General features: G+C 69.3%; 44 protein-coding genes. 5 read left to right on the top strand and 39 right to left on the bottom strand.

Going from position 1 to position 43404, the window contains the following annotated elements; translation table 11 throughout:
- Positions 1 to 45: 45 nt before the first annotated feature.
- From ACWFRB_RS20130 to uvrC, 8 genes are all read right to left on the bottom strand, one after another.
- Complete coding sequence (locus ACWFRB_RS20130) at positions 46 to 495, bottom strand: nitroreductase family deazaflavin-dependent oxidoreductase (protein WP_452643031.1); 450 nt, start codon at positions 493 to 495, stop codon at positions 46 to 48.
- A gap of 150 nt (positions 496 to 645) precedes the next feature.
- On the bottom strand, positions 646 to 1431 hold the full coding sequence (gene tpiA / locus ACWFRB_RS20125; RefSeq protein ID WP_452643030.1) for a triose-phosphate isomerase: 786 nt from the start codon (positions 1429 to 1431) through the stop codon (positions 646 to 648).
- Between the two features lie 3 nt (positions 1432 to 1434).
- Complete coding sequence (locus ACWFRB_RS20120) at positions 1435 to 2646, bottom strand: phosphoglycerate kinase (protein ID WP_452643029.1); 1212 nt, start codon at positions 2644 to 2646, stop codon at positions 1435 to 1437.
- A gap of 5 nt (positions 2647 to 2651) precedes the next feature.
- A complete protein-coding gene (gap, locus tag ACWFRB_RS20115) occupies positions 2652 to 3671 on the bottom strand; it encodes a type I glyceraldehyde-3-phosphate dehydrogenase (protein ID WP_077041527.1) in 1020 nt (339 codons plus the stop codon).
- A gap of 177 nt (positions 3672 to 3848) precedes the next feature.
- Positions 3849 to 4832: a DNA-binding protein WhiA gene (whiA, locus tag ACWFRB_RS20110; RefSeq protein ID WP_452643028.1), complete on the bottom strand. Its 984-nt coding sequence runs from the start codon at positions 4830 to 4832 to the stop codon at positions 3849 to 3851.
- On the bottom strand, positions 4823 to 5839 hold the full coding sequence (locus ACWFRB_RS20105; RefSeq protein ID WP_452643027.1) for a gluconeogenesis factor YvcK family protein: 1017 nt from the start codon (positions 5837 to 5839) through the stop codon (positions 4823 to 4825). Before ACWFRB_RS20105 ends, whiA begins: the two co-directional genes overlap by 10 nt.
- Complete coding sequence (rapZ, locus tag ACWFRB_RS20100; RefSeq protein WP_452643036.1) at positions 5836 to 6702, bottom strand: RNase adapter RapZ; 867 nt, start codon at positions 6700 to 6702, stop codon at positions 5836 to 5838. Before rapZ ends, ACWFRB_RS20105 begins: the two co-directional genes overlap by 4 nt.
- Positions 6703 to 6731: 29 nt before the next feature.
- The gene (gene uvrC / locus ACWFRB_RS20095; protein ID WP_452643026.1) at positions 6732 to 8873 is read right to left on the bottom strand and encodes an excinuclease ABC subunit UvrC; all 2142 of its coding nucleotides are present in this window, start codon (positions 8871 to 8873) and stop codon (positions 6732 to 6734) included.
- A 133-nt stretch (positions 8874 to 9006) separates the two neighbouring features.
- Here uvrC and ggt point away from each other — a divergent pair, with 133 nt between their 5' ends.
- On the top strand, positions 9007 to 10932 hold the full coding sequence (gene ggt, locus ACWFRB_RS20090) for a gamma-glutamyltransferase (protein ID WP_452643035.1): 1926 nt from the start codon (positions 9007 to 9009) through the stop codon (positions 10930 to 10932).
- A gap of 48 nt (positions 10933 to 10980) precedes the next feature.
- On the opposite strand, the gene ACWFRB_RS20085 is transcribed toward ggt, so the two are convergent.
- From ACWFRB_RS20085 to ACWFRB_RS20045, 9 genes are all read right to left on the bottom strand, one after another.
- Entirely contained in the window at positions 10981 to 11238 is a 258-nt protein-coding gene (locus ACWFRB_RS20085) for a hypothetical protein (RefSeq protein ID WP_452643025.1), read from the bottom strand.
- Positions 11239 to 11437: 199 nt separating this feature from the next.
- Entirely contained in the window at positions 11438 to 11887 is a 450-nt protein-coding gene (locus ACWFRB_RS20080) for a PH domain-containing protein (protein WP_452643024.1), read from the bottom strand.
- Complete coding sequence (gene ribH, locus ACWFRB_RS20075) at positions 11884 to 12381, bottom strand: 6,7-dimethyl-8-ribityllumazine synthase (protein WP_397513035.1); 498 nt, start codon at positions 12379 to 12381, stop codon at positions 11884 to 11886. The genes ACWFRB_RS20080 and ribH overlap by 4 nt, the downstream gene beginning before the upstream one ends.
- Complete coding sequence (locus tag ACWFRB_RS20070) at positions 12378 to 13631, bottom strand: bifunctional 3,4-dihydroxy-2-butanone-4-phosphate synthase/GTP cyclohydrolase II (RefSeq protein WP_027499690.1); 1254 nt, start codon at positions 13629 to 13631, stop codon at positions 12378 to 12380. Before ACWFRB_RS20070 ends, ribH begins: the two co-directional genes overlap by 4 nt.
- 93 nt (positions 13632 to 13724) lie before the next feature.
- Entirely contained in the window at positions 13725 to 14336 is a 612-nt protein-coding gene (locus ACWFRB_RS20065; RefSeq protein WP_452643023.1) for a riboflavin synthase, read from the bottom strand.
- A 13-nt stretch (positions 14337 to 14349) separates the two neighbouring features.
- Entirely contained in the window at positions 14350 to 15441 is a 1092-nt protein-coding gene (ribD, locus tag ACWFRB_RS20060) for a bifunctional diaminohydroxyphosphoribosylaminopyrimidine deaminase/5-amino-6-(5-phosphoribosylamino)uracil reductase RibD (protein ID WP_452643022.1), read from the bottom strand.
- Position 15442: 1 nt separating this feature from the next.
- A complete protein-coding gene (gene rpe / locus ACWFRB_RS20055; protein WP_097209880.1) occupies positions 15443 to 16126 on the bottom strand; it encodes a ribulose-phosphate 3-epimerase in 684 nt (227 codons plus the stop codon).
- Between the two features lie 93 nt (positions 16127 to 16219).
- Positions 16220 to 17692 carry an FAD-dependent oxidoreductase gene (locus tag ACWFRB_RS20050; protein WP_452643021.1) on the bottom strand — a complete coding sequence of 491 codons (1473 nt, stop codon included), beginning with the start codon at positions 17690 to 17692 and terminating at the stop codon, positions 16220 to 16222.
- A 147-nt stretch (positions 17693 to 17839) separates the two neighbouring features.
- Positions 17840 to 18196 carry an MmcQ/YjbR family DNA-binding protein gene (locus ACWFRB_RS20045; RefSeq protein ID WP_452643020.1) on the bottom strand — a complete coding sequence of 119 codons (357 nt, stop codon included), beginning with the start codon at positions 18194 to 18196 and terminating at the stop codon, positions 17840 to 17842.
- A gap of 63 nt (positions 18197 to 18259) precedes the next feature.
- Between ACWFRB_RS20045 and ACWFRB_RS20040 the strand changes: the two genes are divergently transcribed.
- Positions 18260 to 18910 (top strand): hypothetical protein, encoded by a 651-nt coding sequence (locus tag ACWFRB_RS20040; RefSeq protein ID WP_452643019.1) that lies wholly within the window; start codon positions 18260 to 18262, stop codon positions 18908 to 18910.
- Positions 18911 to 18929: 19 nt separating this feature from the next.
- Here the strand turns inward: ACWFRB_RS20040 and ACWFRB_RS20035 are convergent, their stop codons facing one another.
- Positions 18930 to 19415: an ArsI/CadI family heavy metal resistance metalloenzyme gene (locus ACWFRB_RS20035; protein ID WP_452643018.1), complete on the bottom strand. Its 486-nt coding sequence runs from the start codon at positions 19413 to 19415 to the stop codon at positions 18930 to 18932.
- Between the two features lie 93 nt (positions 19416 to 19508).
- Here ACWFRB_RS20035 and ACWFRB_RS20030 point away from each other — a divergent pair, with 93 nt between their 5' ends.
- On the top strand, positions 19509 to 19865 hold the full coding sequence (locus ACWFRB_RS20030; protein ID WP_452643017.1) for an Rv2640c family ArsR-like transcriptional regulator: 357 nt from the start codon (positions 19509 to 19511) through the stop codon (positions 19863 to 19865).
- A gap of 10 nt (positions 19866 to 19875) precedes the next feature.
- Here ACWFRB_RS20030 and ACWFRB_RS20025 read toward each other — a convergent pair whose 3' ends face one another.
- The 3 genes from ACWFRB_RS20025 to def are packed head-to-tail and all read right to left on the bottom strand — an operon-like array spanning position 19876 to position 22809.
- Positions 19876 to 21342, bottom strand: coding sequence for an RsmB/NOP family class I SAM-dependent RNA methyltransferase (locus tag ACWFRB_RS20025; protein WP_452643016.1), 1467 nt, complete (start codon positions 21340 to 21342; stop codon positions 19876 to 19878).
- A complete protein-coding gene (gene fmt / locus ACWFRB_RS20020; RefSeq protein ID WP_452643015.1) occupies positions 21339 to 22262 on the bottom strand; it encodes a methionyl-tRNA formyltransferase in 924 nt (307 codons plus the stop codon). The genes ACWFRB_RS20025 and fmt overlap by 4 nt, the downstream gene beginning before the upstream one ends.
- 1 nt (position 22263) lies before the next feature.
- The gene (gene def / locus ACWFRB_RS20015) at positions 22264 to 22809 is read right to left on the bottom strand and encodes a peptide deformylase (protein ID WP_452643014.1); all 546 of its coding nucleotides are present in this window, start codon (positions 22807 to 22809) and stop codon (positions 22264 to 22266) included.
- 223 nt (positions 22810 to 23032) lie between these two features.
- Between def and ACWFRB_RS20010 the strand changes: the two genes are divergently transcribed.
- Both ACWFRB_RS20010 and ACWFRB_RS20005 read left to right on the top strand, forming a co-directional pair.
- Positions 23033 to 23239 (top strand): hypothetical protein, encoded by a 207-nt coding sequence (locus tag ACWFRB_RS20010; RefSeq protein WP_077043658.1) that lies wholly within the window; start codon positions 23033 to 23035, stop codon positions 23237 to 23239.
- A gap of 98 nt (positions 23240 to 23337) precedes the next feature.
- Positions 23338 to 24528, top strand: coding sequence for a dipeptidase (locus ACWFRB_RS20005; protein WP_452643013.1), 1191 nt, complete (start codon positions 23338 to 23340; stop codon positions 24526 to 24528).
- 22 nt (positions 24529 to 24550) lie between these two features.
- Here the strand turns inward: ACWFRB_RS20005 and ACWFRB_RS20000 are convergent, their stop codons facing one another.
- The 18 genes from ACWFRB_RS20000 to pyrR form a co-directional block, all read right to left on the bottom strand.
- Positions 24551 to 25579 carry an esterase/lipase family protein gene (locus tag ACWFRB_RS20000; RefSeq protein WP_452643034.1) on the bottom strand — a complete coding sequence of 343 codons (1029 nt, stop codon included), beginning with the start codon at positions 25577 to 25579 and terminating at the stop codon, positions 24551 to 24553.
- A 117-nt stretch (positions 25580 to 25696) separates the two neighbouring features.
- Positions 25697 to 26365, bottom strand: coding sequence for a PadR family transcriptional regulator (locus ACWFRB_RS19995; protein WP_452643012.1), 669 nt, complete (start codon positions 26363 to 26365; stop codon positions 25697 to 25699).
- Positions 26366 to 26466: 101 nt separating this feature from the next.
- Positions 26467 to 27261, bottom strand: a complete 795-nt coding sequence (locus tag ACWFRB_RS19990) for a class I SAM-dependent methyltransferase (RefSeq protein WP_452643011.1) — start codon at positions 27259 to 27261, stop codon at positions 26467 to 26469.
- Between the two features lie 46 nt (positions 27262 to 27307).
- Positions 27308 to 27538: a DUF2188 domain-containing protein gene (locus ACWFRB_RS19985; RefSeq protein ID WP_452643010.1), complete on the bottom strand. Its 231-nt coding sequence runs from the start codon at positions 27536 to 27538 to the stop codon at positions 27308 to 27310.
- A gap of 125 nt (positions 27539 to 27663) precedes the next feature.
- The gene (locus ACWFRB_RS19980; protein WP_452643009.1) at positions 27664 to 28062 is read right to left on the bottom strand and encodes a VOC family protein; all 399 of its coding nucleotides are present in this window, start codon (positions 28060 to 28062) and stop codon (positions 27664 to 27666) included.
- A gap of 118 nt (positions 28063 to 28180) precedes the next feature.
- The gene (locus ACWFRB_RS19975) at positions 28181 to 30142 is read right to left on the bottom strand and encodes a primosomal protein N' (RefSeq protein WP_452643033.1); all 1962 of its coding nucleotides are present in this window, start codon (positions 30140 to 30142) and stop codon (positions 28181 to 28183) included.
- Positions 30143 to 30273: 131 nt separating this feature from the next.
- Entirely contained in the window at positions 30274 to 31488 is a 1215-nt protein-coding gene (metK, locus tag ACWFRB_RS19970) for a methionine adenosyltransferase (protein WP_097209893.1), read from the bottom strand.
- Between the two features lie 151 nt (positions 31489 to 31639).
- Positions 31640 to 32935: a bifunctional phosphopantothenoylcysteine decarboxylase/phosphopantothenate--cysteine ligase CoaBC gene (gene coaBC, locus ACWFRB_RS19965; RefSeq protein ID WP_452643008.1), complete on the bottom strand. Its 1296-nt coding sequence runs from the start codon at positions 32933 to 32935 to the stop codon at positions 31640 to 31642.
- Positions 32936 to 32945: 10 nt separating this feature from the next.
- Entirely contained in the window at positions 32946 to 33248 is a 303-nt protein-coding gene (rpoZ, locus tag ACWFRB_RS19960) for a DNA-directed RNA polymerase subunit omega (RefSeq protein WP_027499672.1), read from the bottom strand.
- Positions 33249 to 33376: 128 nt separating this feature from the next.
- Positions 33377 to 33928 (bottom strand): guanylate kinase, encoded by a 552-nt coding sequence (gene gmk / locus ACWFRB_RS19955; protein WP_452643032.1) that lies wholly within the window; start codon positions 33926 to 33928, stop codon positions 33377 to 33379.
- Positions 33929 to 34019: 91 nt separating this feature from the next.
- On the bottom strand, positions 34020 to 34343 hold the full coding sequence (gene mihF / locus ACWFRB_RS19950) for an integration host factor, actinobacterial type (RefSeq protein ID WP_027499670.1): 324 nt from the start codon (positions 34341 to 34343) through the stop codon (positions 34020 to 34022).
- Between the two features lie 126 nt (positions 34344 to 34469).
- Entirely contained in the window at positions 34470 to 35342 is an 873-nt protein-coding gene (gene pyrF, locus ACWFRB_RS19945) for an orotidine-5'-phosphate decarboxylase (protein ID WP_452643007.1), read from the bottom strand.
- On the bottom strand, positions 35339 to 38689 hold the full coding sequence (carB, locus tag ACWFRB_RS19940) for a carbamoyl-phosphate synthase large subunit (protein WP_452643006.1): 3351 nt from the start codon (positions 38687 to 38689) through the stop codon (positions 35339 to 35341). Before carB ends, pyrF begins: the two co-directional genes overlap by 4 nt.
- Positions 38689 to 39870 carry a glutamine-hydrolyzing carbamoyl-phosphate synthase small subunit gene (gene carA / locus ACWFRB_RS19935; RefSeq protein ID WP_452643005.1) on the bottom strand — a complete coding sequence of 394 codons (1182 nt, stop codon included), beginning with the start codon at positions 39868 to 39870 and terminating at the stop codon, positions 38689 to 38691. The genes carB and carA overlap by 1 nt, the downstream gene beginning before the upstream one ends.
- Entirely contained in the window at positions 39867 to 40358 is a 492-nt protein-coding gene (locus ACWFRB_RS19930; RefSeq protein ID WP_452643004.1) for a PH-like domain-containing protein, read from the bottom strand. Before ACWFRB_RS19930 ends, carA begins: the two co-directional genes overlap by 4 nt.
- The gene (locus ACWFRB_RS19925; RefSeq protein WP_452643003.1) at positions 40355 to 41650 is read right to left on the bottom strand and encodes a dihydroorotase; all 1296 of its coding nucleotides are present in this window, start codon (positions 41648 to 41650) and stop codon (positions 40355 to 40357) included. The genes ACWFRB_RS19930 and ACWFRB_RS19925 overlap by 4 nt, the downstream gene beginning before the upstream one ends.
- On the bottom strand, positions 41647 to 42591 hold the full coding sequence (locus ACWFRB_RS19920; RefSeq protein WP_077041500.1) for an aspartate carbamoyltransferase catalytic subunit: 945 nt from the start codon (positions 42589 to 42591) through the stop codon (positions 41647 to 41649). The genes ACWFRB_RS19925 and ACWFRB_RS19920 overlap by 4 nt, the downstream gene beginning before the upstream one ends.
- Positions 42588 to 43238 (bottom strand): bifunctional pyr operon transcriptional regulator/uracil phosphoribosyltransferase PyrR, encoded by a 651-nt coding sequence (pyrR, locus tag ACWFRB_RS19915; RefSeq protein WP_452643002.1) that lies wholly within the window; start codon positions 43236 to 43238, stop codon positions 42588 to 42590. The genes ACWFRB_RS19920 and pyrR overlap by 4 nt, the downstream gene beginning before the upstream one ends.
- Positions 43239 to 43404: the final 166 nt, after the last annotated feature.

The raw sequence follows: 43404 nt of genomic DNA, 5'->3' as shown, positions 1-43404 counted from the left end.
GCACGAAGCCACGCGCCCACCGGCGTTCTGCGTCCCTGCGCTCCGCTACCGCGGCGTGAGCACGACCAGCGGGATCGGGCGTGTGGTGTGGTGCTGGTAGCCGCTGTAGCGGCCGCCGTTGTTCGCATCGGCCGCGGCGAACAGTCGCGCGTAGTCCGCATCCTCCGGACCGATCAGGCGGGCGGTGATCGGAACCGCGGTGGTGCCGACCCGGACCGAGGCGTCCGGACGTGCCCGCAGGTTGAAGTACCAGCCGGGCGATCGGGCCGCGCCGCCGTTGGAGGCCACCACCACGTAGTCCCGACCGTCCTGCACATAGGTGAGGCTGTTGACCCGCGCCTGCCCGGTCTTCGCGCCGACGGTGTCCAGCAGCAGGCACGGCACCCCGAGGATCCGGTGGCCGATCCGGCCGTTCGTGCGCTCGTAGACCCACTGATGCGCCTTCAGCACCTGGATCCCGATCTTCTTCACCGCGGGGATCTCCTCGAACTTCACCCGACACTCCTCTGATCGACGTTGCAGTACACGTTACTCCGCGACACATAAAACGCCGGTGGGCGCGCGATCCGAAGACCACGCGCCCACCGGCGTTCACTTGTTCAGCAGATCAGTTCCGCCCCGATCAGGGCAGCATCGATGTGCCGTTCACGGCAACGGACCGCCCGCAGCGATCGCCGAGAGCGTCGCGAACTCGTCCGCCTTCAGCGAGGCGCCGCCAACGAGGGCGCCGTCCACGTCCGGCTGGCCGACGATCTCGCCGACGTTCTTCGCGCTCACCGAGCCGCCGTAGAGGACGCGAACGCCCGCAGCGACCTCGGCCGACGCCAGCGTCGCGAGCTCGCCGCGAACCGCCTTGCAGACCTGCTGTGCATCCGCAGGAGTCGCAACCCGACCGGTGCCGATGGCCCACACCGGCTCGTACGCGACGACGACCTTGGCGATCTCGTCCGCGGACAGGCCGGCGAGGGATCCACGCAGCTGCTCCAGGTTGTACTCCACCTGGTTGCCTGCCTCCCGGATCTCCAGGCCCTCACCGATGCACACGATGGGGGTCAGGCCGTTCTTCAGCGCCGCCTTGGTCTTGGCGAGCACCGTCTCGTTCGACTCCCCGTGCAGGGTGCGACGCTCCGAGTGGCCGACCACCGCGAAGGTGCAGCCGAGCTTCGCCAGCATGGCACCGCTGATCTCGCCGGTGTAGGCGCCGGCATCGTGAGCGGAGACATCCTGCGCACCGTAGGTGAGCAGGAGCTTGTCGCCCTCGACCAGCGTCTGCACGCTGCGGATGTCGGTGAACGGCGGGATCACCGTCACGTCGACCTTGTCGAAGTACTTCGCAGGCAACGAGAACGCGATCTTCTGCACCAGGGCGATGGCCTCGAAGTGGTTGAGGTTCATCTTCCAGTTGCCCGCGATGAGCGGCTTACGTGCCATCGCTCAGCCCTCCAGCGCTTCGATGCCGGGAAGGGCCTTGCCCTCGAGGTACTCCAGGGAGGCGCCGCCGCCGGTCGAGATGTGCGAGAAGCCGTCCTCGGGCAGGCCGAGCAGCCGCACCGCGGCCGCGGAATCGCCGCCGCCGACAACGCTGAACGCGCCCCTGCCGGTGGCCCCGATGATCGCCTCGGCGACACCCTTGGTGCCTGCCGAGAACTTCTCGAACTCGAACACGCCCATCGGCCCGTTCCAGAACACCGTCTTGGCGCCGGACAGGATCGCCGCGAAGCGCTCCACCGACTCCGGTCCGATGTCGAGGCCCATCCATCCGTCCGGGATCTCGAGCACCGACACCGTCTTCGACTCCGCGTCGGCGGAGAACGAGTCGGCGATCACCACGTCCTGCGGGATGTGGATGACGTCGGCGTACCGCTCGAGCAGCGACTTGCAGGTGTCGATCATCGACTCCTCGCACAGCGAGTTACCGACGGACACCCCCTGCGCGGCGAGGAAGGTGTAGAACATTCCGCCACCGATGACCAGGGTGTCGGCCTTGGTGGCCAACGCCTCGATCACGGCCAGCTTGTCGGAGACCTTCGAGCCGCCGAGCACCACCGCGTACGGCCGCTCGGAGTCCTCGGTCAGCTTCTGCAGCACCTCGACCTCGGTGGCGACCAGGTTGCCCGCGTAATGCGGCAGCAGCTTCGCCACGTCGTAGACCGACGCCTGCTTGCGGTGCACCACACCGAATCCGTCGGAGACGAACGCGCCGTCGCCGTCGACCAGCTCCACGAGCGCCTTGGCGAGGGATTCCCGCTCGGCGTCGTCCTTGCTGGTCTCCCGGGGATCGAAGCGGACGTTCTCCAGCAGGAGCACGTCGCCGTCGGTGAGTCCCTCGGAACGGGCAAGCGCGTCCTGTCCGACGACATCGCCCGCCAGCTGCACGTTGCGTCCGAGCTCCTCGCCGAGCCGGGCCGCGACCGGGGCCAGCGACAGCGCCGCGTCGGGCTCGCCCTTGGGGCGGCCCAGGTGCGCCATCACGATGACCTTGGCGCCGGCCTCGGCCAGCGTGCGGATGGTCGGCGCGGACGCGATGATGCGGCCCGGATCGGTGATCGTGCCGTTGTCCAGCGGGACGTTGAGGTCCGAGCGCACCAGCACGGTGCGGCCCGCGACCCCGGCGTCCAGCAGATCCTTCAGTGTCTGAACAGCCACGTGGATCAGAGGGACTTCGCGACGAGACCGATGAGGTCCGCCAGACGGTTGGAGTAACCCCACTCGTTGTCGTACCAGGAGACGATCTTGACCTGGTCGTCGATCACCTTGGTCAGGCCCGAGTCGAAGATCGACGAGTGCGGGTCGGTGACGATGTCCGAGGACACGATCGGCGCGTCGGTGTACTTGAGGATGCCCTTGAGGGGGCCCTCGGCGGCGGCCTTCATCGCGGCGTTGATCTCGTCGGCGGTGGCCGACTTGCGCAGGTTCGCGGTGAGGTCGGTGACCGAGCCGGTGGGGATCGGAACCCGCAGCGCGTAGCCGTCGAGCTTGCCGAGCAGCTGCGGGAGGACCAGGCCGATGGCCTTGGCCGCACCGGTGCCGGTGGGAACGATGTTCAGGGCAGCCGCGCGGGCGCGACGCAGGTCGCTGTGCGGGGCGTCCTGCAGGTTCTGGTCCTGGGTGTAGGCGTGGATCGTCGTCATCAGGCCCTTGACGATGCCGAACTCGTCATCGAGGACCTTGGCGATCGGGCCGAGGCAGTTGGTGGTGCACGAGGCGTTGGAGATGATGTTCTGGCTGCCGTCGTACTTGTCGTCGTTGACGCCCATCACGATGGTGATGTCCTCGCCCTTGGCGGGCGCGGAGATGATGACCTTCTTGGCGCCGGCCTCGAGGTGACCCTTCGCCTTGGCCGCATCCGTGAAGATGCCGGTGGACTCGACGACCACGTCGACGCCCAGGTCGCCCCAGGGCAGCTCGTCCAGCGGGCCGCGGTGCGCAAGCGCCTTGATCCGCTGATCGCCGACGACGATGGTGTCGTCGCCGTCGAGGGAGACGTCGTACGGCAGACGGCCCAGGATCGAGTCGTACTTGAGCAGGTGGGCGAGGGTCGCGTTGTCGGTCAGGTCGTTGACCGCCACGATCTCGATGTCGGTGGTGCCGAGCGCCTTCTGCGCATCGACCGCCCTGAAGAAGTTACGTCCGATACGACCGAAGCCGTTCACGCCTACCCGGACAGTCACAATTCGCTCCTTTGACCATTCTCAGTGTTCATCGATCAGATGTGCGTCCCACACTAGTGCTCCGCGTGGGACGCAAAGACAGGTGGCCCAGTGGGATGGATCACCCACCGGGCCCGAGGGTGAACCTCGATACACCGGGTTCGCTATGCCTCGGTGTCTATGGTCGGCTCCGCTGCGCTACGCCTCGTCCAGCAGGTCGGCGGTCACCGCGGACTCCGTGTCCGGGATCCCCGTGTCCTTCGCCTTGCGGTCCGCCATCGACAGCAGGCGACGGATCCGGCCCGCGACCGCGTCCTTCGTCATCGGCGGCTCGGCCAGCTGGCCGAGCTCCTCGAGCGAGGCCTGCCGGTGCTGCACCCGCAGGCTGCCCGCGGCGGCAAGATGATCGGGCACGTCGTCACCGAGGATCTCCAGCGCCCGCTCCACCCGCGCCGCCGCGGCGACCGCGGCGCGCGCCGACCGCCGCAGGTTCGCATCGTCGAAGTTCGCCAGCCGGTTCGCCGTGGCCCGAACCTCCCGGCGCATCCGGCGCTCCTCCCAGGTCAGCCTCGTGTCCTGGGCGCCCATCCGGGTGAGCAGCGCGCCGATCGCCTCACCGTCACGCACCACGACCCGATCCGTGCCGCGGACCTCCCTGGCCTTGGCCGCGACACCCAGCCTGCGGGCAGCGCCGACCAGTGCGAGCGCCGCCTCCGGGCCAGGGCAGCTGATCTCCAGCGCCGAGGAACGACCGGGTTCGGTCAGCGAACCGTGCGCAAGGAACGCACCCCGCCACGCCGCCTCCGAGTCGGCGACGCTGCCGCCGACGACCTGGGCTGGCAGCCCCCGCACCGGACGACCACGCAGGTCCAGCAGACCCGTCTGGCGGGCAAGGGCCTCGCCCTCCTTGGCGACCCGCACGATGTAGCGGGAGCTCTTGCGCAGCCCGCCCGCGCCGAGCACGTGCACGTCGGAGGAGTAGCCGTACAGGTCGAAGATCTCCCGGCGGAGCCTGCGCGCGGTGTTGCCGAGGTCCACCTCCGCCTCGACCACCACGCGCCCACCGACGATGTGCAGCCCGCCCGCGAACCGAAGCAGGGACGAGACCTCGGCCTTGCGGGCGGAGACCTGGGTCACCGCAAGCCGGCTCAGCTCGTCCTTGACCTCCGCTGTCATTGCCACGAAGTGGTCTCCCTTCCGGGGGTTGTCTGGCGTTCCTTCGGCACCGCGAGGCGGTCGAGGACCGCGGCGAGCTTGCCCGCGTGGTGTGTCGCACCGCCGTTGTCCGCAACGTCGGCGTAGGTCAGTTCGGCCCCCAGGAGCTGGGCGGCCCGGTGAAGATAGTCGCGTTCGCTGCCCTCCGGCACCGACGCCGAGTCCACCACGATGTCGTCGACCGTCAGCTCGGGCGCATGCTGGGACAGTACGTGCAGATGCCGCTCCGCGGAGAAACCCGTCGTCTCGCCCGGCTCGGCCACCAGGTTGAGGATCAGCGTCTTGCGCGCCCGGGTCTCCATCAGGGCCTGCACCAGCTCGGGCACCAACACGTGCGGGATGACGCTGGAGAACCAGGATCCGGGGCCGAGCAGCACCAGGTCGGCACGCTCGATGGCGGCGACCGACTCCGGGCAGGCCGGCGGATCCGGCGGCAGCAACCGCACGCGCCGCACCTTCCCAGGAGTGGTGGCGACTGCCACCTGCCCTCGGATGCACCGACTGACCCGAGGGTCGCTCTCCAGGCCAACCACATCGGCCTCGATGTCGAGCGCGATCGGGGACATCGGCAGCACGCGACCGTGGATGCCGAGCACCCGGCCCATCTCGTCGAGGGCGGCGACGGTGCCGCCCATCACCTCACTGAGTCCGGCCAGGATGAGGTTGCCGACCGAGTGACCCGCGAGCGCGCCGGTACCGCCGAAGCGGTGCTGCAGCGTCGCCGTCCAGGTCCGCACCTCGGGCGTGTCCGCCGCCAAGGCGGCCAGCGCCATCCGAAGGTCGCCTGGCGGGATCACGCCGAGTTCGGACCGCAGCCGACCCGAGGAGCCGCCGTCGTCGGCGACCGTCACGACCGCGGTGACGTCGGAGCTCACCCGCCTCGCGGCACCGAGGGTGGCGTAGAGACCGTGACCGCCGCCGAGGGCAACGATCGTGGGGCCGGCGGGAACCTCCGCGAAGGAGTCGGACGTCATTCGCGCCCCAGGTCCCGGTGCACGACCTTGACGGTCACACCCTGCTCCCGCTCCAACATGCCCGCAAGGGCCTCAGTCATTGCCACACTCCGATGCTTCCCGCCGGTGCACCCCACCGCAATTGTCATGTAACGCTTGCCTTCCCGACGGTATCCGTTGGTCGTCAACTCCAACAAATGCCGGTAGGTGTCCAGGTAGTCCCTCGCGCCGTCCTGGGAGAGGACGTAGTCGCTCACCGCCGCGTCCCGCCCTGTGTGTTCGCGCAGTTCCGGAATCCAGTGCGGATTCGGCAGGAATCGCACGTCGCACACGAGATCCGCATCCATCGGCAGCCCGTACTTGAATCCGAAGGACTGCACGGTGATCGCGATCGCCCCGGTCGTCTCGCCGCCGAACGCGGACTCGATCTTCTGCCGCAGCTCGTGCACCGAGAGCGACGAGGTGTCGATCACCAGGTCCGCGTCGGCCTTGACCGGCGCGAGCTGCACCCGTTCGGCCTCGATCCCCTCGATCAGGGTGCCGTCGACGCCCTCCTGCTGCAGGGGGTGGCTGCGTCGGACCTGTTCGAACCGTCGGACCAGCACCTGGTCGGTGGCCTCGAGGAACAGCACCCTGGTCCGCGTCGCCTTCGATTCCACCTCCTTGATGACGGAGACGAGGTCGCCGGTGAACCGGCGACTGCGCACATCGATCACGACGGCGAGCTTGGGGATCCGCGATCCGGGTTCGAGCCCCAGATCCACCATCCGGGAGATCAGTTCGGGCGGCAGGTTGTCCGCGACGTACCAGCCGAGGTCCTCGAGCACGTTCGCCGCGGTACTCATGCCTGCGCCGGACAGGCCCGTGACCAGCGCCACCTCCATGTCCGACTCCCCCTGTCCGGTCAGGTCACTCACTCGACTCCCGCCCTCCTCAGTCCGTTTCCGTGCTGGTCGGAGCCCCCGAACTCGCCCTCACCCGCCGCCGTGGCGGTCACGCTGGGACCATCATCCCCCACCACGGCGTCCATCACCGGGTCATCCGCGTCCATTGGTGTCTGCGCGGCGGCTGGGTCCGGTTCGGCTCCGAGCGCGACCAGCACCGCCTTCGCGGTGGTGACGCCGATCCCGGGCACCTCGATGATCTCCTCCACGGTCGCCTGCTTGAGCTTGGCCACCGACCCGAAGTGGGTGACCAGCGCGGTGCGCCTGGCCTCGCCGAGCCCACGGACGGAATCGAGGGCCGAGGCCGTCATCCGGCGCGAGCGCTTGCTGCGATGGAAGGTGATCGCGAATCGGTGTGCCTCGTCGCGCACCCGCTGCAGCAGATACAGCGATTCACTTGTGCGCGGCAGGATCACCGGGTCCTCGTCGCCCGGCACCCAGACCTCCTCGAGCCGCTTCGCGAGGCCGACGACGGCGACATCGGTGATCCCCAACTCGTCGAGGACGGCCGCCGCCGCCGCGACCTGTGGGGCGCCACCGTCGACGACGAACAGGTTCGGCGGATAGGCGAACCGCCGCGGCCTGCCGGTCTGCGGGTCGAGCGCCGCCTCGGGTGCCTGGTCTCCCCCGTTGCCCGTGTCCGTCTGGCCCGCGGTGTCCGCGCTTGCCACGTCCGCCGCGTGCCGCAGGAAACGTCGACGCGTGACCTCGGCGATGCTGGCCACATCGTCCGAACGCCCTTCCCCCGCAGCCTCTTTGATCGAGTAGTGCCGATAGTCGGACTTGCGGGGCAGACCGTCCTCGAAGACCACCAACGAGGCCACCACGTCGGTGCCCTGGACATGACTGATGTCCACGCACTCGATCCGCAGCGGCGCCTGGTCGAGGTCGAGCGCTTCCTGAATCCCCTGCAGCGCAGCCGATCTCGAGGTGAGATCGCCCGCCCTGCGGAGCTTGTGCTGCGCGAGCGACTCCTGGGCGTTGCGCTGCACCGTTTCGGCGAGGGCCTTCTTGTCGCCGCGCTGCGGCACCCGCAGCGTCACCCCAGACCCCCGCAGGCCACTGAGCCAGACCTGGAGTTCCTCGGCGTTCGGCGGCAACTCCGGCACCAGGACCTCGCGCGGCACCACGGTCGTCTTGTCCGCGGTCAGCCCGGGCTGATCGGTCATCGCGGCCTGTTCGCCGTAGAACTGGGTCAGGAACTGCTCGACCAGGTCTTCGGATCCACTCTCACCCGAGCGCTCGACCACCCAGCCGCGCTGACCACGCACCCGGCCGCCCCGGACGTGGAACACCTGGACCGCGGCCTCGAGCTCGTCGGCCGCGAAGGCCACCACGTCGGCATCGGTGCCGTCGCCGAGCACCACGGCCTGCTTCTCCAGCGCCTTGCGCAGCGCCCCGAGATCGTCGCGCAGCCGGGCCGCGCTCTCGAAGTCCAGGTCGTCGGAGGCGCGCAGCATCTTCGCCTCGAGCTCCCGGACCAGTTTGTCGGTGCGCCCGGACAGGAAGTCGCAGAAATCCTCGACGATGCGCCGGTGCTCGTCGGCGCTGACCCGGCCGATGCACGGGGCCGAACACTTGTCGATGTAGCCGAGCAGGCAGGGCCTGCCGATCTGGTTGTGCCGCTTGAACACACCGGCCGAGCAGGTGCGGGCCGGGAACACCCGGAGCAGCAGATCGAGCGTCTCCCTGATCGCCCAGGCGTGCGCGTACGGACCGAAGTACCGCACCCCCTTGCGCCGCGGACCGCGGTACACGAACAGCCGCGGATACTCCTCGTTCAGGGTCACCGCCAGCACCGGATAGGTCTTGTCGTCCCGGTAGCGGACGTTGAAGCGCGGATCGAATTCCTTGATCCAGTTGTACTCGAGCTGCAGCGCCTCGACCTCGGTGCCGACCACGGTCCACTCCACGCTCCCCGCGGTGGTGACCATCTGCCGGGTGCGCGGATGCAGCGACGCGACGTCCGCGAAGTAGGAGCTCAACCGGCTCCGCAGGCTCTTCGCCTTGCCGACGTAGATGACCCGGCCGTGGGGATCGCGAAACTTGTAGACGCCGGGCGCCACCGGAATGGTTCCCGGGGCGGGGCGGTAGGTGGCGGGATCGGGCACAACACCAGGCTAGTCGTCCCCACCGACCACCCTGGACAGCCGCACCGAGGGGCCCGTTCGCCTGCTAGCGTCGGAAGCCGGGGCACGTAGGCCACTCGTTACTGGGGTGATCGGTGTGGGCACAGGCGACGCGATGCGTCTCGCGGCGGCGACCGCGACGGTCCTGACCCTGACGCTGGCGGTCGGATGCTCCGCCGCCGACGACGGCGCGGCCGGCCCGTGCACCATCGTGCCGAACGGCACCCCCATCGCCGCCGCACCCCTGACCCAGCCGCCCACCAGCGCGAACCTGTCCACTCATCCCGAGATCGCCACCGGGTACCGCGCCGGGATGACGCCGGTCACGACGGCCACGTTCGCGGTGTCCACCGCGAACCCCGTCGCCACCGAGGCCGCCTGCCGGGTACTCGACGACGGCGGTACCGCCGCGGATGCGCTGATCACGGCGCAGACCGTGCTCGGCCTCGTCGAACCGCAGTCATCGGGTATCGGCGGCGGGGCCTTCCTGCTCTACCACGACGCGGCCACCGGGACCGTCGAGGCCTACGACGGACGTGAGACCGCGCCGATGGCCGCCACCGAGAACTACCTGCGCTTCATCGACGACACCAACCGGACCGAGCCGATGCCCTCGGCGCGGGCGAGCGGACGCTCGATCGGCGTCCCCGGGGTGCTCCGCATGCTGGAGATGAGCCATCGCGAGCACGGAAAGCAGGCATGGGACACCCTGTTCGAGCCCGCGATCGAGCTCGCGGACAACGGGGTCGAGATCAGTCCCCGGATGGCGAGCTCGATCGCCGGCTCGGCCAGGGACCTGGCCGTGGACGAGGATGCGCGGGAGTACTTCCTCGGCCCGGACGGGTCACCGAAACCGGAGGGCACCGTGCTGACGAACCCGGCGATGGCGAAGACGTTGGGGGCGATCGCCGCGGAGGGCGCCGACGCGTTCTACACGGGGCCCGTCGCCGAGGCCATCGTGGCGGCCACCGACGACCCCAGCGGGGGTCGCACACCCGGCGCGATGACCACCGCGGACCTCGCGGGGTACCAGGCCAAGAAGCGCACCGCGCTGTGTACGGACTACCGGGGCCGCGAGGTGTGCGGGATGCCGAGCCCGTCGTCGGGCGGCACCGCGGTGGCCGCCGCGCTGGGGATCCTGAGCAACTTCGACCTGTCGGCATACCAGCCGACGGCGCTTGACGCGGACGGCGGCGAACCCGATGCCACCGGTGTGCACCTGATCGCCGAGGCGGAGCGGCTGGCCTATGCCGACCGGGACAAGTACGTCGCCGACTCGGACTTCGTGCCGCTGCCGGGCAACTCCCCCGAGACCCTGATCGATCCGGACTACCTGCGCGGCCGTTCGGCGCTGATCGACCCGCGCCGGAGCATGGGCACCGCCCAGCCCGGCGACTTCGGCCCGGTCGCAATGGGTACCCAGCCGGGCAACGACCACGGCACCAGCCAGATCACCGTGGCCGACCGGTACGGCAACATCGCGGCCATGACCACCACCATCGAGTCGGCGTTCGGCTCGTTCCACATGGTCGACGGCTTCCTGCTCAACAACCAGCTGACCGACTTCTCCGCGCAGCCGACCGCGCCGGACGGATCGCCGCTCGCCAACCGGGTGGAACCGGGAAAGCGGCCGCGCAGTTCGATGGCCCCGACCCTGGTGTTCGAGCGGGGCAACGGGCACCGCGGCGAGGTGCTCCTTGCCGTTGGGTCCCCCGGCGGCTCCGTGATCATCCAGTTCGTGGTCAAGACGCTGGTGGGCATGCTCGACTGGGACCTCGACCCGCAACAGGCCGTGTCGATGGTCGATTTCGGCGCGGCGAACACACCGACGACGAACGTCGGCGGCGAGCACCCCAACATCGAGGCGGCCGACAACGGCGCCACCGACCCACTGGTGCGGGCGTTGACCGAGATGGGCCATCAGGTTTCGACGGAACCGCAATCGAGTGGGCTGAGCGTGCTTGGGCGTCACGACGAGGGCTGGATCGGCGGCGCGGACCCGCGCAGGGAGGGCGCGGTGACCGGCGACGTCACCGGGTAGGAGTGGCCTCGACCACCGGGCACGTCGAAGTCCCCGGCGCGCAGCCACTTACACGGAGGTGGAGACCAGCCGCCGATTCGACGCGTGCGGGCGGTTGCCCCGCCCCGCGGGGGCGCGGCGACCGTCGGCCCGACGGAGGTCCGCCAGTCGCTGGGACGGCTGACACGCGGACGGCTGCGGCGTTGCGGTCACGGCGGCGCGGGAGCGGTCGAGCCGACGGAGCTCGACGAAGTAGACCGCGCTGATCGCGACGTAGATGGCGGCCATGATGATCGGGCCGCATGCGAGGACGAGGAGGATTTCCACGGGACCTCCAATGCAATCGAGTCGGGCACCCGATTCGAGCGGTCTCGAATTCGCGGTGCTTGACTCGATCCAGATTAGCGGGGTCCGGGGCGCCAGAAGGTCACGGCCGCGTGAACTCGGGCCGATCCGGACGTGGGATGCGACACACCGTTTCGGATGTGTCGCCGGTTCCCACGTCCGAAGATCGTGCCGCCCCGACCTATTCGGCGTCCGCCTGCGCGTACTTCGACTCGAGGTCGCGGAAACTCCTGACCGCGTCCACGGCGTACCCGCGGTCGTTCGCCTGGATCGCCATCACCGGGATGTACTCGTCGTCGGGCAGCTCGATCCGCGCCCAGGCCGCGCCGTCAGGAAAGGTCAGGCCACGCACCAGATCCCACTCGACGAACCGCTCCGTGAACGCGTTGCGCACCGAGACGCCCTCGGCGTTCGCGCGCAGCCGCGGGCGGGTCAGCAGCAGCGCGCCGCCCGCGAGGATCCCGCCGATGCAGACCATCGCCAACTGATCGATCAGCCGGAAGTAGACACCCGTCGCCGAGCTGCGCAGCAGCACCGCGAGCACGACGAACACCAGCACGAACACGGCCGCGACCGCCATCGCGTAGCGGGCGGACCGCTTGGACCGTACGTCCATCTCCCACGCGCTCATCGGAACGACTGCTCGGTCCAGGGCTGACGCAGATGACGGAGCGTCACCGCGGTGTCGAGCGCGGCGGCACAGGCCTGACCGCCCTTGTCCTCGACGGAGCCGGGGAGGCCGGAGCGGTCCCTGGCCTGCTGCTCGGTGTCCGTGGTGAGCACCCCGTTGCCGACCGGGGTGCTCTCGTCGAGGGAGACCCGGGTGAGGCCTGCGGTGACGGCGTCACACACGTACTCGAAATGCGGGGTGCCGCCGCGGATCACGACGCCGAGCGCGACCACCGCGTCGTGGGTGCGGGCCAGCGCCTGCGCCACCACCGGCAGCTCGATGGCACCGGCGACGCGGACGAGCGTGACGTCCTCGAGGTGGGCCTGCTCGGCCACCCGCTGCGCGCCCGCGATGAGGGCCTCGGAGATCTCGGCGTGCCACTGCCCGGCCACGATCGCCAGCTTGAGGTCCTTCGCCTCGTCGAGCTGGAGCTGTGGCAGCCCCTCGCCGCTCATACCGCGCCCCCGGTCTCGAAGTCGTCGAGGCCGATCAGGTCGTGACCCATGCGGTCCCGCTTGGTGCGCAGGTAGGTGAGGTTCTCGGCGTTGGCGCGCAACGGCATCGGCACCCGTTCGGTGATCTGCAGGCCGTAGCCGTCCAGCCCGACCCGCTTGGCCGGGTTGTTCGTCAGCAGCCGCATGGACGAGATGCCGAGATCGACGAGGATCTGCGCGCCGATGCCGTAGTCGCGGGCATCGGCGGGCAGCCCGAGTTCCAGGTTCGCGTCGACGGTGTCGGATCCCGCGTCCTGCAGCTGGTACGCCTGCAGCTTGTGCATCAGGCCGATGCCCCGGCCCTCGTGACCGCGCATGTACAGGACGACGCCTCGGCCCTCCTGGGCGACCATGTCGAGCGCCGCGTCGAGCTGCGGGCCGCAGTCGCACCGCAGCGAGCCGAACACGTCGCCGGTCAGGCACTCCGAGTGCACACGGACCAGCACGTCGCTGCCGTCGCCGTCCGGACCGGCCAGGTCGCCGCGCACGAGGGCAACGTGCTCGACCTCGTCGTAGATGCTCTGGTAGCCGACGGCCTTGAACTCGCCGTGGTTGGTCGGGATCCGCGCCTCGGCGATCCGCACCACGTGCTTCTCGTGCTTGCGGCGCCAGGCGATGAGATCCGCGATCGAGATCATGGCCAGGTTGTGATCGTCGGCGAAGACCCTGAGCTCGTCGGTCTGGGCCATGTGGCCCTCGTCCTTCTGGCTGACGATCTCGCAGATGACGCCCGCGGGGCGCAGGTCGGCCATCCGGGCCAGGTCGACGGCCGCCTCGGTGTGGCCGGGCCTGCGCAGCACCCCGCCCTCCTTGGCGCGCAACGGCACCACGTGGCCGGGACGGGTGAAGTCGCTCGCGCCCGAGTTCGGGTCGGCGAGCAGGCGCATCGTGGCGGCGCGGTCGGACGCCGAGATGCCGGTGCCGATGCCTTCCTTGGCGTCGACCGTCACCGTGTACGCGGTGCCGTGCTTGTCCTGGTTGCTGGAAAACATCGGCGGCAGGCCGAGCCGGTCGCAGTCGTCGCCGTCGAGCGGGACGCAGAGGTAGCCGGAGGTGTAGCGGACCATGAAGGCCACCAGCTCCGGGGTCGCCTTCTCGGCGGCGAAAATGAGGTCGCCCTCGTTCTCGCGGTCCTCGTCATCGACGACGACGACGGCCTTGCCTGCGGCGATATCGGCGACTGCGCGCTCGATACTGTCGAACCTGGTCACGTGGTGCGCTCCATCAAAGTCATGAATAGCTCTCCGTGCACCCGTAAGTGCACCTCAACAGTACGACCCCGACTCCTCGGGCCCGAAACTCGGCTACCGGCCGGCGGTCTGCAGACGCTCGACGTACTTCGCGATCACGTCCACCTCCAGGTTCACCGGGGTGCCGGGGGCGGCACCGCCGAGGGTGGTCATCTCGAGGGTGGTGGGGATCAGCGAGATCTCGAAGAACTCGCCACCGTCCTCGTCCCGACCGAGGGCGGACACCGTCAGCGAGACTCCGTCGACGGTGATCGAGCCCTTCTCCACCACGTAGCGGGCGATCGAGTCGGGCAACGAGATCCGGACGACCTCCCAGTTCTCCGACGGTGACCGGCTGATGACGGACCCGGTGGCATCGACGTGACCCTGCACCAGGTGGCCGCCGAGACGGCTGTTCAGCGCCGCGGCCCGCTCCAGGTTCACCCGGCTGCCGACGTCCAACGCGCCGAGACTGGAGCGGTTCAGCGTCTCCGCCATCACGTCGGCGGTGAAGGAGTCGCCGCCGAGCACCTCCACCACGGTCAGGCAGACGCCGTTGACCGCGATCGAGTCGCCGTGCCCGGCATCGGAGGTCACCAGCGCGCCACGCACGGTGAAGCGGGCGGCATCGGCCAGGTCCTCCTTGGCGACGATCTCACCCAGTTCTTCGACGATCCCGGTGAACACTTCAGTCCGCTCCTCAGTTGTTGGTGCTGTTCTGTTCATTCTCGTCCTCGGCTCGCACACCGCGATCGCCGGGCGTCAGGCTCAGCAGCAGATCCGGCCCCAGCGTCTCGACGGACTCCCGGTGGAAACGGAGGGCCTGCGCGATGTTCGTGACCCCAGCATCCTCTACGGCGGCGGCCCCCGCGCCGAGCAGTACCGGTGAGAGGAACGCCAGGATCCGGTCCACCAATCCCGCCTCGAGGAACGCACCGGCCAGACGGGGTCCGCCCTCGAGCAGGACGTCGGGAAGATCCGCCAGCGCCTCGACCACCTCGCGGGGGTCGCGGGTCCGCAGCACCAGGGTCGGCGCCGCATCGTCGAGCACCCGGGCCGACGCCGGGATCTCACGCTCCCCCACCACCACTCGCACCGGCTGGTGATCGGCGAGGCCGCCGTCCGGATCGCGGGCGGTCAGCCACGGGTCGTCGGCGAGGACGGTGCCGGTGCCGACCACGATGGCGTCCAGCTTGGCGCGCTCCCGGTGTACCCGCGCCCTGGCCTCGGGGCCGGTGATCCACTGGCTGGTGCCGTCGGCCGCCGCGCTGCGGCCGTCGAGGCTCGCGGCGAACTTCCAGGTGACATGGGAACGGCCGGTGCGCTGGCGGTGCAGCCAGGCGCGCAGCGGCCCGAGTTCGACTTCCCTGGCGCCGAAACCGGGCAGCACGTCGACCCCAGCCGATCGCAGGGTCTGCGCACCGCCCGCGGCCTGCGGATGGGGATCGTCCACCGCGAAGAGCACCCGGGACACCCCGGCCTCGATAAGGGCGAGCGCACAGGGGCCGGTCCGGCCCTGGTGGTTGCACGGCTCGAGGGTGACCACCGCGGTGCCGCCCCGTGCCCGGCTTCCCGCGGCGCGCAGCGCCATCACCTCGGCATGCGGTCCGCCGACCGGGCTGGTCGCCCCGACACCGACGACCGCGCCGCTCTCGTCGAGGATCACAGCGCCGACCGGCGGATTGGGGCTGGTGGTCCCGCGCACCCGCTCGGCTGCATCGACAGCGAGCCGTAGCGCCGCCGCCTCGGACGCGGTCGGCTCCGAGGAGGGGTCGCGGCGCGGACCGGGCACGTTAGTGGGCCAGGGTCAGGTGGGGAGAGGCGGACGCGGCCTGCGCGCGCAGCGCGCGAACGGCCTCGGCCGGGTCCGATGCCCCGTAGACGGCGGAGCCGGCGACGAAGCAGTCGACGCCCGCCTCCGCCGCCGCCTCGACGGTGTCGGTGTTGATTCCGCCGTCGATCTCGACCAGCAGGGTCAGCTCACCGGAGTCGACCAGCTTGCGCACCGCGCGCGCCTTGCTCAGCACCTCCGCCATGAAGGACTGCCCACCGAAGCCGGGCTCGACGCTCATCACGAGCAGGGTGTCGAACTCCTTGAGGATCTCCAGGTAGGGCTCGATCGGGGTGCCGGGCTTGACGCTGAGGCCCGCCTTCGCGCCCGCCGCCCTGATGTCGCGCGCGACGGCGATCGGATCGTCCGTGGCCTCGGCGTGGAAGGTGACGTTGTGCGCACCCGCTTCCGCGTACGGCGGCGCCCAGCGGCCGGGGTTGTCGATCATCAGGTGGCAGTCGAGCGGGATGTCGGTCGCCTTGAGCAGGCTCTGCACGACCGGGAGCCCGAGCGTCAGGTTCGGCACGAAATGCGCATCCATGACATCGACGTGCAGCCAGTCGGAGCCGGCCACGGCGGCGGCCTCTTCGGCGAGCCGGGCGAAGTCTGCGGAAAGAATGGACGGAGCGATCATCGGGTGAGCCACAAGTGGCCAGCTTAGTTGGTGCGCGAACCCACCTCGCCGTGGCGCTTGCGGCGCGGTTGTTTGCGTGTCGGCCGGACTCGACGCGTTGACCGCCTATGGACCGAGGGGCCCGCATCTGACGTCGAAGCGCTCACGAACGGCGTCAAGTGTCTGCCGATGGTGTTCGCGGTCCCTGTGATGCGTCCGCATGTATCGGAGGGTTCCGAGCATCCTGCGCTGAATGGGGTACCAGCGATCGAAATCGAGACCACAGTCCAGGAAGACCTTGCTGGGGACGGCGTCGAAGATGAGGCTGAGGTTGTACTGACCGAGCGCGAGCACAGTCCAGGTCAAGGCCTCTTTGGACTTGCGCCTCAGATCTTCGGCATCCAGCTCGTAGAGCGGTGTGTCGTCGAGCTTGCCGAGGAACATCAGATGGGTCAGGAAATAGCTGGCGAAGGATGTGAAACCGATCGTCGCCGATCGCGTGTTGATCGACAGCGTCGTGCCGTGAGTCGAAACGTAGGGCTCGTATTCCGTCTCCGTTCGGAGAACATAGCCGGAGCAGTTCACCAGCCAGCTTCCTTGCTGCACGAGCCTCGTCGCTCCACTGCGATATATCAGTTCGAGCCCTTCGGGTTTGTCGATCGCGTCGTCGAAGTACTCCATGTCGACGATGTTGAGTCCGGACGTGATCGTTGCGGCTTCCGATTCCGAGAGCAGTCCATTCAGGAACTGTCGCGATGGGTGGATCGGTTCGAGTCCGTGAGTTTCCTGGAACCATTCTCTGACCTCGTCCTCGTTGGTCCCATCGAATCGAAGAGCGGTGTCATTGAACAATCGAGTTGGCAGCGTTCCCTTCCACAACCGTCGGACACCGTGGGGTATTACACGGTCCCGGTCGGTGAAGTAGGTTCCGGCGCCGGCGATGATGTTGACTTCCCTACCGGGATATTCGGTCACCGCTGCATAGGCAGTGTCCATTGCTGTCTTTCCGCCGCCGACGATCCAGATCGGCGTATCGCTTTCATGCATCTCCTTGCATCGAATATCGAAGAAGTCGGGCGATACAGAGTGAATCTGTTCACTCGACACCGACAGCGGTTCGTTGGGGACGATCCCGAAGCCATTCGCCATGATGACGCGCTTTGCGATTATCGTAAGGCGTTGTCCCGTTTCCGCTTGCGCAATGATTCGGTTGCCATCCGCCGACTCAGTATTGGAGTCGACGGTCCACCCAAAGTACTCGACAACCCGAACCCGTTCCTTGATGACGTCGAGGCAATGCGTGAAGTGATCGAGCACCTCGGGCTTGGCAGCCAAATACGATCTCTCTCGGCCCAACGTCCATTTGATGTTTCCGGCGGTGAACAGTGGGTGGGGTTGGTGCAACCGAACGTACGGGTACGTGTCGACCCACATCCCGCCGGACCGGTGTCGTCGGTCGATCAGAATGATCTTGTGGTCGCGCGACAGGTAATGTGATGCGACCGCTGCTGCATTCAGCCCGGCGATCCCCGCGCCGACGATGCAGACATCGCACTCATCCATCAGCGGCCCTGATACTGCTGGATCCGGACTATTCATCGGAGCCTCCGTAGCGGATTACTCAGATCGAAAGGGCGTTCTCGGAGTGGTATCAACTCTGCCCCTCGTCCCGCCGAAAGGCACCAGTAGCCGACTACTCGTTCACCGCCCGCTGCGCGATCATCGGGTGAGCCGCAGGGGCCCACCTCAGTTGGTTCGCGAAGCCTCTTCGACGTGGCGCTTACGCAACCTCGCAGGCGCCCTGATCCGCCAGGCCTCGGCCACGAGTTCGATCAGCTGTTGCCGATCCACCCGATCCAGGTCGACGAGAATCGCGCCGTAGCCGTCGTAATGCGGCGTCGTGAAGAACGCCGGGTCGCCGGAGGCCAGCAACGCCTCCTTCTCCTCGGGGGCGCACAGCAACATCAGCCCGCCCTCGGCCTCGCTGCGCAGCCGCGCGAACCCCTTGCCGCCGACCTTGAGCGCGGGGGTGTTGTACGAGGTGGACACCTCGACCTCCGGCAGGCGCTGTGCGATGTCGACGACGTCTTCCCAGGTGTGCATGAAGTCAGCATGCGCCCGCCCAAACCCCCTTGGCTTGGACAAACGGGAAGTTACGCTCGAACCGTGACGCGCGACCGCATCATTCGCCTCCGCCGCGAGGCATGGGGATTCGCCATCGGATCGATCTTCTTCGCCGTCGGGGCGGTGCCGCAGTACGCCGAGGCGGCCGGCCCCGTGGCCACCAACCTCACGTTCTTCGTCGGCGCCATCTTCTTCACCCTCGCCGCCCTGATCCAGCTCGCCCTCAGCGGCAGGCAGCCGCCTCGGCGCGCCACGAACCCCGCGGACCGGGCGGACTGGTGGGCCGCCGCCATCCAGTTCGCGGGCACGCTCTGCTTCAACGTGAGCACGACGGAGGCCCTGGTCACGGCCATGGACGCCGATGCACACCTGTCGGACGGCTGGCGGCCCGACGCCTTCGGATCGATCTGCTTCCTGGTTTCCAGTGGCCTGGCGGTCGTGGCCACGAGGGATCGCCACACCCTGTGGGACAAGCGCGCCCGCACGTGGCACGGCACCTGGCTCAACATGGTCGGCTCGGTCTTCTTCGGACTGTCGGCGGTCGGCGCGTACGCGCTACCCACGAGCGGCGACCTCGTCAGCCTGTTCTGGGCGAACCTGGGCACCTTCCTCGGTGCGCTGTGCTTCCTCGCCGCGGCGCTGTTGAGCCGGCGCTCCATCCACGCGACTGGAGCGCCGGCCGCGGTGTCCTGAACCGGCCGGTCAGGTCAGCTCAGCAGCAGGAGCCCTGCGCGGGCGCGGGTTCGTCCGCCGACGACGAGGTGCAGCACACGCCGCCCGCGGGCGCGCCGCTCGCAGCCATCTCGAGCGAGGACGGTCCGGTGCCGAAGGTCTCGCTGTCGGCGAGCACCGTGTACACCTCCCACTTCTCGCCCGCGGGACCGGTGACCCACACCTTGTCCTGGGTCGCGAAGCAACAGGTGGTGCCGATCTCCTCGTCGGTGAACAGGCCCTCGCCGGTGAGCCGGGCGATCTCCCCGTGCACGATCTCGCTCGATTCCACCTCGACGCCAAGGTGATTGATGCTGCCGCCCTTGCCGGGGTTCTGCAGCAGCACCAGCTTCAGCGGCGGCTCGGCGATCGCGAAGTTCGCGTAGCCCTCGCGCAGCTTGGCCGGTTCGGTGTTGAACAGTTTCGAGTAGAACGCGACCGATTCGGTCAGGTCGTCGACGTTGAGGGCGAGCTGTACGCGGGACATGAGAACCTCCATGGGTGAGACATATATCGAATTACTCACCTACCACTGTGGCACCTTTTTGACATATGTCAAGAGACTGGCATGATGGTTGTCATGCCCAAGGCCCTGCCGTTGCTGGATGTGTCCGCACCGATCTGCTGCGCCCCGGTCGCGGCGGGCCGGATGACGGACGAGGCCGCGCTGCATGTGGCGCTCCGACTCAAGGCGCTCGCCGACCCGACCCGGATCAAGCTCATGTCGATCCTGCTCACCAGTACCGACGACGGGGTCTGCACCTGCGACCTCGCCACGGCGATCGAGCTGACCGAGTCCACGGCCAGCCACCACCTCGCCCAGCTGAAGAAGGCGGGCATGGTCGAGTCGACGAGGCGCGGCATGAACGTCTACTACCGCGCCCGCGCCGACTCGCTCGAGGCGCTTCGCCTCGTGCTCGACCCGAACTGCTGCTGACCAGGTCCGGTCACTCCGGCTTGCGCAGCGCCGCCATGAACATCGCGTCGGTGCCGTGCCGGTGCGGCCACAGCTGCACGCCGGGACCGTCACCCAGCTCGGGCACCCCCGGCACCAGTTCCCTGGTGTCCAGCGCGACGACACCGTGCCTGCGGACCGCGTCGGCCACCACTCCGACGGTCTCCGACAGGTGCGGGGAGCACGTCGAGTAGAGGACCACCCCACCCGGGCGGACCAGCGAGATCGCCGACGCCAGGAGCTCGCGCTGCAGCTTGACCAGCGCCGCCACATCGGTGGGCTGACGGCGCCAGCGCGCCTCGGGGCGACGCCTCAGCGCGCCGAGGCCGGTGCACGGCGCGTCCACCAGCACCCGGTCGAATCCGGGCGCGAGGCCGGGTTCCCGACCGTCCGCGACGTGTACGTCCACGGGCAGGCCCTTGGTCGTCTTGCGGACCAGGTCCGCCCGGTGCTCCGCCGGTTCGACGGCGTCCAGACGCGCGCCCTCGATGTCGGCGAGGGCGCCGAGAAGCGCCGCCTTGCCGCCCGGTCCCGCGCACAGGTCGAGCCAGCGTCCACCGTCGGCGCCGAGCAGCGGCGCCAGCGCCAGCGCCCGGGCCACGAGCTGACTGCCCTCGTCCTGCACACCCGCGAGGCCCTCGCGTACCGCGTCGAGCTGGCCGGGGTCGCCGCCGTCGAGGTGCACCGCGTACGGCGAGTAGGGACCGATCTCGCCCCCCGTCACCAGGGCGAGCTCCTCCGCCGAGATCTCCCCCGGTCGCGCCACCAGATGCACCGACGGCCGAGCGTCGTCCGCCGCCAGCACCCGCTCGATCTCGCCTGCGTCCTGGCCGAGCGCATCGGCGAACGCCTGCGCGATCCATACCGGATGCGCGTACTCGAAGGCCAGGTGTCCCACCGGGTCCGAGCTCGCATCGGGCGCGAGCTCGGACACCCACTGCTCCTCGCTCTTCTCGGCCACCCGGCGCAGCACCGCGTTCACGAAACCGGCCTTGCCGCCGCCGAATTCGCTGCGGACCAGGTCGACCGAGGTGGCGACCGCCGCGTGCGGGGCGACCCGGGTGCGCAGCAACTGGTAGGCGCCGAGGCGCAACACGTCGAGCAGCGGTCCGTCGATCTCGTCGATCGGCCGTCCCGCGCCGCTCGCGATGACGGCGTCCAGCAGGCCCTGCGCCCGGCAGGCCCCGTAGGCGAGTTCGGTCGCCAGGGCCGCGTCCCGGCCGTCCATTTTCCTGTCGCGAAGCAGACCGGGCAGCACCAGGTTTGCGTAGGCGTCGCGCTCGCGCACGGCGCGCAGCACGTCGCGGGCCGCGATCCGGGGCCGATCGACCCCGCTCGCGGACGGGTCGGGCCTGCCGGCCTGACGCGGCCGGGTGTTCGGGCCGCCCTTCGCGCCCGGCTTGTCGCCGCCGCGCGACTGATCACGCTTTCCTCGTGCGGGCCTACGGGATTCGGTCACAGTGCACGCACCTCGGGGTCCAGGCGCGCTCCCCGCGCCCAATCGGCGGCCGCCATGGCCTTCTTACCTTGTGGCTGAACCTGACTCAGCCGGACCGCGGTCGTCGCGGTTCCGACATAGCAGCCGTCCTTGCGGACCAGGAATTGTCCCGGCTCGAGCGTCTCCTCGGTAACCTGCACCGGGCCGACCTTGAGCCGCAGCTCCCCCACCTGCGTCCATGCACCGGGCGCGGGGGTGACCGCCCGGACAAGTCGATCGACCGCCTGCGCGGGCTGATCCCATCGGATCCTGGCCGATTCGACGGTCACCTTCGGCGCATGCGACACGCCCTCGGTCGGCTGGGGCACCGCCGTTGCGGTGCCGTCCTCGATGCCGTCGAGCACGGACTCGAGCAGCACGGCGCCACCGTCCGCGAGCCGGCCAAGCAGCCCGCCCGCGGTGTCGTCGGCGCGGATGCGCTCGGTCATCACCCCGAACACCGGTCCGGTGTCGAGTCCCTCTTCCAGCAGGAAGGCGCTCGCGCCGGTCATGTCGTCACCCGCGGCGATCGCCGCCTGCACGGGCGCCGCGCCACGCCACGCGGGCAGCAGGGAGAAGTGCAGGTTCACCCAGCCGTGCCGGGGCACGTCGAGCACCGGTCGCGGCAGCAGCGCGCCGTAGGCGACCACCGGGCAGCAGTCCGGCTCGAGGGCGCGCAGCCGATCGAGGAACTCCGGGTCGGAGGCTCGCGCCGGGGTGAGCACCTCGATGCCGTGTTCGTCGGCGAGCTGCCCGATCGGCGACCGAGCGACCTTCCTGCCCCGACCGGCGACGGCGTCCGGCCTGGTCACGACCGCGACCACCTCGTGCCGGGACGACTTCAGCAACCGCGCCAGTGACGGCACGGCCGGCTCCGGGGTACCGGCGAAGACTATCCGCATGTCAGCGCACCGTCCCGGTCCTGCCGAACGGACCGGCCTGTGCCGGCTCCTTGGCACCGAACCACTGTGACTGACGGATCGTGCGCATGGCGTCCTTCCTGGCCTCCTGGTCCAGCCGGTCCAGGAACAGGACCCCGTCGAGATGATCGGTCTCGTGCTGGAAACACCTGGCCAGGATCCCGGTGCCCTCGATGGTGATCGGTTCGCCGTACTTCGAGAACCCCGTTGCGACGGCGTTCATCGACCGCGTGCACTCGGCCCGCACGCCGGGAATCGACAGGCATCCCTCGACCCCGGTCTGCACCTCGTCGCCGATCACGCGAACGGTCGGGTTGATCAGGTGTCCCGCGGCGCCGCCGCAGTTGTAGGCGAACACCCGCAGACTCACGCCGATCTGCGGGGCCGCGATACCGGCGCCTCCCTCGTCGTACATGGTGTCCTCGAGGTCCGCGACGAGCTTGTGCAGTTCCCGATCGAAGTCGACCACCTCGTCCGCGCGGGTTCGCAGTACGGGATCGCCGAACAGGCGAACGGGCTGAATACTCACGAATCTGCTCCCACGGTTCTCGTCATGTCGGGTCCGACGTCACGAACAGTCTAGGGAAGGCTGCGGGTCCTCCATGACACCCTCGCGCTCCACAACCATGCGAAACACTCCGGCCGCGGTGATGTACACCGCACCCGAAGGGGTATTGACTGAGCCCTGGCGCAATCCGAGTGCCGTGTTTCGGTGCGCCGACCGTGAAGTTCCAACTCAGATGGAGGTCACAGTGGCGGGAATCGCGAACAAGTTCGACAAGGAATGGGAATCCAAGTCCATCGAGGACCTGGCCAAGGCTCCGGTCGCCGCCCTTCAGGGAGTCAGCGAATCCGACGCCGAACACCTCAAGGCGGCCTTCAACATCACCACCGTGGCTGACCTCGGCACCAACAAGTTCTTCCTGTGGGCGCAGGCGGTCGCCAAGCTGGCCGAGTAGCCCCGAGGGTGCCGCCGCCCCGCGCTCGGGGCGGCGGCATCCGTGCGAGATCCCAGAACACTCGATCAAACTGGTTCGCACACCTTAGGATTCGCGGCATGTCGTCCCCGAAGCGCAAGTGGCCCCGTCGCGTCCTGCTCGGTTCCCTGGTCCTGATCGTCGTGGCGCTCGTCGGCTTCTTCACCATCGCGCCCGGTGCCATCGAGCGAAGCATGAACAAGGTCGTGCCCGCGGATCTGCCGGAGGTGACCGCGCAGACGCAGAGCCTCCACGACAGTCTGCAGATCGCGGACATGCACTCGGACACCCTGATGTGGGATCGCGACCTCCTGAAGCGATCCGGTCGCGGGCACATGGACCTGCCTCGACTCCAGGACGGCAACGTGGCATTGCAGGTGTTCTCGTCCGTCTCGAAGTCGCCGAAGGGCCAGAACTACGACGCCAACTCGGACGAGACCGATAACATCGAACTCCTCACGATCGCCCAGCTACAGCCGCCGCGGACCTGGGGCTCCCTTCTCGAGCGATCGCTCTATCACGCGGAGAAGCTCGAGAACGCGGCCGCGGACTCGGACGGCCAGCTCCGGTTCGTGAAGACACGAGACGAACTCGCGACTCTGCTCGCGGACCGCGCGGCGGGACAGAACGTGACCGGCGCCCTGTTCTCGGTCGAAGGCCTGCAGAACCTCGAGGGCAAGGCCGAAAACCTCGACGCGCTCTACGACGCCGGGATGCGGATGGCGGGGTTCACCCACTTCTTCGACAACGAGGCGTCCGGCTCGATGCACGGCGAGGTCAAGGGCGGCCTGACCGATCTCGGGCGGACGGTGTTCGCGGAGATGGAACGGCGCGGCATCATCGTCGACATCGCCCACGCCAGCCACCCCGCCATCAAGGAGATGCTCGAGCGTGCGACGCGGCCCGTGGTCGCGAGCCACGGCGGCGTGCAGGCCACCTGCGACGTCAACCGCAACCTCACCGACGACGAGATCCGCGGGGTTGCGGCCACCGGGGGCGTCGTCGGAATCGGCTACTGGGACGCGGCCGTGTGCGAGCTGACCCCGGCCGCGGTGGTCGATGCGATCGAGCACGTGATCGAGGTGGGCGGCCTCGCCACAGCGGCGCTGGGCAGCGACTACGACGGAGCGACCACGGTCGCATGGGACACCAGCGAGATCGCTGTGGTCACACAGGAGCTGCGCGACCGCGGCCGCAGCGACGACGAGATCCGGGCGATCATGGGCGGCAACACGTTGCGCGTGATGGCCGAGGTGCTGCCGGCCCGCTGAGCGCCGCGGACCAGCGACGGGATCAGCTACCGCCGCTGCTGCCGCTACCGTCGCTGCTGCCGCCGAAGTTGCTCTCGTACATCATCTGCGGGATCCCGGTCCCCAGTGCGACAGGGGCACAGACCGGTTCGGGGGCTCCCGGATCGAGCGCACGAAGCACGAGACCGACGGTGAACGGGTCGTAGACCATGTTCATGTGCCCGGTCCGGTCTTCCGGGCACAGCGTCTGGATGCTGAGGTTCGTCGCGCCCTGACCGCGCAGGGCGACATTCGACGCGGGCTGGATCATCTCGTCGTACTGGGTTCCGATGGTGGTGTAGCTCACGCCGGGGACGGTGTCGGCTGGCTCGTTCAGCGCATCCAGGAAGGGCGACCCCTGGATCTGTTGGCCGACCGCCTGTCCGAGCACGGCCTCGATCGCCTCGGCCCCGCCGGGGATTCCGTCGACGACCGGCGCCAGACCGTAGAAGACCCCGCCGTACGACGGCGACGCCACCCCGACCCACCGCTCGACCACCGCGGCCCCGCCGAGCCGGTTGACGAAGTACCTCGTCACCGTCGCGCCCTGGGAGAACCCGACCAGGTCGACCTTCTCGGCGCCGGTCGCCGCGCGCACCCTCTGCACGAAATCGGCGGTCTGTTGCCCGCTGACCCGCATGTCCTCGGTCCCGAACGAGTCCCCACCCGGCTTGCCCCCGTAGTTGAGGGCGAAAACGCAGTAGCCCGCCGCCTTGAGCGCGGGCGAGATCGCGGACCAGTCCGAGTAGGCGTTGGCGTCGGTGCCGTGCGCGAGGACCACCGGACGCGGATGCGCAGCGGAGGGCTTGCAGGAGAAGTCGTTCGATCCGGGCGGTGCGCTACCGGGATGCCTTCGGGCGAAGGCGGCCGCATCGGCGTGGGTCGTCTGCGCCGGACCGGGATTCTCGGGGGTCTCGGAGATCGACCCGCCGCCCTGGGTGGCGCTGGATTGGGCGTGCGCGGACGCCAGCGGGAGGACGGTGGCGGCGCACGTCAGCGAGACGATCGCGACGATCCTGCGAGCCGCCCCCACCCCAGACGGCCTCGAATCGAACCGGTTCACGATGCACATCATGCACGCGATGACCACGGCCGCGGGACCACATGAAGGTCACAATTTCGGTACGGTTCGGCTGATTTCGGTTGACGATCACGCCTGCGGCTCGGGCTCGGCGCCTTCAGGAGGCGCGGGATTGGCCGTCGGGTTCGGATCGTCGGCAAGAATCCGGTACAGCGCGCGGCGGGACTCGGTGAGCACCTCGCCCGCAGTGCGGATCTGCTCCGGGGTCCCGACCGCGGCCACCTGACCGGCCGCACCCATCAACTGCCCGATCAGTCCACGCAGGTCCTGCGCCTCCTGGCCGACGCCTGCGCTGACCTCGTCCCACGGGTTCCCCAGGTCGGCTTTGTTCTCCTCCACGTACGCGACGCCCGACTCGGTCAGGCGCGCGGTCTTGCGGCCGGCCACCTTCTCGATCAACACCAGGCCCTCGTCCTCGAGCTGAGCGAGCGCGGGGTAGATCGAGCCGGGGCTGGGCCGCCAGACGCCGTTGCTGCGCTCGACGATCCGCTGGATCAGTTCGTAGCCGTGCATCGGCCCCTCGGCGAGAAGCAGCAGCACCGCGGCACGCACGTCACCGCGCCGACCGCGTCCGCCACGCCCGCGCCCACGGCCGAGCCGCTGGCCGCCGGGACCGTGGCCGGGCCCGAAGCCCATCCCCGGACCGAATCCGGGGCCGAACCCGTCGCGACGACGATCGCGCCCCTCGCGTCCCGGCCTACGCCTGCCGCGCCCGTGCTCTCGTTGAATCTCTTCCATGTCAGCCTCCTACGACTGTTCGTATCAATTACGTTCTCGACGATATATCGACAAACAGTCGATAGCAAGGTGTCGGCCGTCACGCTCGGATCGGGGGTGGCTCACGGGCGGCAACCGTCGACCGTCCACGCCCGCGCTCGCAGGGCGACAGCACCGGAGGCGTTCCGCGGGGTCGTGGTGCGAAGCCTCTCGCGCAGGGCGGCCCGATGGTCCTCGGGCAGGCTCGCGCAGTACCCGGGGGCGGGCCCCTGACCGCCGAGGAACGGGCGCCAGAAGTCCTCGAAGTCCGCGAACACGGTGTCCACCTCGACCTGCCCCACCCGGACTCCGGTCAATCCCGCCGAACCGAAAAGCTCGCGCAGCGGCTCGGGGCGACACAGGGGAAACCGGCGCCCCTCGTCCACCGCGGCGGCGGCCGGGTCCAATTCCGTGGCGGCGTCCCAGAACCGCCGGATCATGCCCATGCCGTCCGCGTAGTCCCACACGTAGGACGCGACCAGCCCGGCAGGCCGGGTGACCCGGATCATCTCGGCCAGGGCAGCCCGCGGATCGGGTACGAAGTTGAGCACCAGCGCGGAGACGACCCGATCGAGCTCGCCGTCGGCGGCAGGGATCGCTGCCGCGGAGCCGAGCCGGAACTCCGCCCGCTCATCCGAACGAAGCGCGGCGGCGGCCAGGAACCCGGCCGAGGGGTCGACCCCGAGGACCCGCGTCGGCCGCTCCGTGGCCAGGATCGCCTGTGTCAGCGAACCCGTCCCGCACCCGACGTCACACCACACCGCCCCGGGCAGCGGCGGCAGACCCCGAAGGAACTCGACGGCGACCAGGCCGCTCCACCGCCCCATGTAGCGCTGATAGTCCTCGCCGCTCGCCCACACCTCCGGCCGAGCCGCCATGACCCACCCTCCTCACGAGCGCACTCGCGAGGGCGAAACGCCCGCGCTAACAGTCGAATTCGCGGTAAGCGAAACCGTCCCGCCCGTGCAGCACCACCTTTGCCGGGTGGTGCGCGTGCGCCAGTTCACGGGCGGCGGCGATCGCCTCACGCTCGGTCCCGAAGTAGCTGTGCTCGCGCGAACCGTACTGGTGCACCTCCCAGCTGTGCGCCGCGTCGCCGGCGTGGGGCAAGACGTCGTAGGTCCTCCGCGTTGTCGATGGCGTTGTCCGCTTCATGCCGAGCCTCCTCGGACTCAGACGTGTGGTGAACCACGAATCCACTTCCAGTGAACGCCCTGACAGTGCGGGACACAACAGCCGGTCCGTCGCCGCCGGGTAGCGGCGGAGCGACCCGCGAACGTCTACGCCGGCGGCGCGAAGAACTCGAGGGCGATGTTGTCCGGATCTCGGAAGGAGATACCGGATCCGTAGTGCGCTGACTTGATCCCGCCGTGCTCGATCCCCTGGGCGTCGAGCCGATCCCGCCATCGGGGCAGCTCGTCGGGGGAACACCGGAACGCGACATGGTCGAGACCGACCTGCCGTTCATCGAATGTGGTGGGGCCACCAGCACTGGTATGGGTATGCAGCCCGAAGAGCGTTCCGTCGTCGAGTGCGAACACAGTGTGGTGGAAGGTTCCCGAGCCCTCGTCCTCGTCGAGCACTGGCGCAGCGCCGAACAATGCGCTGTACCACGCGGTGCTGGCGGACAGGTCGGATACCGTGATGGCGATATGGGCAAGGCCCGGGAAACTGGACATTTGTACCGCTCGCTTCCTCGAAGAACTCGTTCCATGGTTGATCCGGCACGGGTTCTCAACCTATCGAGCAATGTCCTTCGACGGGGTGCATCGGGAGCTGCGACATCGTGCTCGTTTCTCAGCCGATCCGGACCGGGTCGATCTGCACGCGGACCGACCCCGCTTCGCGCCTGGCGCCGCGCACGGCCTGCGCCTCGGACAGCGCCCTCGCCAGGACGCCGCCGCTCCCCCGCGGCACCCGCAGGAGCATCCGCTCGACCTCGGCTGGCTCCGGGCCGTCACCCGAGAACGGCAGTCGTTCGCCGGGCGGCAACGGCACCGGACCGAGCCGCTCCACCACGTCGGGCAGCGTCGCGTTCGCCAGCAACGCCTCGATCGCCTCGCGCGAGCCGTCCACCGCGGCGATGTGCACGGTCGGCGGGAATCGGACCTCCGCCCGCTCGTCGAGCTGAACCTGGGCCGCGCCCACCGGATCCCAGCGAACCAGCGACTGGACCGTCGGCAGGCCGGAGTCGGCGACCACCACGACCCGGCCACCCTCGCCCGCCGGACGCACCAGCGAGCCCGCGGTCATCCAGCGCCGCAGCGTCTCCTCCTCCGCCCGCAGGTCGGCCCGCCCCAGCAACGCCCAGCCGTCCAGCAGGAGCGCGGCCCCGTAGCCGCCCGGCATCACGGGCTCGGCACCGACGGTCGCCACCACCAGCCGCGGACCCGGCTTGACCGCCGCCGTCACCTCGGTCCCGCCGGAATGCGTCACCGCGACGCCGGGGAAGGCCCGGCCGAGCTCCTCCGCGGTCCGGCCCGCCCCGACGACCACGGCCCGCAGCGACCGCGACCCGCACGCGTTGCACCGATGGGTGGCGTCGGCGACGCCGCACCACCGGCACGTCGGGGTGCCCGCACCGTCCGGCCCCACCGCCGATGCCAGCGACATCGGACCGTTGCACCGTCGGCACCGGGCCGGTGCACGGCACTTGCCACAGGCCAGGGACGGAACGTAACCGCGGCGCGGCACCTGCACGAGGACGCCTGCCCCCGCCTTGAGCGCCTCCCTGGCCGCGGCGAAGGCGATCGCGGGCAGTCTCGCCGCCCTTGCCCCCGGGTCCCTGGCCAGCGCATGGTCACTGTCCGCGAGGGCGGTGACCTGCGGCGCCCTGGCCCGCACCTCGGAGCGGTCGGCCACCAGGTCGTGCGCCCAGCCCGAGTTCACCAGCGCCTGCGCCTCGGCGGTCCTGGCATGGCCACCGAGCACCAGCGCACAGCCGCTCGCGTGTGCCCGCAGCAGCGCCACCTCGCGGGCGTGGGGGTACGGCGAGCGCGGCTCGGAATGGCTGTCGTCGCCGTCGTCCCACACCGCGACCAGGCCGAGGTCCGGCACCGGCGCGAACACCGAACTCCTGGTACCGACCACGATCCGGGCGGTGCCGCGCAGCGCCGCGAGCCAGCGGCGGTACCGCATCGCGGGACCGAGCCCCGCCGCCAGCGGGACCACCAGATCGTCGCCGACCAGGTCCACACACGCCGCCGCGACCCGGTCCAGGTCCTTCTGGTCGGGCACCACCAGCACCGCGGTCTGGCCGCGCGCAACGACCACGGCCGCCAGCTCGGCCAGCCGGGCGGGCCAGTCCTCCCCTGGTAGCGCCTGCCAGACCGCCCGCGGACCGCGGCCTGCCCGCACCGCGGAGACGAAGGCCTCGCCGTGCACGTAGTCCGACCAGGCCTCGCAACCGGGAGACGTCGGGGCCTGCGCCCGCTCGCCGCACGGCTCCGCCTCGACACGCGCATGGCGAGGCGGTATCGCCAGTCTCAGGACGTCCGCCCTCGTGCCCGCGTACCGCTGGGCGACGGCGTCGACCAGGTCGGCGATCTCCTTGGTCAGGACCCGCTCCCCGCTGACCACCTTGTCCAGCCAGCCCAGCTTGCCGGGGTGCTCGCTGGTCGCGACGCGCTCGACGAGGAACCCGTCCACCAGCCTGCCCGCGAAGCGGATGCGCACCCGCACCCCCGGCTGGGCCTGCTCGTCGAGCTCGCGCGGTACCCGGTAGTCGAACTCGCGGTCCAGGTGCGCGAGCGGCAGCATCGGGATCACCCTGGCGACGGGCAGCTCCGCCGCCGGTTCCCGTTCCGCGCTCACCGCCACGAACCGACCACCCCGTACCGACGGCACGAGCCGCCCACCGGGATCGGTGAGCGGCTCGTCGCTGCAAGCACTTAGAGTCCGGCGGCCGCGCGCAGCTTCTCGGCCCGGTCCGTGCGCTCCCAGGGGAGGTCGATGTCGGTGCGGCCGAAGTGCCCGTACGCCGCGGTCGGCGCGTAGATCGGGCGCAGCAGGTCGAGATCGCGGATGATCGCGCCGGGGCGCAGGTCGAAGACCTCGGTGATCGCCTTCTGGATCAGCGCCGGATCGGTCCGCTCGGTGCCGAAGGTCTCCACGAACAGGCCGACGGGTGCCGCCTTGCCGATCGCGTACGCGACCTGGACCTCGATGCGCTCCGCCAGACCGGCTGCGATGGCGTTCTTGGCCACCCACCGCATCGCGTACGCGGCGGACCGGTCGACCTTCGACGGGTCCTTGCCGGAGAAGGCGCCGCCGCCGTGGCGGGCCATGCCGCCGTAGGTGTCGACGATGATCTTGCGGCCGGTCAGGCCCGCGTCGCCCATCGGCCCGCCGAGCACGAACTTTCCGGTCGGGTTGACCAGCAGCCGGACGTCGGCCGTGTCGAGGGTGGGCACGCCCAGCTCGGCGAGCACCGAGCCGAGCACCTTCTCGCGGATGTCGGGGGTGAGCAGGTTGTCGAGGTCGATGTCGGCGGCGTGCTGGGTGGAGATGACGACGGTGTCGAGCCGCACTGCCTTGTCACCGTCGTACTCGATGGTGACCTGGGTCTTGCCGTCCGGGCGCAGGTACGGCAGGACGCCGGTCTTGCGGACCTCGGTCAGCCGGCGCGAGAGCCGGTGCGCGAGCGCGATCGGCAGCGGCATCAGCTCGGGGGTGTCGGTGCAGGCGTAGCCGAACATCAGGCCCTGGTCGCCCGCGCCCTGCCGGTCGATCTCGTCGTCGGTGATGCCGTCGACCCTGGCCTCGTGTGAGTGGTCGACGCCCTGCGCGATCTCCGGGGACTGCGCGCCGATCGCGATGTTCACGCCGCAGGAGTTGCCGTCGAAGCCCTTGGCCGAGGAGTCGTAACCGATCTCGAGGACCTTGTCGCGGACGATCTTGGGGATGTCGGCGTATGCGGTGGTGGTGACCTCGCCCGCCACGTGCACCTGACCGGTGGTCACCAACGTCTCGACGGCCACCCGGCTGCGCGGGTCCTGTTCGAGCAGTGCGTCGAGAATGGAGTCGCTGATCGCATCACAGATCTTGTCCGGGTGTCCCTCGGTCACGGACTCACTGGTGAATAGCCGACTGCCGGACTTGCTCACAGATCTCCCTCTCGCCACAGCGTTGGTATTGCCCCACAGACCCTAGTGCGGGGTACGACGGATATGAACCATTGAAATCAGCAGAAAAATGAAATCAGCGGAAATGTATTCCCTCCGCGCCGGGTCGGCGACAAAGGGTCTGACTTTCAGACTACGAGGCCGAACCGTTCTGCGCGTGCGCGCCCCCGCCACTCTCCAGCAGGGACACCAGGGCGTCGAGCACCCGACTGGCCATCAACGCCTTGGAGCCGTACTCCAGCGCCACCTCGGAGCCGTCGGCGCCGAGCAGCCAGCCGTCGTTGTGATCGACCTCGAACGCCTTGCCCTCCCCGACCGCGTTGACCACGAGCAGGTCGCAGCCCTTGCGGACGAGCTTCGAGCGCGCGTGCGTGAGGACGTCGCCGTGCGCGTCCCCGGTCTCCGCAGCGAATCCGACGATCACGGAGGTGTTCGGCAGGTCGCCGTCGCGGCGCGACCGGACGAGGCCGGCCAGGATGTCCTCGTTGCGGGTCAGCGGGATCGTGTCGGGCTCGTCGGCGCCCTTCTTGATCTTGCTGTCGGCGATGGTGGACGGCCGGAAGTCAGCGACTGCCGCGGCCATCACGACCGCCTCCGCGGCGACCGCGGCCTTGTCCACGGCCTCCTTGAGCTCACCGGCGGTGCGGATCCGGATCACCTCGAGTGCGGCCGGATCGGCCAGGTCCGCGGTGTATCCGGCGATCAGGGTCACCTCGGCGCCGCGCTGGGCGGCGAGCCGCGCGATGGCGTAGCCCTGCTTTCCGGAGCTGCGGTTGCCCAGGAACCGGACCGGGTCGAGGGGTTCACGGGTGCCACCTGCGGACACCAGGATCTTGCGGCCGACGAGGTCGCGGCGCAGCGCGTCCGGCCGCTCGAGCAGCAGGGTCGCCAGTCCGACGATCTCGTCGGGCTCTGGCAGCCGACCCGCGCCGGTGTCCTTGCCGGTGAGACGTCCGGAGGCGGGCTCGATCACACAGATTCCGCGTTCACGCAGGGTCGCCACGTTCGCGACCGTCGCGGGGTGCTCCCACATCTCGGTGTGCATCGCGGGCGCGAACACCACCGGGCACCGCGCCGTGAGCAGGGTCGCGGTGAGCAGATCGTCGGCCCGGCCGTGCGCGGCCCTGGCCATCAGGTCGGCCGTCGCGGGCGCGATCACCACCAGGTCGGCCTCCTGGCCGAGCCGCACGTGCGGCACCTGCGGGACGTCGGCGAACACCCCGGTCTGCACCGGGTTGCCGGAGAGCGCCTCGAACGTCGCGCGCCCGACGAACTCCAGAGCCGAGTCCGTGGGGATCACCCGCACGTGGTGTCCACTCTCGGTGAAGCTGCGGATGATCGAACAGGCCTTGTATGCGGCAATTCCGCCGCCGACCCCGACGACGATGCGGCGGGGTCGGTCGACGGAATCCGATAGGAGCTCGCTCACGGGCTCTGTATCACTCGCCTTCGGTGTGCTCGAGCAGGTCGGAGTGGATCTCGCGCAGCGCGATGGAGAGCGGCTTCTCCTGGAGGCCCGGCTCGACCAGCGGGCCGACGTACTCGAGGATGCCGTCACCGAGCTGGTTGTAGTAGTCGTTGATCTGGCGGGCACGCTTGGCCGAGTAGATCACCAGCGCGTACTTCGAGGAGGTGCGGGCGAGCAGCTCGTCGATCGGCGGGTTGGTGATGCCCAACGGGGTGTCGTACGCCGGGACGCCGTGTCGCTCGGCGTCGGACAAGGCTGCTTGAGTTGCGCTCACTGGCGAATCTCCTGTGGTGGTCGGCGCTTGTTTCAACTGCAACTACTTCTGAGAACTGCAGTTCGAGCAAAGGTGCTGCTAGTCGAGATCGGTACTGTTTTCTAGGCAGAATCCTGAAGGGACGCCGACTATCGCGGCGTTCCAACCAACAAGGATACCAACTCGTCGCACGCACGGTCGACATCCTCGTTCACGATGACCGTGTCGAACTCGTCCTTGGCCGCCAGTTCGACCTTCGCGGTCTCCAGGCGGCGGGCGACGACATCCGCGGACTCGGTGCCGCGACCGGTCAGCCGGGACACCAGTTCCTCCCAGCTCGGCGGCGCCAGGAAGGCGAGAATCGCCTCCGGCATCGCCGCCCGGACGGCACGGGCACCCGCCAGGTCGACCTCCACCAGCACGGGATGTCCGGCCTCGAGGGCCGCGATCACCGGCGCGGCGGGAGTGCCCGACCGCTGCAGCCCGCCGTGGATCTCCGCCCATTCGAGCATGTCGCCCGCTGCGATCATCCGCTCGAAGTCGTCGGCGGTGACGAACGTGTAGTCCTTGCCGTCGACCTCGCCGGGCCGCGGGTCTCTCGTCGTGGCAGACACGCTGAAGACCAGGTCGGGCAGCCGCTCGTGCAGTTTGCGGACCACACTCGACTTACCCACAGCTGAGGGGCCGGCCAGTACTACCAGCCGGCCCCTCTGCGCTGTGCTTTCCCCGCTGTCCGAAGCCGGGGTGGTCTTGCTGTTGTCTGACACGTTGTCTGTGTCAGCCACCAGATTCCTACTCAGCGTCGAAATCGAACCTGGTGAGCAGAGCCTTGCGCTGCCGATCGCCGAGGCCACGAAGGCGACGGGTCGGAGCGATCTCCAGCTCGGTCATGATTTCCTGCGCCTTGACCTTGCCCACCTTGGGCAGGGCCTCGAGCAGTGCCGACACCTTCATCTTGCCGAGGATCTCGTTCTCTTCGGCATCCTTGAGGACCTGCTTCAGGTCCGTGCCGCCGCGCTTGAGGCGCTCCTTGAGCTCAGCCCTGGCCTTACGGGCTGCAGCCGCCTTCTCCAAAGCAGCGGCGCGCTGCTCATCAGTCAACTGGGGAAGGGCCACGGTTCCTCCGTCTCGTCGTGTGCAAATAGTCTTCTGCCACCGGTTAACCAGCAGCGATAGCGACCGTACTCACGCCGGGCGCCGATTGCTAACCCACCCCCCAGGTCAGCGCGCAATTCCGGTGGGTTATGCGAGCCCGTTCTCGACTTCGTCCCTGACCCGCTCCGCAGCCTCGCGAAGCGCAGAAACAGACGGACCGTGCCGCAAAACATCACGAGAAGTGTTGGGCAACAACAACTCTCGTGAATCCCGGAAAATCTCCGCAAGATCGGCCACGGTTGCGCCCTGCGCGCCGAGTCCTGGCGCAAGAATCGGCCCGGAAAATTCCGATAAATCCAATCCGTGTCCGCGTGTCGCACCGACAACCAGGCCGATCGTGTCCCGGCCGTCACGGTTCTGCGCCACTGCCGCGTCAACGATCGATTGCGCCACCGACACACCCTCACCAGCGGGAACGCCCGAAAGGTCGGCAGCGTCGAGCTCATCACCCAACAACCGAGCACCCTGCAACTGCCCACCCTCCGGATTGGAGGTACGGGCGAGCACGAAGAGCCCGCGGCCGTGCTCGGTCGCCAACGCGACGGCGGGATCGAGCGCGCCGAATCCGAGATAGGGCGAGACCGTCACCGCGTCCGACGCCAGCGGTGCGTCCTCGCCCAGCCAGGCCTGCGAGTACGCCGCCATGGTGGAACCGATGTCGCCCCGCTTGGCATCGGCGACGACCAGCGTGCCCGCCGCGCGCACCACCGAGATGGTCCGCTCGAGCACCGCGTAACCGGCCGATCCGTAGGCCTCGAAGAAGGCCACCTGTGGCTTCACCAGCGCCACGTCGCCGACGAAGGCCTCCACGCATATCTCCGCGAAGGTCTCGACGCCCCCAGCGGTCTCTGGGAGCCCCCACGCCCGCAGCAGCGACGGGTGCGGGTCGATGCCCACGCACAGCCGGCCCCGGTCCGCGATGGCGGACCGGAGCCGGCTGCCCCAGCTGAGCTGGCTCACTTCTGTCCCGGCTCGCGCAGCGCCGCGTGCAGGTCCTGCAGCGAGCGCACGCCGATATCGCCCCTGATACCTGCCTCGATGCCCTGGACCGCCGCGGAGGCGCCCTGGACGGTGGTGATGCACGGGATGTTCACCGACACCGCCGCGCTGCGGATCTCGTAGCCGTCCACGCGGGGACCCGAGTTGCCGTACGGGGTGTTGATCACCATGTCCACCTCCCCCGCCTTGATCTGGTCGACGATGGTGCGCGCGCCCTCGGGCAGATCCTCGCCGGACTGCTTGTGCACCTCCTCGCAGGTGATGCCGTTACGCCGCAGCACGTCCGCGGTGCCCTCGGTGGCCAGGATCGTGAAGCCGAGGTCGGCGAGCCGCTTGACCGGGAAGATCAGCGACCGCTTGTCCTTGTTCGCGACCGAGACGAACACCACGCCGCTGGTGGGCAGCGAGCCGTACGCGGCGGTCTGGCTCTTGGCGAACGCGGTACCGAAGTCCGCGTCGATGCCCATCACCTCTCCCGTCGACTTCATCTCAGGGCTGAGCAGGGTGTCGACGCCGGTGCCGTCCGCCTTGCGGAACCGGTTGAACGGGAGCACGGCCTCCTTGACCGCGATCGGCGCGCCTGCCGGGGTGTTGCCGCCGTCCCCGCTGGCAGGCAGGACTCCGCTCGCACGCAGGTCGGCGATGGACTCGCCGAGCATCACCCGGGCGCAGGCCTTCGCCAGCTGCACCGCCGTGGCCTTGGACACGAACGGCACAGTGCGGCTCGCGCGCGGGTTCGCCTCGAGGACGTAGAGGATGTCGTCCTTGAGCGCGTACTGCACGTTCAGCAGGCCCTTGACCCCGATGCCCTTGGCCAGCGCCTCGGTCGAACGCCGGACGTTCTCGAGGTCCGCCTTGCCGAGCGTGATCGGCGGCAGCGCGCAGGCCGAGTCGCCGGAGTGGATGCCTGCCTCCTCGATGTGCTCCATCACGCCGCCGAGGTAGACCTCGGTGCCGTCGCACAGCGCGTCGACATCGATCTCGACCGCGTCCTCCAGGAACCGGTCCACCAGCACCGGACGGTCGTCGGAGATCTCGGTCGCGCGAGAGATGTAGTCCTGCAGCGACTTCTCGTCGTACACGATCTCCATGCCGCGCCCGCCCAGCACGTAGGAGGGGCGCACCAGCACCGGGTAGCCGATGCCGCCCGCGATCTCGCGGGCACCGTCGAAGGTGGTGGCGGTGCCGAACTTCGGCGCGGGCAGACCCGCCTCGGTGAGCACGCGGCCGAACTCGCCGCGGTCCTCGGCGAGGTCGATGGCCTCGGGGCTGGTGCCGACAATCGGCACGCCCGCGGCCTTGAGCCGCTTCGCCAGGCCGAGCGGGGTCTGGCCGCCGAGCTGGACGATGACGCCTGCGACCGTGCCCGATGCCGACTCGGCGCGGAAGACCTCGAGCACGTCCTCGAAGGTCAGCGGCTCGAAGTACAGCCGGTCCGCGGTGTCGTAGTCGGTGGAGACCGTCTCCGGGTTGCAGTTGACCATGACGGTCTCGTACCCGGCCTCGGAGAGCGTGAGCGCGGCGTGCACGCAGGAGTAGTCGAACTCGATTCCCTGACCGATGCGGTTCGGACCGGAACCGAGGATGAGAACCTTCGGCCGGTCCCGCTGCTCGGCGACCTCGGTCTCCGCGTTCGGGTCCAGCTCGTACGTCGAGTAGTGGTACGGGGTCTTGGCCTCGAACTCGGCCGCGCAGGTGTCGACGGTCTTGTAGACCGGGTGCACCTTCAGCTCGTCGCGCAGCGCGCGGACCGCGTCCTCACCGGCCGGGGTGTCCCCGAACTCCGGCCGCAGCGCGGCGATCTGGCGATCGGACAGGCCGTGGTACTTGGCCTGGCGCAGGGTCGCCTCGTCGACCGCCTCGGCCGCGCGGACCTGCTCCCCCAGCTCGTGGATCTGCTGGAACTGATCGAGGAACCACGGGTCGATCTTCGTGGCCTCGAAGAGCTGCTCGACGGTCGCGCCGAGCGCGAACGCCCGCTCGATGCCGTACATCCGGCCGTCCTGCGGCACGCTGAGATCCGCGAGCAGGGCGTCCAGGTCGTCGCCCTCGAGCTCGGGCCCGGTCCAGTAGCCGGCCCGCTTGGTCTCGAGCGAGCGCATCACCTTGCCGAAGGCCTCGGTGAAGTTGCGGCCGATCGACATCGCCTCGCCGACCGACTTCATGGTGGTGGTCAGGGTGCCGTCGGCGCCGGGGAACTTCTCGAACGCGAAGCGGGGCGCCTTCACCACGACATAGTCGAGGGTCGGCTCGAAGCAGGCCGGGGTCTCGCCGGTGATGTCGTTGACGATCTCGTCGAGGGTGTAGCCGATGGCCAGCTTCGCGGCCATCTTCGCGATCGGGTAGCCGGTCGCCTTCGACGCCAGCGCCGACGACCGCGACACGCGCGGGTTCATCTCGATGACGACGAGGCGGCCGTCGGTCGGGTCCATCGCGAACTGGATGTTGCAGCCGCCGGTGTCGACGCCGACCTCGCGCAGGATGTCGATGGAGAGGTCGCGCATCTTCTGGTACTCGCGGTCGGTCAGCGTCATGGCCGGGGCCACGGTCACCGAGTCGCCGGTGTGCACGCCGACCGGGTCGACGTTCTCGATCGAGCAGATGATGACCACGTTGTCGCGGCCGTCGCGCATCAGCTCGAGCTCGTACTCCTTCCAGCCGAGGATGGACTCCTCGATGAGCACGTTCGCGGTGGGCGAGGCGGCGAGACCGCCACCCGCGATGCGGGTGAGGTCTTCCTCGTTGTACGCCATGCCGGAGCCGAGGCCGCCCATGGTGAACGAGGGCCGCACGACGACCGGGTAGCCGAGCTCGACGACGGTGTCGCGGACCTCGTCCATCGTGAAGCAGACGCGCGAGCGCGCGGACTCGCCGCCGACCTTGGCGACGATGTCCTTGAACTTCTGCCGGTCCTCGCCGCGCTGGATGGCGTCGAAGTCGGCGCCGATGAGCTCCACGTCGTACTTCTCGAGGATGCCCTGCTCGTGCAGCGCGACCGCGGTGTTCAGCGCGGTCTGACCGCCGAGGGTGGCGAGCACCGCGTCGATCTTGTGGCCCTGGTCGGCCTCGCGGGCGATGACCTTCTCGACGAACTCCGCGGTGATCGGCTCGACGTAGGTGGCGTCGGCGAACTCGGGATCGGTCATGATCGTGGCCGGGTTGGAGTTGACCAGCGACACGCGCAGGCCCTCCTCGCGCAGCACGCGACACGCCTGGGTGCCCGAGTAGTCGAACTCGCAGGCCTGTCCGATGACGATCGGTCCGGAACCGATCACCAGGATGTGCTTGAGATCTGTGCGACGTGGCATTACTTCTTGACTCCCTCGAGCAGGCTGGTGAAGCGGTCGAACAGGTAGGCGGCGTCGTGCGGGCCCGCCGCGGCCTCGGGGTGGTACTGCACCGAGAAGGCCGAATCGTCGAGCAGGCGGACGCCCTCGACGGCGCCGTCGTTGGCGCAGGTGTGACTGATCACGGCGCGGCCGAACGGGGTGTCGAACTCCTGGCCGGCCTCGCCCTCGAGCGCGAACCCGTGGTTCTGCGCGGTGATGGCGATCCGTCCGGTGCCGTGCTCGATCACCGGGATGTTGATGCCGCGGTGGCCGAACTTCATCTTGTAGGTGCTCAGGCCGAGCGCGCGGCCGAGGATCTGGTTGCCGAAGCAGATGCCGAACAGCGGCAGGCCCTGGCCGAGCACCTCCTTGGTCAGGTGCACCGCGCCGTCGGCGGTGGCCGGGTCGCCAGGGCCGTTGGACAGGAACACGCCGTCCGCGCCGAGGTCGAGGATCTGCTCGAGGCTCGCGTTCGAGGGCAGCACGTGCACCCGGATGCCGCGCTGGGCGAACATCCGCGGGGTGTTGGTCTTGATGCCCAGGTCGATGGCCGCGACCGTGAACCTGGCCTCGCCGCCGACCGGCTCGATGATGTAGCCGTTGTCGGTGCTGACCTCGCCCGCGAGGTCGGCGCCGAGCATGGACGGCTGGTCCTTGACGGCCTGCAGCATGGCGGCGTCGTCGGTCAGCGCAGCGCCGGAGAAGACCCCCGCCCGCATGGAACCGCGGGTGCGCAGGTGCCGGACCAGAGCTCTGGTGTCGATGCCAGCGATGCCGACGATGCCCTGACGGACGAGCTCGTCCTGCAGCGACCCGGTGGCGCGCCAGCTCGAGGTGCGGCGCGCGGGATCGCGGACCACGTAGCCGGCCACCCAGATCTTGTTGGAGTCGCCGGAGGCCTGACGGCCCGCGCTCAGCGCCTCGCCGTCCTCGCCGTTCCAGCCCGTGTTGCCGATCTGCGGGGCGGTGGAGACCACGATCTGGCGGTGGTAGCTCGGATCGGTGAGGGTCTCCTGGTAACCGGTCATGCCGGTGCTGAAGACCGCCTCGCCGAGGGTCTGGCCGACCGCACCGAAGCTGGTGCCGCGGAAGATCCGCCCGTCCTCGAGGACCAGGGCCGCCGGTCCTGTGCCGCTCGCTGATTCAAAGCTGTCACTCACGCGTTCTCTCCGTTCACCCATGCCGGGTACACACTCTTGTCGTCTCCACGGAATCCGGTGTCGATCTCCGTTCCGGTGGGCAGCTCCCACCGGATCACCAGGACCCCGTCCTTGCTCATGACCTTGCCTGCGAGCCCGCGTTCGGTCCGGATCGCCCGGATCGAGGCCTGCGGGATCCAGATCGCCGAGGCGCCGTCTCGTTCGAGCAGCACACCCTTCTCGTGCCTGCTGATGTCGCCGGTCGCGCGGAAGCCGATGTCCCCGACCGCGATCCGGTCCTGCCAGCTGGGCGCGAGGGTGCTGCCCACTAACAGGCCGCTGCTCGGCGGGATCAGCTGCGCACCCAGGTCGGCAGGCACCGCGGGCAGTTCCCCGATCGCGTCCGCCTGACGGCCTGCCCGCTTCTTCCAGCCCCGGTACATCAGGGCCACCATCAGCGCCCAGAAAAGGAGGAAGCCGACCGTCAGCAGGATCCGGTCCGTGCTCATGCCCGCACCTTCCCGTCCAGGACGGTGACCCGGCCGCGCAGCAGGGTGGTGGTGACCCTGGCGCCGAACGTCATCGCGTCGAACGGGCTGTTCTGCGCGATCGACGCCAGCTCCGGTGCCCGCACCGTCCATTCGCGGTCCGGGTCCACCAGCGTGAGGTTGGCCGGCTCGCCGACCGCGATCGGTCGGCCCTGATCGCTCAGTCCGACGATCTCGGCGGGCCGCTCGCTCATGACCCTCGCCACGCCGCGCCAGTCCAGCAGTCCGGTCTCGACCATCGTCTGCGCGACGATCGCCAGCGCCGTCTCCAAACCGAGCATGCCTGGCCTGGCGGCCGAGAACTCGCAGCACTTGTCCTGCTCGGCGTGCGGGGCGTGATCGGTGGCGACGCAGTCGATGACGCCGTCGGCCAGGCCCTGTCGCAGCGCGGCGATGTCGCTGGGTTCGCGCAGCGGCGGGTTCACCCGGTTCACCGCGTCGTAGGTCTCCAGCCGCGAGTCGTCGAGCAGCAGGTGATGCGGGGTGACCTCGGCGGTGATCGAGATGCCCTGTCCGCGTGCCCACTTCATCAGCTCGACGGTGCCTGCGGTGGAGGCGTGGCAGATGTGCACGCGGGCGCCCGCGTCGCGGGCCAGCAGCGCATCGCGGGCGACGATGGACTCCTCCGCGGCCCTCGGCCAGCCCGCCAGGCCGAGCCGGGCTGCGGTCGGGCCCTCGTGCGCGACGGCGCCGACGGTCAGCCGCGGCTCCTCGGCGTGCTGGGCGATCAGGACTCCGAGCGCGCTCGAGTACTCGAGCGCCCGGCGCATGATGAGCGGGTCGTACACGCAGTGGCCGTCGTCGGAGAACATCTTGACCTTGCCGATACCCGACGCCATGGTCGCCATCTCGGCGAGCTGCTTGCCCTCGAGCCCGACCGTGACGGCGCCGACCGGATGGACGTCGACCAGGCCGACCTCCTGTCCCCTGCGCCACACGTGGTCGGTGATCACCACAGAGTCGGCGACCGGGCTGGTGTTGGCCATCGCGAACACCGCGGTGTAGCCGCCGAGCGCAGCAGCGGACGACCCGGACTCGATGGTCTCGGTGTCCTCCCGACCGGGTTCGCGCAGGTGCGTGTGCAGGTCGACGAAGCCGGGCAGCAGCACCTGGCCCGCCGCCTCGATGATCTCGGCGCCCTCGGGTGCGTCCAGTCCTGCGCCGATCCCGCGGATCTCACCGTCGGAGATCAGCACGTCCTGCGGCTCACCCTCGCCGTAGACGCGCGCCCCGCGGATCACGATGTCGCTCACAGCGCCACACCCTCCTCGGTACCGACCAACAACCCGAACAGGACAGCCATGCGAATGTGAACTCCGTTCGTAACCTGCTGCAACACTGCAGCTTTCGGTGAATCCGCGACTGCCGACGCGATCTCCATGCCGCGCAGCATGGGACCCGGATGCAGCACAACGGCATGCTCGGCGAGCATGCCCAGCCGCTTCTCGGACAGCCCGTAGGTGATCGAGTACTCGCGCGGCGACGGGAAGAACCCACCGTTCATGCGCTCGGCCTGCACCCGCAGCATCAGTACCGCGTCGACGCCAGGCAACTCCGCGTCCAGCGAATGCGACACGGTCACCGGCCAGCTCGACACCCCCACCGGCAGCAGCGTGGGCGGCGCGACCAGCACCACCTCCGCGCCGAGCGTGGAGAGCAGGAAGGCGTTCGACCTGGCCACCCGGCTGTGCAGGATGTCGCCGACGATCGCGACCCGCTTGCCCGCGATGGAGCCGAGCCGCTGCCGCAGGGTCAGCGCGTCCAGCAGCGCCTGGGTGGGGTGCTCGTGGGTGCCGTCACCGGCGTTGATCACGGCCGGGCCGTCGTCGCCGTCCGCGGTCCACTCCGCGATCCGGTGCGCGGCGCCGGAGGCCGGGTGCCGCACGATCAACGCGTCGGCCCCCGCGGCCCGCAGTGTCATCGCGGTGTCCCGCAGCGACTCACCCTTGGACACCGAGGAGCTGCTGGCGCTGACGTTGATCACGTCGGCGCTCATCCACTTGCCCGCGACCTCGAAGGACACCCTGGTCCTGGTCGAGTTCTCGAAGAACACCGTCATCACGGTGCGCCCCCGCAGCGTCGGGAGCTTGCGGACCTCGCGCCCGAGCAGGGCCTGCTCGAACCGTTCGGCCTCGTCGAGCAGACCTGTCGCGCTCTCGAGGGTCAGATCCGAAACGGACAACAGATGCTTCACAGATTCGGCTCCCCGCTCGCCTTGTTCGCGCCGCCGCGCGGCGGCATGTTCGCTCCACCGCTCAGCGTCACGCTGTCGACCCCGTCGTGCTCGACCAACTGCACCTTCACGTCCTCGGTGCGCGCGGTCGGCACGTTCTTGCCGACGAAGTCGGCCCGCAGCGGCAGCTCCCGGTGGCCGCGGTCGACCAGAACCGCGAGCTGCACGGCCTTCGGCCTGCCCAGGTCGCGCAGGGCGTCGAGCGCCGAGCGCACGGTCCGCCCGGAGAACAGCACGTCGTCGACGAGGACCACGAGCGCCTGGTCCACCCCGCCCTCGGGCACCGAGGTGCGCTCGAGGGGCCGGTGCGGCTTGGTCCGCAGATCGTCGCGGTAGAGGGTGATGTCGAGCGAGCCGGTCGGGGGGCGGACACCCGAGAACTCCTCGATCTTGTTCGCCAGCCGGTTGGCGAGGGTGGTGCCGCGCGTCGGGATACCGATCAACACCACTCGGGGCGGGTCGGTCTCGGCGTCGAGCGCGGTCTTCTCGATGATCTGGTGCGCGATCCGCGCGATCGTCCGACCAACGTCGGCAGAAGAGAGCAGCTCCCTGGTGACAGGGTGATCCTGGGCCGATGAATCGGCGGAGGATGGCTCGGGCGTGAGCAAGCTGGACCTCCTTCTCCGCCTCTCTGGACGGATCGTTAAAGGATGTCTGACGCCCGCCAGCCTATCAGCGCGGCGCCCGGGAACCCGAAGCGGTTCGGGGTGTGCTGAGCCACAGTCGAACCCCCGTTTCGACCGTGTCCCCGGCCGGACGACGAACGCCGCGGAC

Source organism: Rhodococcus sp. NPDC055112 (assembly GCF_053607505.1).
Note: the sequence above shows the minus strand (reverse complement) of the source record. Positions and strands in the feature narration are given on the sequence as shown.

Excerpts from the sequence above, each read along its gene's own strand:
- tpiA (WP_452643030.1), bottom strand. The coding sequence starts at position 1,431 with ATGGCACGTAAGCCGCTCATCGCGGGCAACTGGAAGATGAACCTCAAC.
- ACWFRB_RS20105 (WP_452643027.1), bottom strand. The coding sequence starts at position 5,839 with ATGACGTCCGACTCCTTCGCGGAGGTTCCCGCCGGCCCCACGATCGTT.
- rapZ (WP_452643036.1), bottom strand. The coding sequence starts at position 6,702 with ATGGAGGTGGCGCTGGTCACGGGCCTGTCCGGCGCAGGCATGAGTACC.
- ggt (WP_452643035.1), top strand. The coding sequence starts at position 9,007 with ATGCGTCTCGCGGCGGCGACCGCGACGGTCCTGACCCTGACGCTGGCG.
- ACWFRB_RS20080 (WP_452643024.1), bottom strand. The coding sequence starts at position 11,887 with ATGAGCGCGTGGGAGATGGACGTACGGTCCAAGCGGTCCGCCCGCTAC.
- ribH (WP_397513035.1), bottom strand. The coding sequence starts at position 12,381 with ATGAGCGGCGAGGGGCTGCCACAGCTCCAGCTCGACGAGGCGAAGGAC.
- ACWFRB_RS20050 (WP_452643021.1), bottom strand. The coding sequence starts at position 17,692 with ATGAATAGTCCGGATCCAGCAGTATCAGGGCCGCTGATGGATGAGTGC.
- ACWFRB_RS20045 (WP_452643020.1), bottom strand. The coding sequence starts at position 18,196 with ATGCACACCTGGGAAGACGTCGTCGACATCGCACAGCGCCTGCCGGAG.
- ACWFRB_RS20035 (WP_452643018.1), bottom strand. The coding sequence starts at position 19,415 with ATGTCCCGCGTACAGCTCGCCCTCAACGTCGACGACCTGACCGAATCG.
- ACWFRB_RS20030 (WP_452643017.1), top strand. The coding sequence starts at position 19,509 with ATGCCCAAGGCCCTGCCGTTGCTGGATGTGTCCGCACCGATCTGCTGC.
- fmt (WP_452643015.1), bottom strand. The coding sequence starts at position 22,262 with ATGCGGATAGTCTTCGCCGGTACCCCGGAGCCGGCCGTGCCGTCACTG.
- ACWFRB_RS20005 (WP_452643013.1), top strand. The coding sequence starts at position 23,338 with ATGTCGTCCCCGAAGCGCAAGTGGCCCCGTCGCGTCCTGCTCGGTTCC.
- ACWFRB_RS19995 (WP_452643012.1), bottom strand. The coding sequence starts at position 26,365 with ATGGAAGAGATTCAACGAGAGCACGGGCGCGGCAGGCGTAGGCCGGGA.
- ACWFRB_RS19990 (WP_452643011.1), bottom strand. The coding sequence starts at position 27,261 with ATGGCGGCTCGGCCGGAGGTGTGGGCGAGCGGCGAGGACTATCAGCGC.
- ACWFRB_RS19985 (WP_452643010.1), bottom strand. The coding sequence starts at position 27,538 with ATGAAGCGGACAACGCCATCGACAACGCGGAGGACCTACGACGTCTTG.
- ACWFRB_RS19980 (WP_452643009.1), bottom strand. The coding sequence starts at position 28,062 with ATGTCCAGTTTCCCGGGCCTTGCCCATATCGCCATCACGGTATCCGAC.
- ACWFRB_RS19975 (WP_452643033.1), bottom strand. The coding sequence starts at position 30,142 with ATGCTGCCGCTCGCGCACCTGGACCGCGAGTTCGACTACCGGGTACCG.
- carB (WP_452643006.1), bottom strand. The coding sequence starts at position 38,689 with ATGCCACGTCGCACAGATCTCAAGCACATCCTGGTGATCGGTTCCGGA.
- ACWFRB_RS19930 (WP_452643004.1), bottom strand. The coding sequence starts at position 40,358 with ATGAGCACGGACCGGATCCTGCTGACGGTCGGCTTCCTCCTTTTCTGG.